The 40,659-nt window shown below is 62.3% G+C and carries 36 protein-coding genes (1 of these 36 cut by a window edge); 20 read left to right on the forward strand and 16 right to left on the reverse strand.

Going from position 1 to position 40,659, the window contains the following annotated elements; all coding sequences use genetic code 11:
* The 4 genes in view from AC54AF_RS16150 to AC54AF_RS16165 are tightly spaced (at most 7 nt apart) and all read left to right on the forward strand, a layout consistent with a single transcriptional unit that may run on beyond the window.
* Positions 1–2,103 carry the 3' portion of a response regulator gene (locus AC54AF_RS16150; RefSeq protein ID WP_496637360.1) on the forward strand. The gene continues 1,368 nt to the left of window position 1, outside the view, so 2,103 of the gene's 3,471 nt are visible here — the last part of the coding sequence; its start codon lies beyond the left edge, outside the window; the stop codon is at positions 2,101–2,103.
* Complete coding sequence (locus AC54AF_RS16155; protein WP_496637361.1) at positions 2,103–2,984, forward strand: CheR family methyltransferase; 882 nt, start codon at positions 2,103–2,105, stop codon at positions 2,982–2,984. The genes AC54AF_RS16150 and AC54AF_RS16155 overlap by 1 nt, the downstream gene beginning before the upstream one ends.
* The gene (locus AC54AF_RS16160; RefSeq protein WP_496637362.1) at positions 2,974–4,164 is read left to right on the forward strand and encodes a hybrid sensor histidine kinase/response regulator; all 1,191 of its coding nucleotides are present in this window, start codon (positions 2,974–2,976) and stop codon (positions 4,162–4,164) included. The genes AC54AF_RS16155 and AC54AF_RS16160 overlap by 11 nt, the downstream gene beginning before the upstream one ends.
* A gap of 7 nt (positions 4,165–4,171) precedes the next feature.
* Positions 4,172–7,072 carry a hybrid sensor histidine kinase/response regulator gene (locus AC54AF_RS16165; RefSeq protein WP_496637363.1) on the forward strand — a complete coding sequence of 967 codons (2,901 nt, stop codon included), beginning with the start codon at positions 4,172–4,174 and terminating at the stop codon, positions 7,070–7,072.
* On the opposite strand, the gene AC54AF_RS16170 is transcribed toward AC54AF_RS16165, so the two are convergent.
* The gene (locus AC54AF_RS16170; RefSeq protein WP_496637364.1) at positions 7,069–10,269 is read right to left on the reverse strand and encodes a PAS domain-containing protein; all 3,201 of its coding nucleotides are present in this window, start codon (positions 10,267–10,269) and stop codon (positions 7,069–7,071) included. The two genes, AC54AF_RS16165 and AC54AF_RS16170, sit on opposite strands and share 4 nt — an antisense overlap.
* A 140-nt stretch (positions 10,270–10,409) precedes the next feature.
* On the opposite strand from AC54AF_RS16170, the gene AC54AF_RS16175 reads away from it, so the two are divergent.
* Complete coding sequence (locus AC54AF_RS16175; protein ID WP_496637365.1) at positions 10,410–11,327, forward strand: alpha/beta hydrolase; 918 nt, start codon at positions 10,410–10,412, stop codon at positions 11,325–11,327.
* Positions 11,328–11,541: 214 nt separating this feature from the next.
* Positions 11,542–12,561 carry a GTP pyrophosphokinase gene (locus tag AC54AF_RS16180; RefSeq protein ID WP_496637366.1) on the forward strand — a complete coding sequence of 340 codons (1,020 nt, stop codon included), beginning with the start codon at positions 11,542–11,544 and terminating at the stop codon, positions 12,559–12,561.
* A gap of 204 nt (positions 12,562–12,765) precedes the next feature.
* Here the strand turns inward: AC54AF_RS16180 and AC54AF_RS16185 are convergent, their stop codons facing one another.
* Positions 12,766–13,296, reverse strand: coding sequence for an SRPBCC family protein (locus tag AC54AF_RS16185; protein ID WP_496637367.1), 531 nt, complete (start codon positions 13,294–13,296; stop codon positions 12,766–12,768).
* A gap of 72 nt (positions 13,297–13,368) precedes the next feature.
* On the reverse strand, positions 13,369–15,471 hold the full coding sequence (gene fusA, locus AC54AF_RS16190; RefSeq protein ID WP_496637368.1) for an elongation factor G: 2,103 nt from the start codon (positions 15,469–15,471) through the stop codon (positions 13,369–13,371).
* A gap of 271 nt (positions 15,472–15,742) precedes the next feature.
* On the opposite strand from fusA, the gene AC54AF_RS16195 reads away from it, so the two are divergent.
* Positions 15,743–16,861 (forward strand): phospholipase A, encoded by a 1,119-nt coding sequence (locus AC54AF_RS16195; protein ID WP_496637369.1) that lies wholly within the window; start codon positions 15,743–15,745, stop codon positions 16,859–16,861.
* Between the two features lie 63 nt (positions 16,862–16,924).
* On the opposite strand, the gene AC54AF_RS16200 is transcribed toward AC54AF_RS16195, so the two are convergent.
* From AC54AF_RS16200 to AC54AF_RS16220, 5 genes are all read right to left on the reverse strand, one after another.
* Positions 16,925–17,122: a hypothetical protein gene (locus tag AC54AF_RS16200; protein WP_131686513.1), complete on the reverse strand. Its 198-nt coding sequence runs from the start codon at positions 17,120–17,122 to the stop codon at positions 16,925–16,927.
* Between the two features lie 153 nt (positions 17,123–17,275).
* Entirely contained in the window at positions 17,276–17,524 is a 249-nt protein-coding gene (locus tag AC54AF_RS16205; protein WP_131686512.1) for a hypothetical protein, read from the reverse strand.
* A 101-nt stretch (positions 17,525–17,625) separates the two neighbouring features.
* Positions 17,626–18,549 (reverse strand): class I SAM-dependent methyltransferase, encoded by a 924-nt coding sequence (locus AC54AF_RS16210; RefSeq protein WP_077404687.1) that lies wholly within the window; start codon positions 18,547–18,549, stop codon positions 17,626–17,628.
* Between the two features lie 270 nt (positions 18,550–18,819).
* Positions 18,820–19,470 carry an ankyrin repeat domain-containing protein gene (locus tag AC54AF_RS16215; RefSeq protein WP_496637370.1) on the reverse strand — a complete coding sequence of 217 codons (651 nt, stop codon included), beginning with the start codon at positions 19,468–19,470 and terminating at the stop codon, positions 18,820–18,822.
* Between the two features lie 16 nt (positions 19,471–19,486).
* Entirely contained in the window at positions 19,487–20,266 is a 780-nt protein-coding gene (locus AC54AF_RS16220) for a TatD family hydrolase (protein ID WP_496637371.1), read from the reverse strand.
* Between the two features lie 314 nt (positions 20,267–20,580).
* Here AC54AF_RS16220 and AC54AF_RS16225 point away from each other — a divergent pair, with 314 nt between their 5' ends.
* On the forward strand, positions 20,581–20,946 hold the full coding sequence (locus AC54AF_RS16225; RefSeq protein WP_496637372.1) for a hypothetical protein: 366 nt from the start codon (positions 20,581–20,583) through the stop codon (positions 20,944–20,946).
* Between the two features lie 64 nt (positions 20,947–21,010).
* Here AC54AF_RS16225 and AC54AF_RS16230 read toward each other — a convergent pair whose 3' ends face one another.
* Genes AC54AF_RS16230 through mltG form a run of 3 tightly spaced genes read right to left on the reverse strand, consistent with a single transcriptional unit; the run spans position 21,011 to position 23,735 of the window.
* On the reverse strand, positions 21,011–22,039 hold the full coding sequence (locus AC54AF_RS16230; protein ID WP_496637373.1) for a DNA polymerase III subunit delta': 1,029 nt from the start codon (positions 22,037–22,039) through the stop codon (positions 21,011–21,013).
* 15 nt (positions 22,040–22,054) lie between these two features.
* The gene (gene tmk / locus AC54AF_RS16235) at positions 22,055–22,696 is read right to left on the reverse strand and encodes a dTMP kinase (protein ID WP_496637374.1); all 642 of its coding nucleotides are present in this window, start codon (positions 22,694–22,696) and stop codon (positions 22,055–22,057) included.
* Between the two features lie 52 nt (positions 22,697–22,748).
* Positions 22,749–23,735 (reverse strand): endolytic transglycosylase MltG, encoded by a 987-nt coding sequence (gene mltG, locus AC54AF_RS16240; RefSeq protein WP_496637375.1) that lies wholly within the window; start codon positions 23,733–23,735, stop codon positions 22,749–22,751.
* Between the two features lie 185 nt (positions 23,736–23,920).
* Here mltG and ygfZ point away from each other — a divergent pair, with 185 nt between their 5' ends.
* From ygfZ to AC54AF_RS16285, 9 genes are all read left to right on the forward strand, one after another.
* Entirely contained in the window at positions 23,921–25,027 is a 1,107-nt protein-coding gene (ygfZ, locus tag AC54AF_RS16245) for a CAF17-like 4Fe-4S cluster assembly/insertion protein YgfZ (protein ID WP_496637376.1), read from the forward strand.
* A gap of 7 nt (positions 25,028–25,034) precedes the next feature.
* Complete coding sequence (locus AC54AF_RS16250) at positions 25,035–25,325, forward strand: DUF4936 family protein (protein WP_131686504.1); 291 nt, start codon at positions 25,035–25,037, stop codon at positions 25,323–25,325.
* Positions 25,316–26,053, forward strand: coding sequence for an NRDE family protein (locus AC54AF_RS16255; RefSeq protein WP_496637377.1), 738 nt, complete (start codon positions 25,316–25,318; stop codon positions 26,051–26,053). Before AC54AF_RS16250 ends, AC54AF_RS16255 begins: the two co-directional genes overlap by 10 nt.
* Before the next feature lie 281 nt (positions 26,054–26,334).
* Positions 26,335–27,342 (forward strand): LacI family DNA-binding transcriptional regulator, encoded by a 1,008-nt coding sequence (locus AC54AF_RS16260; RefSeq protein ID WP_496637378.1) that lies wholly within the window; start codon positions 26,335–26,337, stop codon positions 27,340–27,342.
* 30 nt (positions 27,343–27,372) lie between these two features.
* Positions 27,373–28,857, forward strand: a complete 1,485-nt coding sequence (xylB, locus tag AC54AF_RS16265; RefSeq protein ID WP_496637389.1) for a xylulokinase — start codon at positions 27,373–27,375, stop codon at positions 28,855–28,857.
* A gap of 2 nt (positions 28,858–28,859) precedes the next feature.
* Positions 28,860–29,810 (forward strand): transaldolase, encoded by a 951-nt coding sequence (gene tal / locus AC54AF_RS16270; protein WP_496637379.1) that lies wholly within the window; start codon positions 28,860–28,862, stop codon positions 29,808–29,810.
* 64 nt (positions 29,811–29,874) lie between these two features.
* Complete coding sequence (locus AC54AF_RS16275; protein ID WP_077404737.1) at positions 29,875–30,810, forward strand: ABC transporter substrate-binding protein; 936 nt, start codon at positions 29,875–29,877, stop codon at positions 30,808–30,810.
* A 77-nt stretch (positions 30,811–30,887) separates the two neighbouring features.
* On the forward strand, positions 30,888–32,387 hold the full coding sequence (locus AC54AF_RS16280) for a sugar ABC transporter ATP-binding protein (protein ID WP_496637380.1): 1,500 nt from the start codon (positions 30,888–30,890) through the stop codon (positions 32,385–32,387).
* A gap of 24 nt (positions 32,388–32,411) precedes the next feature.
* Positions 32,412–33,422 (forward strand): ABC transporter permease subunit, encoded by a 1,011-nt coding sequence (locus tag AC54AF_RS16285; RefSeq protein ID WP_436474452.1) that lies wholly within the window; start codon positions 32,412–32,414, stop codon positions 33,420–33,422.
* 20 nt (positions 33,423–33,442) lie between these two features.
* On the opposite strand, the gene AC54AF_RS16290 is transcribed toward AC54AF_RS16285, so the two are convergent.
* From AC54AF_RS16290 to AC54AF_RS16305, 4 genes are all read right to left on the reverse strand, one after another.
* On the reverse strand, positions 33,443–33,892 hold the full coding sequence (locus AC54AF_RS16290; RefSeq protein ID WP_496637381.1) for a GNAT family N-acetyltransferase: 450 nt from the start codon (positions 33,890–33,892) through the stop codon (positions 33,443–33,445).
* Positions 33,893–33,952: 60 nt separating this feature from the next.
* The gene (locus AC54AF_RS16295; RefSeq protein WP_496637382.1) at positions 33,953–34,948 is read right to left on the reverse strand and encodes an NADP-dependent oxidoreductase; all 996 of its coding nucleotides are present in this window, start codon (positions 34,946–34,948) and stop codon (positions 33,953–33,955) included.
* Between the two features lie 99 nt (positions 34,949–35,047).
* On the reverse strand, positions 35,048–35,350 hold the full coding sequence (locus tag AC54AF_RS16300; RefSeq protein ID WP_131686494.1) for a Dabb family protein: 303 nt from the start codon (positions 35,348–35,350) through the stop codon (positions 35,048–35,050).
* Positions 35,351–35,479: 129 nt separating this feature from the next.
* Positions 35,480–36,658 carry an acetyl-CoA C-acyltransferase gene (locus tag AC54AF_RS16305; protein WP_496637383.1) on the reverse strand — a complete coding sequence of 393 codons (1,179 nt, stop codon included), beginning with the start codon at positions 36,656–36,658 and terminating at the stop codon, positions 35,480–35,482.
* Positions 36,659–36,893: 235 nt separating this feature from the next.
* On the opposite strand from AC54AF_RS16305, the gene AC54AF_RS16310 reads away from it, so the two are divergent.
* Positions 36,894–38,594, forward strand: coding sequence for an MFS transporter (locus AC54AF_RS16310; protein WP_496637384.1), 1,701 nt, complete (start codon positions 36,894–36,896; stop codon positions 38,592–38,594).
* A 111-nt stretch (positions 38,595–38,705) separates the two neighbouring features.
* Here the strand turns inward: AC54AF_RS16310 and AC54AF_RS16315 are convergent, their stop codons facing one another.
* Positions 38,706–38,909 (reverse strand): hypothetical protein, encoded by a 204-nt coding sequence (locus tag AC54AF_RS16315; RefSeq protein ID WP_131686491.1) that lies wholly within the window; start codon positions 38,907–38,909, stop codon positions 38,706–38,708.
* 297 nt (positions 38,910–39,206) lie between these two features.
* Here AC54AF_RS16315 and AC54AF_RS16320 point away from each other — a divergent pair, with 297 nt between their 5' ends.
* Positions 39,207–39,605, forward strand: coding sequence for a VOC family protein (locus AC54AF_RS16320; RefSeq protein ID WP_496637385.1), 399 nt, complete (start codon positions 39,207–39,209; stop codon positions 39,603–39,605).
* Positions 39,606–39,712: 107 nt separating this feature from the next.
* Positions 39,713–40,561: an alpha/beta fold hydrolase gene (locus tag AC54AF_RS16325; RefSeq protein WP_496637386.1), complete on the forward strand. Its 849-nt coding sequence runs from the start codon at positions 39,713–39,715 to the stop codon at positions 40,559–40,561.
* The last annotated feature ends 98 nt before the right edge of the window (positions 40,562–40,659 follow it).

The raw sequence follows: 40,659 nt of genomic DNA on the forward strand, positions 1-40,659 counted from the left end.
CTGTCGCTGGACCAGAAAAACATGGCCATCGGCGAGGCGCACGCCCAGCTCGAAGCGCGCGCCGAAGAGCTGCAGCGGGCCAGCCGCTACAAGTCCGAATTCCTGGCGAATATGTCGCACGAGCTGCGCACGCCCCTGAACAGCTCGCTGATCCTTTCCAAGCTGCTCTCGGACAACAGCAGCGGCAACCTGACGCCAGAGCAAGTCACGTTTGCGCAGACCATTTATTCGGCCGGCAACGATCTATTGACACTCATCAACGATATCCTCGACATTTCCAAGGTCGAGGCGGGCAAGCTGGAATTGACGCCTGACGCCGTGCCCTTCGACGAACTGCTCAGCAGCATGAAGATGCTGTTCGGCGCTCAGGCGCAGCAGAAGAAACTCATTTTCGACGTCAAGGTGGCGCCGGACGCCCCGCCGTCCTTCGTCAGCGACCGCCAGCGCCTCGAGCAAATCCTGAAAAACCTGCTGTCGAACGCCATCAAGTTTACGGATGCGGGCACGGTGTCGCTGCACGTGAGCACCGGCGCGGCCGGCCAGGTGCGCTTCCAGGTGCAGGATACCGGCATCGGCATCGCTGGCGACCAGCAACAGAAGGTGTTCGACGCCTTCCACCAGGCCGATGGCACCACCAGCCGCCGCTATGGCGGCACGGGCCTGGGCCTGTCGATTTCGCGCGACCTGGCGGCCTTGCTGGGCGGCAGTATCGAGCTGGCCAGCACGCCAGGCCAGGGCAGCACGTTTACCCTGGTGCTGCCGGCCGTCATGCCGGAACGCGCGGCGGAAGTCAGCACGGCGCCAGCCGCGGCGCCACGGCCGCCCGCCGCCGTGCCCAAGGCCGTGCCCGCCGCCAAGCCCGTGCCGCTGCCGACCTTCCAGGATGACAGGAATAGCGTGCCGGCTATCAAGACCGGCCAGCGTTCCGTGCTGGTGATCGAGGATGAGCCGTCGTTTGCCGGCATCCTGTTCGATCTCGCGCATGAAATGCAATACCGCTGCCTGGTGGCGCATGGCGCCGACGAAGGCTTGCGCCTGGCGGAAGAATTCCTGCCCGACGCCATCCTGCTCGACATGGGCTTGCCGGACCGTCCGGGCTTGCTGGTCTTGCAGCAGCTCAAGGAAAACCCGCTGACGCGCCACATTCCCGTGCACATCGTCTCCGGCAACGACCAGATCCAGGAAGCCATGCAGCTGGGCGCCATCGGCTACGCCACCAAGCCGCGCACGCGCGAGCAGCTGAAGGACGTGTTCCGCAAGCTCGAATCGAAATTCACGCAGCAGATGAAACGCATCCTGCTGGTCGAGGATGACGAACGCCAGCGCGAAAGCGTGGTGCATCTGATCAGCGACGATGACGTGGAAATCACGGCCGTGGCGCTGGGCGAGCAGGCGCTGGAGTTGCTGAAAACGCAGATTTTCGACTGCATGATCATCGACTTGAAGCTGCCCGATATCCAGGGCAACGAGTTGCTCGAACGCATGGAACATGAGGAACTGTGCTCGTTCCCGCCCGTCATCGTCTACACGGGCCGCAACCTGAGCCGCGAGGAAGAAGCGGACCTGATGAAGTATTCGCGTTCCATCATCATCAAGGGCGCCCGTTCGCCCGAGCGCCTGCTCGACGAAGTAACCTTGTTCCTGCACAAGGTGGAGTCCGAACTGTCGAGCGAGCGCCAGGGCATGCTGCAACAGGTGCGCAGCCGCGAGCGCGTGTTTGAAGGGCGCAAGATTTTGCTGGTGGACGACGACGTGCGCAATATCTTTGCCCTGACGAATGCGCTGGAACAGAAAGGCGTGGTGGTGGAAATCGGCCGCAACGGCTTCGAAGCCATCAGCAAGCTCAACAGCGTGGACGATATCGACCTCGTGTTAATGGATGTCATGATGCCGGGCATGGATGGCCTGGAAGCGACGCGCCTGATCCGCGCCGATGGCCGCTACAACAAGCTGCCCATCATCGCCATTACCGCCAAGGCCATGAAGAATGACCAGGAGGAATGCCTGCAGGCCGGCGCGTCCGACTACCTGGCCAAGCCGATCGAGCTGGACCGTTTGTATTCGCTGCTGCGCGTGTGGATGCCGAAGATGGAACGCATGTGATGTCCCTGCGCACCACGGACGCGCAACTGCATGCGCTGATGGAAGCCATCTGTCAGCGCTACAGCTACGATTTTCGCGACTACTCCCTGCCCTCGCAGCGCCGCCGGCTGAACCAGGCGCTCGAGCGCTTCCATTGCGCCGACTTGCCCGCCTTGCAGCAGCTGGTGCTCGACGACCCGTTGGCCTTTGGCAAGCTGCTGCAGATTTTGACTGTACCGGTCACGCAAATGTTCCGCGACCCGGCGTTTTTCCGCACCTTGCGCGAACAGGTGGTGCCCGTGCTGAAAACCTACCCGTCGCCGACGATCTGGGTGGCCGGCTGCTGCACGGGAGAAGAGGCGCTGTCGCTGGCCATCGTGCTGCACGAGGAAGGCTTGCTTGAACGCAGCACGATTTACGCCACCGACATCAATCCGCAAGCGCTGGCCACGGCCGCGCGCGGCGTGTATCGGCTACACCGCATGGCCGACTATGGCGCCAACTATCTGGCCGCAGGCGGCCTGGGCCAGCTGGCCGACTACTACACGGTCGAACACGCCACGGCGCGTTTCCAGCAGCGCCTGCTCGACAAGATCAACTTTGCCGACCACAGCCTGTCCACGGACAGCGTCTTTATTGAAACGCAATTGATTTGTTGCCGTAACGTGCTGATTTACTTCAATAAAACCTTGCAGGAACGGGCCCTGGGCCTGTTCCACGACTCGCTGTGCCACCGGGGTTTCCTGGGCCTGGGCAGCAAGGAAAGCACGCATTTCACCCGCTTTGCCGCCGACTTCGAGCCCTTGCCGGGTCCCGAAAAGCTCTACCGCAAGCGTGCGCCGTCGCACGCCGCTTCCCATTACGCTGGACGGCACATGCCAGGAATGAAACATGATGAATGAAACAAGCACCAAACTGCTGATCGTCGACGACTTGCCGGAAAACTTGCGCGCGCTCAATGCGCTGATCCGCGAGAGCGACCGCAGCGTCTACCAGGCCTCGTCCGGCGAAGAGGCGCTGGCCCTGCTGCTGGAACACGATTTCGCGCTGGCCATCCTCGACGTGCAAATGCCGGAAATGGATGGTTTTGAACTGGCACAATTGATGCGCGGCACGGAAAAGACGCGCCACATCCCCATCGTCTTCGTCACGGCCGCCGGCAAGGAAATGAATTTTTCCTTCCAGGGCTATGAAAGCGGCGCCGTCGACTTCCTGCACAAGCCGCTCGACATCAATGCCGTGCAAAGCAAGGTCAACGTCTTTGTCGCCCTGCACCAGCAGCGCAGCGAGACGCGGCGCCAGGTGCAGGCGCTCGAGCACAGCCGCCAGCAGCAGGAAGCATTATTGAAAGAATTGCGCGCCACCCAGGCCGAACTGCAGCGCTCGCTGCGCCTGCGCGACGAATTCATGTCCATGGTGGCGCACGAACTGCGCACGCCCTTGAACACGCTGTTCCTGGAAACGCAGATGCGCACCGTCAACCTGGAACGGGGCAACCTGGCCGCCTTCGAGCCGGAAAAGCTGGGCAAGATGGTGGCGCGCGACGGACGCCAGATTCGCAGCATGGTGCGCCTGATCGACGACATGCTCGACGTCTCGCGCATCACCAGCGGCAAGCTGTCGATCCGCCGCGAGGCCGTCGACCTGACCAGCCTGGTGCGCCGCGTGGCCGACGACCTGGGCCCGTATGCGGCCACCACGGGTAGCGTGCTGGAAGTCATGGCCTTCGAACCCATCCAGGGTTTCTGGGATGCCTTCCGCGTCGAGCAGATCGTTGTCAACCTGATCAGCAACGCCGTGCGCTATGGCCAGGGCCAGCCCGTGGAAATCAGCCTGGCGCATACGCAGAACAGCGCCGTCATCGAAGTGCGCGACCATGGCATCGGCATCAACGCGCGCGACCAGGAACGCATCTTCGATGCCTTCGAGCGCGTCATGCACCAGGACCGCACGGGTGGGCTGGGCCTGGGCCTGTTCATCACCAAGCAGCTGGTCGATGCGCATGGCGGCGCCATCACCCTGCAAAGCCAGCCCGGCAGTGGCGCCCTGTTCAGCGTCACCCTGCCACTGGCTGGAAGCTGAGGCCCGCATGAGCAGCACTCCTGCCACCAGCAGCCAGGCCGGCGCCAGCGGCGTGGCGTTCCTGCTGCACCTGGAACACCGGCTGCGGCTGCTGCAAGACACGGGCGAGATTCTGTCCCTGTCGACACAATTGCTGGGACAGCGCCTGGGCGTCCAGCAAGTGGCCTGTTTCGATATCGACCAGACCCTGCAGTGCCCTACCCTGCAGCATGCGTGGAGCGATGGCCTGGCGCCGGGCGCCGCCGGCGAGTATTTCCTCGGCGATTATGCGTCCCGCCTGGCCGAGGCCTTGGCGGCCGGCCAGGCGCTGGCCGTCAGCGATGTGGCCAGCGACCCGCGCACGGCGACGCCGGCCGCGCTGGCCGCGTTTGCGCGCCTGGGCATCCATGCCTTCCTGAACATTCCCATCACCAAGGAGGGCCGGCTGGCGGCCCTGTTCGTCGTGCACAGCCGCGCGACGCGCCTGTGGCATGCGGACGAGATCGAACTGGCCATACAAGTGTCGGAACGGGTCTGGTCGACCATTTTGCGGGCCCGGGCGGAATCGCGCCTGCGCGCCCTCAGTGCCAGCATGGAAACGCAAGTGGCCGAGCGCACGCGCGAATTCGGCCGCACCTGGAACGTCAGCCCCGATTTGCTGGGCGTGCTCAACCTCGACGGCTATTTCGAGCACTCGAACCCCGCCTGGCAAGCCACCCTGGGCTGGTCGGCGGAGGAAATTCGCACGACGAAATTTTTTGAACTGATCCACCCGGACGACTTGCCGCGCACGCATGCGGCCTGGGAAGCGGCCAACCAGGGCCAGCCGGCGCTGCGCTTCGAAAACCGCTACCGCCACAAGCTGGGCGGCTGGCACTGGCTGTCGTGGGTGGCCGTGCCCGAGGGCGAGAAGGTGTATTGCAGCGCGCGCGACATCACGGTGGAAAAGAAACTGGAAGCGGAGCTGGCCGCGCGCAACAGCGAGCGCGAGCGGCTGTGGCGCAGCGCGCAAGACTTGATGGTGGCCATCGATGCCGAAGGCTGCTTTGCCGCCGTCAACCCGGCCTCGGCAGCCATCCTGGGCTGGCTGCCCGAGGAAATGCTGGGCCGCAGCCTGTTCGACTTCGTGCTGCCCGAGGATGCCGCCGCCACGCGCCAGGCCCTGGCAAACGTGACCCAGGAAGCCATGCCCAGCTTTGAAAACCGCTACCGGCACCGCGAGGGCGGCCACCGCTGGCTGTCCTGGGTGGCAGCAACCGAAGGCGACCTGATTTTTGCCACCGGGCGCCATGTCACGCTGGAAAAGGAAGCGGAAAGCACCTTGCGCAGCATGCAAGAATCGCTGCGCCACAGCGAGATGGCCCTGCTGCAATCGCAAAAACTGGAAGCGCTTGGCAAGCTGACGGGCGGCGTGGCCCATGATTTCAATAACGTCCTGCAAATTATCTCCGGCAATCTGCAACTGCTGCAGCTGAGCCTGGAAGACGACCCGCTCGCCGCCAAGCGCATCGCCAGCGCCTCGGCCGCCGTGGAACGGGGCGCCAAGCTGTCGGCCCAGCTGCTGGCCTTTGCACGGCGCCAGCCATTGAAACCGCTGGTGACGGACCTGGTGCAACTGCTGCGTTCGACGGAAGAGCTGCTGCGGCGCGCCACCGGCGAAAGCATCGACACGCGTTTGCTGCTGGCCGACGATTGCTGGCGCGCCCTGGTCGACCCGCATCAGCTGGAAAACGTCATCCTCAACCTGGCCATCAACGCGCGCGACGCCATGGATGGCCAGGGCCAGCTGACCATCGAACTGGGCAACTGCGTGCTGGGCAGCGACTACGCGGCGCGCCATGCGGACGTGGCACCCGGCGAGTACGTGCAGCTGGCCGTCTCGGACACGGGCACGGGCATTCCCGCCGATCTGCTGGACAAGATTTTCGAGCCATTCTTCACGACGAAAGGCGAAGGCACGGGCCTGGGCCTGTCCATGGCGTACGGTTTCCTGCGCCAGAGCGGCGGCCACCTGACGGTGGACAGCCTGCCCGGCCACGGCAGCACCTTCCGCATCTACCTGCCACGCTCGCTCGAAGCGGAAACGGAACTGCCGCTGCAACTGAGCGGCCCCGTGCTGGGCGGCAAGGAAACCATCCTCGTCGTGGAAGACGACATGCAGGTGCAGACGACGGTGGTGGACATGCTGCGCGGCCTCGGCTATGCCGTGCTGCGCGCCAGCGATGGCGAAAGCGCGCTGGCCATCATCGGCAGCGGCGTCCCCATCGACCTGCTGTTTACGGATGTGGTGATGCCGGGCAAGGTGGCCAGCACGGAACTGGCGCGCCAGGCCCGCGTGCTGCTGCCGCAGCTGGCCGTGTTGTTTACCTCCGGCTATACGCAGGACGCCATGATGCAGGGGGGGCGACTGGAACCGGGCGTGGAATTATTGAGCAAGCCGTACCGGCGCGCAGACCTGGCGCGGCGCATCCGCCACTTGCTGGCCAATGGCCGCCACGTGACGGCCCTGCACCAGTACCGCGCGCAGCTGGCACCGCAACCTCCCACACCCGCGCAGCCAGCGGGACGCCATATTCTGTTGGTGGAAGACAATGCGGATGCGCGTGCCATGACGGGCGAACTGCTGACCATGCTGGGTCACACGGTGCTGGCCGTGGGCACGGCCGAGGAAGCCTTGCCCCTGCTGGGCACGCCGGGACTGGAACTGTTGCTGACCGATATCAGCCTGCCGCAGATGTCGGGCGTCGAGCTGGCCGAACTGGTGGCCCGCGACCATCCACGGCTGGAAATGGTATTTTCCACCGGCCATGCGCCGGCCAATTCCGGCGTGCTGGATCCGGCCGCGCGCTTCCTCGTGAAACCATTCACCATCGAGCAATTGCAGCAAGCCTTGCTGCCGCCAGCCCGGCAAGCCAGCAAACCAAGCTAATATACGTCGAGCCGGCGCGCCTTCAGTGCGCTGGCCAGCTCTTCCAGGCCAAACGGTTTGCGCAGGAAACGCGCGCTGGCGTCCTGCATCAGGCTGGCGCCCCAGTCGTGCCCGGAAGCGAACACCACGTCCAGCTGCGGCCAGTGCGCGCGCGCATGGCGCGCCAGTTCCAGGCCGGACATGGTGGGCAGGCTGATGTCCGTCACCAGCACGTCCAGACCCGGCATGGCCAGCAGGGGCAAGGCCGCCTCGGCGCTGGCCACGCCGTGCACGGTGTGCCCCAGCATATTCAGCATTTCCGTCGTCATTTCGCGCGCATCGTCATTGTCTTCCACCAGCAGGATGCGCCGCCCGGACGGGTCGGGCGCGCCCACCAGGCGACGGTCGGCCAGCACATGGCGGATGCGCCGCGCCAGGTCTTCACGCTGGTAGGGTTTGCTGAGCAGCTCCACGCCCGGATCCAGACGGCCGCCCTGCATGATGGCGTTATGCGTGTAGCCCGAGGTAAACAAGACGGCCAGTTCCGGCAGCAGCAATTTGGCCTGCTGCGCCAGTTCCTTGCTGCTGACGGGGCCCGGCATGACCACGTCCGTAAACAACAAATCGATGGCCACGCCCGTGCCCAGCAGGGCCAGCGCCGAGGCGCCATCGTCCGCATGCAGCACGTCGTAGCCGAGGCCGCGCAGCATGTCGACCACCGTGTGCTGCACGGGCGCATCGTCTTCCACCACGAGGATGGTCTCGCCGCCGCCCAGCACGGGTCCCGTCAGGCCCGGTGGCGGCTCGGCCAGCTTTTCCAGCGAACGGGGCAGGTAAATCTTGAAAGTCGTGCCGGCGCCCGGCGCGCTGTGCACCTTGATGTGGCCCGCGCTCTGACGGATGAAGCCGTAAGCCATGGACAGGCCCAGGCCCGTGCCCTCGCCTTCGCGCTTGGTGGTGAAGAAGGGCTCGAAGATCTGGTCGATCACGTCGCGCTCCATGCCATGGCCCGTGTCGGTGATGGTCAGCAGCACGTATTGCCCCTCCAGCACGTCGGCATGCAGGCTGGCATAGGCGGCATCGAGCGTGACGTTGCTCAAGGTAAAAGTGAGGCGCCCGCCCTTCTCCATCGCGTCGCGCGCGTTGATGGCCATGTTCAGCAGCACATTTTCCATCTGGTTCGGGTCGACCAGGGTATGCCACAAGCCTTCGCTGATGAAGGTTTCCTCGGCAATCGCCTCGCCCAGGGCCCGGCGGATCAGCTCATGCATGCGGCGCAGCAAGCGCCCCAGGTCCGTCACCAGCGGCTTCAGTGGTTGACGCCGCGCAAAGGCCAGCAGTTGCGACGACAGCTTGGCGCCCCGTTCGACGGCCGAGGCGGCAGAATCGAGGCGCCTGGCTGCCTGCGGATTGTCGGCCACCGTCAGTTTCAGCAACTGTAAATTGCCCGAGATAATTTGCAGGACGTTATTGAAATCGTGCGCCACGCCGCCCGTCAGCTTGCCGATCGATTCCAGCTTTTGCGCCTGTAGTAAAGCCTGTTCGCTGCGCACCAGCGCCAGCCGCGCCTCTTTTTCATCGGTGACGTCGCGGCCGATGGCGTGGATCAGTTTTTGCGCCGGCACGGCCGTCCAGGAAATCCAGCGGTAGCCGCCGCCGCGGCGCCGGTAGCGGTTTTCCATGCGCAAGGTGGGCGCGCCATGGGCCAGGCGCGACAAGTCCTGCAAGGCCGCCATGCGGTCGTCGGGATGCACGAGACTGATAAAATCCATGCCCAGCGATTCGATTTCCGGCCGGTCCAGGATCTTGCTCCAGGCGGGATTGACGGCGATGATCATGCCGGCCAGGTCCGCCACCAGCATGATATCGGTCGACAGCCGCCACATGCGGTCGCGGTCGGCCGTGCGGTTGGCCATTTCCACTTCCAGCGAGGAATTCAGGTAAGCCATCTTTTCCAGCACGTTCTTCTGTTCCTGCACGTCCGTATTCGTGCCCACCCAGCGCAGCACCGTGCCCGCCTCGTCGAACAGGGGCAAGGCGCGCGCCAGGAACCAGCGGTAGGCGCCGTCGCTGGCGCGGCGCATGCGGAACTCGTGTTCGTAGGCGCTGGCCGTGGCGACGGCCCGGTCCCAGCTTTTCTGCGTGGCCTGCACGTCGTCCGGATGCACGCAATGGCGAAAACCGCTGGTGACCAGCGACTTCAGCGATTGTCCCGTGTATTCGCACACCTGTTCGTTGACCCAGTAGGTGGCGCCGCTGCCATGCGCCAGCCAGGCCTGGTTCGGCATGGTCGAAGCGAGCGAACGGAACTGCGCTTCGCTATCGAGCAAGGCGTTGCGCGCCTGCCAGTGTTCGTCGATATCCTCGCACGAGCCATACCATTTCGCGGGCTGGCCACGCCCGTCTTGCCGGCAGTACGCGCGCGAATGCACCCAGCGGTACTGGCCATCCTGCCGGCGCACGCGCATTTCCTGGTCGAACGGCTGGCCGCTGGCCACCGCTTCGCTCCAGGCCGCCAAGGAATGGGGGATGTCCTCGGGGTGGATGGCTTCCAGCCAGCTGGTGCCGAGGCCGCTGCCGCCCGTCCATTCGCGCCAGCGCTGCGCGACATAGTCGAGCTTGCCGTCGATGTCGGCCGTCCACAGTACTTGCGTGTTCAGTTCGATGGCGTAGTGAAAGTGTTCGCGGCTGTCGTGCAGCGCCTGTTCCAGCTGGCCCCGCTCGATGACATGCGCGGCCACGCGCGCGGCCAGCGCCAGCAATTCGATCTCAGGTTGCGTGGGGTGGCATGGCGCCTGGAAAAACAGGCCCAGCACGCCCAGGATATGCCCCTTCGCGCCGAAGACGGGGGCGACCCAGCAGGCGCGGTAGCCGTGCAGCATGGCTTCCTTGCGTCCCGCGCTCCAGTGTACGTCGCGCGTGATGTCGCCGCAATACACGGGCGCGCCGGAAAAGGCGGCCGTGCCGAACGGGGACGGCTGTTCGCCGCCATGGCGCAGGGCCAGGCACAGGTCTTGCGGCAGGCTGGGCGCGGACAAGCCGCAAAAGCGGTCGGACTCGTCGATGAGCACGAGGCAGGCATGCGCCCCGCCCTCGGCCAGGTCTTGCAGGGCCAGCAACAGGTGTTCCAGTGCAGGAGCCAGGTCGGCGCCTGCCGCGATGCTGCCCAGCGCACTATGCTCGGCGTCCAGCAAGGAAAGAATATTGTTTGCGTGCACCGTGTCGATATGGGGAAAACTGATGCCCGGAATATACCATGGGGCACCCCTCTTGCAGGAGGAAAACAGCGCGCCGCTTGATCTCCGCGTCCACGCGACCCTATGCTAAAGTGTTGCTCTCTTCTCAAGCCAATCCCAGCATGCCTACTTCCTTGCCGCCCTCCCTGATCGCCACCGCCCTGCACGCCTGCGTCCACGGCGCCGTCGCCGCCCCCATGAGCCTGGACGACTACCTGGCCCTGAACGGCCCCGCCCCCACGGCGCAGATCGCCTATGGCCCCGCGCCTTCGCAATACGCGCAGCTGTTCCGGCCCGAAGGCGGCGGACCGTTCCCCGTCGCCGTGCTCGTGCATGGCGGCTGCTGGACGGTGGCCTTCGGTGGCATCAAGCAAATGCGCAACGTGGCCGGCGCCCTCGTGGCGCAAGGCATCGCCGTGTGGAATGTGGAATACCGGCGCGTCGACGAGCCGGGCGGCGGCTATCCGGGCACCTACGAAGACATGCACGCGGCGCTGGGCAGCCTGCAACGGCACGCAGAGCAGTACCAGCTCGACACTGGCCGCATCCTCGCCATGGGCCACTCGGCCGGCGGCCAGCTGGTGCAATGGATCGCCGGCAGGGAAAAGCTGCCGAAGACCAGCCCCCTGTACCGCGACAAGTTCCTGCCGATCAAGAATATCCTCAGCCTGGGCGGCCTGGCCGACCTGCGCCACGAAAAGGACTTGATCAAGACCAGCTGCGAGCGCGACATCGCCCAGCTGGCAGGCAGCGCCAGCACTGAGCGCCCCGACATCTACAGCGACACCAACGCCGCCGACCTGATCCCCAACGGCAGCCGCACCGTCCTGATCACAGGCGAGCTCGACACCATCTCCCCCCCCAGAGTCGCGCACGACTATGCTGCCAGGGCAATCAAGGCCGGCGACCATGCGGAGGTGCTGATTTTGCCGGGGGCCAGTCATTATGACGAGATTGCGGCGACGTCGAAGGCTTGGACGATGATTTTGCCGGTGGTGCGGGGGATGCTGGGGATGGATTTGCAGGAAAAGTCTAATTAATTGTCAAGAATTGACGTGCATACCCTTACCGAAAAATTGAGCTTGCATAAATTTTGAAGTTCGTTGAGACTACAAGAAAATTTTGCGATAGAAAATAATTATCAAAACCATTTAAAAGATCACAAAGTAGAAATTTTTTTCAGAATTTTACATTCTGTAGAGTCTGCACCCAACCAGTGCTTTACTATTAAAAATTTTAATATAGGGATAAAAATTGGATAGCCCATTAAATACAATATGGAAAGAAAGTCCAGAGATAATTCGCAGCTATTACGACTTACTCCCTATGCATGATCGACTTTGCGATGAGGTAAAGTATATTGTTGAAAATAAAATTCGGGTTTTAGGCATTGAAGTTGGACATATCAGTGCCAGAGCAAAAACCCTTGCTAGTTTTTGCGAGAAAATAGAAAGAAAAACATATAAAAATCCGCTGGCAGAAATTACAGACCTAGCCGGGGTTAGGATCGTTTTTCTATACACTTCCGATAAGATTAAATTAGAAAGACTTATCGAAGATGAATTTGAAATTCATGAAAAGGTCGATAAGATTAATGATCAGGGCGTAGAGAGATTTGGCTATGGCGCTCTTCACTATATAGTTGGTTTAAAGGAACAGCATGCGGGAGCAAGGTATGACGATCTGAGAGGAATTCGATGTGAAATCCAAATTCGAACAATTCTTCAAGATGCCTGGGCAATTGTTGCCCATCACTTATCATACAAGCATGAAGAAGATATCCCTAATGAATTGAAACGAAAGCTACATGCACTCTCAGGCATGTTTGAGACCGCAGATGATCAATTTGAAAATATAAATTATGCACGGATTGATTATCAAAATAAATTAAAAATTTCAATTAATTCAGATTCTCAACTATCACTTGAGGCTGACATTAATCTTGATAGCTTACTTGGGTACATGGCATGGAAATTCCCAAAAAGAAATACATCCTCCAAGGAATCTGCTGCCGACCTTTTGGAAGAATTAAATAAATTTGGATACGTTAAATTAAAAAATATTGACGATGCCATTAATAAAGCCTGGGATGCCGTTATGGCTAGCGAAAGGAAATACCCACCTCAGGATCCATTTGAGCATGAACCTGGAGAGTATGTTGGAGTTGGATTTGTTCGAGGAGCGTTGGAGTTTACCGATAAAGATTATCTTGAATTCCGGGGGCATAAATTTTCCATAAAGCGAGTCAGTGAGTTCTCACATCTGGTAAAATAAAATATAAAATATAAATATAAATATAAAATATAATATCCAGCCGCTATACAGTTAAATAGGATTCCCCGGGCCCAGCGGGCCTGAAAAATGGCCAGGGCAAGGCGCGCGGGCGAAGACAGTACGCATGTACGGCGAGCCCAAGCAACGCAGCCATGGACATTTTCTCAGGCCCGCGGCTCTGGCCCGCCGTTCAAAACAATACAATCACTGAACACGCGCCAGGTATTGTGCCAACTGGCCGAACGTCGCCTTGAACCCTTGCCTCATCGACTCATGCCCTTCCAGGAAAGTCCGATGCTGCTCATCCGTGGCCTTATGCGGCGTCGACCGCAACGTCATCGTCGTCTTGCCGTTTTCCTCCGTGAGCGTCATGGTATTGAACGATTCCAGTGGCCAGGTGGCGCTGACCGGATGCTGCACGGCATTGCCCTGCTTGTCCGCAAACGACAGGATGGACACGATCCTGTCCGGCGCATCAATGGACTGGTAGGTAAACTTGCCCCACATCTCATAGCCATTGTCGGCGCGCATGCCGTAGTGGAAAATGCCGCCCGGCTGCAAGTCCAGCGCCAGCACGCTCAATTCGAAGCCGACAGGCCCCCACCACTGGGCCAGGCGCTCCGGCTCCACCCACGATTGAAACACCAGTTCGCGCGGCGCGTCGAAAGTTTGCGTGATGACAAAGTCGCTGCTGTCGCGGTGCTGTCCTTCCTGCTTCTGGTTTTCCGTCGTCATGCTGTCTCCCTGTGTTGATGCGGTCAAGTTGCAGCGGCAACTGGCGGCAGCCGCCAACCTGGCCCCTTGAGCCTACTTCGCCTTCCCCGCCACCTGGTCCAATATATGCTTGGGCACGGCCGCATAGTGCTTGAATTCCATCGTATAGGTGGCCCGGCCCTGGGTCAATGAGCGCAGGGTGGTGGAATAGCCGAACATTTCGGCCAGCGGCACCAGGGCCTTGACGATGCGCCCCGCGCCGCCGGGGATGTCGTCGACGCCCTGCACCATGCCGCGCCGCGCCGTCAAGTCGCCCATGACGTTGCCCATGAACTCTTCCGGCGTTTCCGCCTCCACCTGCATCATCGGTTCCAGCAGCACGGGATGGGCCTTGCGCATGCCATCCTTGAAGGCGATGGAGCCAGCCATGCGGAACGCGTTTTCATTCGAATCGACGTCGTGGTAGGAGCCGAACGTCAAGGTGGCCTTCACGTCCACCACCGGGTAGCCGGCCAGCACGCCGGCCTTCAAGGTTTCGGCGATGCCCTTGTCGACGGCGGGGATGAATTCGCGCGGCACCACGCCGCCCTTGATGGCGTCGACGAACTGATAGCCCGTGCCTGGCGGCAGAGGTTCGAGCTTGAGCACCACGTGGCCGTACTGGCCCCGTCCGCCTGATTGCTTGACGAACTTGCCCTCCACGTCTTCCACCGCGCGCGTGATGGTTTCGCGGTACGCCACCTGCGGCTTGCCGACATTGGCTTCCACGCCGAATTCGCGCCGCATGCGGTCCACTAGAATTTCCAGGTGCAATTCGCCCATGCCCGACATGATGGTCTGGCCCGACTCCTCGTCCGTATGCACCTTGAACGACGGGTCCTCCTGCGCCAGGCGGTTCAGGGCGATGCCCATCTTTTCCTGGTCAGCCTTGGTCTTTGGTTCGACCGCCTGGGAAATCACCGGTTCCGGGAAAATCATCTTTTCCAGCACGATGATGTGATCGATGGCGCACAGGGTGTCGCCCGTGGTGACGGCCTTCAGGCCCACGGCGGCGGCGATGTCGCCCGCATACACTTCCTTGATTTCCTTGCGCTCGTTCGCATGCATCTGCAGGATGCGTCCCAGCCGTTCGCGCGCGCTCTTGGTGGGGTTGTACACCATGTCGCCCGAATTGACCACGCCCGAATACACGCGGAAGAAGGTCAACTGCCCCACGAACGGGTCCGTCATGATCTTGAAGGCCAGCGCGGCAAAGTGCTCTTCGTCCGTCGGGTGGCGCTCCACCTCGTTGTCGTGCTCGTCGTGACCCATGATGGGCGGCACTTCCATCGGCGACGGCAGGTATTCGATGACGGCATCCAGCATCGCCTGCACGCCCTTGTTCTTGAAGGCGCTACCGCACAGCATGGGCACGATCTCGTTACGGATGGTGCGCGCGCGCAGAGCCTGTTTCAGCTCCGCTTCCGTGAACGTGTCGCCATTCAGGTAGCGTTCCGTCAACTCGAAGCTCGCCTCGGCCGCCTGCTCGACCAGGTGCTCATGCCACTCCTGCGCCTGCGGCAGCAAGCTGGCGGGAATCTCGCCATAGCTGAACTGCACGCCCTGGCTGGCGTCGTCCCAGGTAATGGCGCGCATTTTCAACAGGTCGATCACGCCCGTGAAATGCTCTTCGGCGCCGACCGGCAGCTGGATGGGCACGGCCACGCCTTTCAGGCGTTCGGCGATCTGCTGGCGCACGCGCAGGAAGTCGGCCCCCACCCGGTCCATCTTGTTGATGAAGGCGATGCGCGGCACGTGATACTTGTTGGCTTGCCGCCAGACAGTTTCCGATTGCGGCTGCACGCCGCCGACGGCGTCGTAGACCATCACGGCGCCGTCGAGCACGCGCATCGAGCGTTCGACTTCAATCGTGAAGTCCACGTGGCCGGGCGTGTCGATGATGTTGATGCGGTGTTCGGGGAAGTTGCCCGCCATGCCTTTCCAGAAGGCCGTGGTGGCGGCCGAGGTGATGGTGATGCCCCGTTCCTGCTCCTGCTCCATCCAGTCCATGGTGGCGGCGCCATTGTGCACCTCGCCGATCTTGTGATTGACCCCCGTATAGAACAGGATGCGCTCGGTGGTGGTGGTCTTGCCGGCGTCGATATGGGCGCTGATGCCGATGTTGCGGTAGCGCTCGATAGGTGTTTTGCGGGTCATCACAATCTCCATGGCTAGCCTCTGCATCCGGTTTTTCAGTGTAGCAGACATCGATTTGGGCGGCACGGCAACGGGCCGTTTACCAAGCGCACAACACTGCACGCCGCACACACGTCTGGGACAGAGGATAAACAAGGTATTCCGCTATACTTCGACATCCATTAATCCAGTAAAGATTAATCAGCATCAAGACGCACGGTAATTTATCGTGTAAGGCGACGCCGCCGGCATGCAGCCCAGGTGCGCACCGAACGAATGCCCCACACAGCCTATGACTATCCAACTAAGAAAAATAATCCTCTCCTCCCTGCTGGCTTCGCCGGCGCTGGCCATGGCCGGCGAACTGGAACAACAAATGCAGCGTTGCGCCGTGCTTGGCGACGCCAGCGCCCGCTTGGGCTGCTTCGACACCCTGGCCAAGGCGGCGGAAAAGGCCACCATCGCCGCGGGTGGTGATTCCGCCACGGCGGCAGTGACCCTGGCAGCGGCGGCCGAGGTCGCCCCCCTGACGTTTGTCAGCCCGCCGGGCGTGGCCACGCCGGACGCCGTCAACGCCGCCATTCCCGCCATCGCGCAGGCTGGCTCCGCGCCACCGGAAACGCCGATTTCGCGCACGCAGCAATCGTGGGAACTCAACGACGCCTCGAAGCGCGGCCTGTTCAACTTCCGCCCGCACCGCGACACCTATCTGCTGCTGGCCAACTACAGCAACGCCTCGAACGACGAGCCGTTCCAGGATTTCACGCCAGGCGGCGTCAAGAGCCAGCACGTGGAACTGACATTCCAGCTGAGCTTCAAGATGAAGCTGCTGGAAGACATCGCCGGCACGCCCATCGACATGTGGTTCGGCTACACGCAGCAAAGCTTCTGGCAGGCGTACAACCGCAAGGCCTCGAGCCCGTTCCGCGAGACCAATTACCAGCCGGAACTGATGCTGATCTTGCCGATCAACAAGCATTTCGCGGGCCTGGAGTTCAATTACCTGAACTTGGGCATGGTGCACCAGTCGAATGGCCAGACGTCGACCCTGTCGCGCAGCTGGAACCGCGTGTATGCCGAGCTGGGCGTGGAAAAAGACAATCTGGCCGTCACGACGCGCGTCTGGCACCGCCTCGACAATGGCAAGTCCGACAATGATAATATCGACATCATCGATTACATGGGGCATGGCGATTTGCGCGTGAGCTACCGCAACAAGGGGCACGAGTATGCCGTGACGGCCCGCCGCAATTTCAGCAAGAAGCATGGCTCCATGCAGGCAAGCTGGGCTTTCCCATTGAAGGCCAACCTGAAAGGCTATCTGCAACTGTTCTCCGGCTATGGCCAGAGCTTGATCGACTACAACTATTCGCAGAAATCGATCGGCGCCGGTTTCATGGTCGACCTGTAAGCGGCACGGTGGCAGAAACGACAATGGCGCCGAGGGCGCCATTTTTTATGGGAAATATCGGGTTCAGCGCCGGCCGCCGCCCAGCACGCGCGCCGGCAGCATGACGATGGCGCGCAGCAATTCGAACACGCCTTCCACGCCGATGCCGATCAGGCGGAATGGCAGCAACAGCAGCCAGGCCAGCGGATACAGCACAAGGGCCAGCAAGGCCAGGGGCCAGCACACCAGCAAGAGCAGCAGCCACAGCACGAATCCCGGCATCGCGTTCCCCCTCAAATGAAATGTGCGGAGCAAGCCGTGCTTGCCCCGCTACCGTGACAGCACTATAGTCAAGCGCCGCCACGGCGGCAACGGCCATGCGATGAACTGCGTGCTGCGGGGATGAACGGTGCAAAAACGGGAATGAACGGGGACTTACTGGCCGACGCAAATCACTTTCGTGATGTATTCATGCGCGTTCGGCTTCTTGTTGGTGGCCCATTTGATGGCCTGGTTCGCATCGTCGATGGTCATGACGGTGGCCTTGTCCTTCGACTTGATGAAGGACACGCCTTCAAACACGCCTTCCTTGCTGCGCATTACCTTGGCAAACACGGGTGGCCTGGTCTCGCCATCGCTGATTTTGTTCTGTTGCACGAGGTAACGCTGATCGATCTGTTCCATGATAGTAAAGCTGTCCAGTGGGTAAAAGACGAAATATACCCTGAATGGACAAACGCCGCAGGACGAAATCGCTGCGGCGTTGCCTTTACATTCAATGATACTTACGCGTAGACGGCGTTCTGTACCACCGGTTGCAAATTGACATCGTAGATCACCTGCGCGCGGATCGACGCTTCCAGCGACGGGATCGAGCCGCCGGCGCGGTACTGGAAACTCACTTGCAGCACGTCGCCCGCCTTCACGGCGACCGGCGTGGCCAGCGGCAAGCACATGTAGTGGTTCAGCCAGTCGATGGTGGTCGAACGCTCGGGCACCACGGCCAGGATGTTCTTGGTGACGAAACGCAAGGCGTTCAGGGTGCCGCTGCGCTCGACGACGAACTTGCCGTCGAAACCGAACACGCTGTCCGTCGGCTGGCTGAAGTCGATGATGCTGTACACGGAAGGCGGCGCCAGTTCCTGCACGCCAGGATGAATGGCCGTGGTTTCCTGGAATTGCACGATGGGCGCATAAAAGCCTTCGAAATCGTATTCCTGCTGCATCGGCTGCACGGCCATGATGACGGCTTCGGGCAGGAAGATGGGCAGCGGGCCGCCAAAACGGGCCAGGTAGCGGCGCTTGAACGATTCGATCACTTCCACCTGCTTTTCGCGCAGCATGCCGACATGGATCATTTCGCAGATGACCACATCGACAGGCTCGGGCGGCAGGTATTCGAAGGCGTCCGCGTGGACGACTTCGACTTTTTCACCGTTGGGATTGAGCGCCAGCATCTTGCGCGCTTCCTTGACCATGTCCGGATTGAACTCCACGCACCACACCTTGTCGGCGCGGGCGGCCGCAAACCACGACAGCACGCCCGTGCCGCCGCCCAGTTCCAGCACCTTCATGCCGGGCTTTACCGCGTAATCGATCGCCGACTTGAACCCGTGCATGCGGTTCTGGTCCATCAACATATTGTGATGGTAATGGACGGGGATAAATTGCCCCAGGTAACAACTCTCGATTTCTCGTTCATTCAGCATGTCTGTCCTCTTGGAGTCTGGCTCCGATGGCCGATCGGTTTTGTCATTCCAGAAAGCAGTGATATCGCACGGGCTGCGCGAGGGGCGGCGACAATACAGCCGGCGCCTGACGGTGATGTGATGACCCATGCGACGTATCTCCTGATTAATGCGACACGACCATTATCGTTAATCGGCAAGGAGAACAAAGGGCTGAGGTGAGAGGCAATTCCATGCCAGTTTCAGCGCTGGCATGGAAAGTATTGAAACTAATACACCACTTGCAGGTACTTATTTACGTGCCGCGCGCGCCTTCTGTGCCGCGTCGATGATGGCGACCACGCCGGGCTTGTCGCCTGCCTGGGCGAACTGCACGGCCGTCCAGCCATGGCCGCTTTTCAGGCTGGCGTCCGCGCCCCAGGACAGCAGCAGCTTGACGGCGCCCTCCTGTCCTTCGCGGGCGGCAAACATCAGCGGCGTGACGTTGGCGGGCGCGCGCGCATCGACCACGGCGTCACGGTCGAGCAATATCTTCATGATGGGCAAGTCGCCCGCCGAGGCCGCATAGTGGAGCGCCGTCCAGCCGCTCTGGTTGACCTTGGCACCCTTGGCCAGCAAGGCGTTCACGGCGTCCCGCTTGTGCTTGTATGCGGCCATCATCAGCGCCGTGTTGCCATTGGCTGAGCGGGCTTCCAGGTCGATGCCGGGAGCATCGAGCAGCACCTGGAAAACCCGGTCCGCATCGTCGCGCAAGGCCAGCACGAGGGGAATGTCGCCCCGCTGCGCGTCAGGCAGGTTCGGATTCATGCCCTCAAGCAACATGCTGCGCACGCCGCTGACATTATTGACGGACACGGCGCGGAAGAAAGCGTCCGGTTCCGGCGCCGCGTAGCTGGCGGTGGCGCTGCACAGCAGCATCGCCAGGGCGAGTTTTTTCATCATGTATAACCTTAAGAAGTTATGGCAACTGAGTGAATAACTTGAAGAAATTATCCGTCGTCTGCTGTGCCACCTGGGCCAGAGGAATGCCTTTCAGGGTCGACAGGTATTCCGCCACGTGGGCCACATAGCCGGGCTCGTTCATGCGGCCGCGGAACGGCACGGGCGCCAGGTACGGCGAATCCGTCTCGATCAGGATGCGCTCGAGCGGCACTTCCAGGGCCACGGCCTGCAAGTCCTTCGCGCTCTTGAACGTGACGATGCCGGAAAAGGAAATATAGAAACCCATGTCGATGGCGGCGCGCGCCACTTCGAGGGATTCGGTAAAGCAATGCATGACGCCGGCCACGCCGCCGTCGGCCACGCCCGCGCCCTCTTCGCGCATGATGCGGATGGTATCTACACTGGCCGCTCTGGTGTGAATAATCAAGGGCTTGCGCGTGATTCTTGACGCTTTGATGTGCGTGCGGAAACGCTCGCGCTGCCACTCGAGGTCGCCCGTCAGGCGGAAATAGTCGAGGCCCGTCTCGCCGATGGCGATGATCTTCGGATGGTCAGCCAGACGCACCAGGTCTTCCACGGACGGTTCAGGCGTGTCTTCGTAGTCGGGATGCACGCCGACGGAAGCAAGAATATGCGGATACTGCTCGGCCAGGGCCAGCACTTGTGGAAAGTCCGGCAAGTCGACGGACACGCACAGGGCATGGGTCACCTTGTTCTCGGCCATCTTGGCGAGGATCTCGGGCATGCGAGCAGCCAGCTCGGGGAAATTGATATGGCAATGGGAATCGATATACATAAGGCGGGATTGTACCGGAGCACGGGAAAACTGGCAGGGGCAAGGCGCAAATCCGTCCTGCCCTTGACGACTCGCGCGTGGTTCGCCTACTGCCCCACAGGCGGCTGCCACAGCTCCGGCCGGGTCTTGCGCGTGGAAGAAGATGCCGCCGATGCCAGTGACCCGTTTCACGCACGGTCCAGTGCCTTGACTGGAACACCGGGGGCCATGCGTGGCAAACGGTCATGGCGCGCTAGGCAAAAAAGTTATCAAGATGTATAGTGGCTTGCCGGTGCGCAACCATGGGGTTGCGCGCGGAACCATGGAGAGCGTTCATGCTGAAAGTTGCCGGCCCTTTGATACTGCTGGCCTGCCTGGCCCTGACAGCGCCTGCGCAGGTGCAGGCGCAGAACCAGCGCGATGCGCCCAAGGCCATCCCCGATGCCGGCCTGTGCCAGCCCGTCTGCGCCTCGGCGCGCCAGGATTGCCGCGCGCACGTGCAAGGCGCCACGGAAAACGATAGCAGGCCCATCCTGTCGATGAAGGCGAGCAGCAACCCCTATGTTGCAGCAGGCAAAGAAGCGGGAGCCCAGTCGCAGCAGCTGCGCCCGACCGAAGCCGAGGCCTTCCGCGCCCGGCGCGCCGAACGCCAGCATGCCTGTGACGTGCAATACCGCAGCTGCACGCGCGCTTGCGGCTAAGCCATTCCAATCGGGCAAAAAAATCGTACAATCTGGATTAACTTGATAGCACAAGCCCTTGATTTCATTGACAGCTTGACGCGTAATCGAGCAGCATGTCTTCCAGGAACAACTTGGGCGACAAGGGGTGTTCGGCAATCGCCCGGCGTTCGTTGGCCGCCTTGATGGCGGCCATCAGACGGCTCACGTTGATGCGTCCTGCCAAAGCTTCCAGCTCGCGCCGGTGGCGCGGGTAGTAGCGGATGGTGCCGGACAGCTTGACGGAAAACACGTCGTACAGCCAGCGCTGCAAGGAAGCGACCAGCGGCGCCAGCGGCGCTTTCTGCAATTTATCCGCCGCCTTCAGGGCCGCTTCCACGCCGGGATTGGCCAGCACCTGCAGCAACTGTTCCGTTTCTTCGCGGCCACCCGATTCGGACTGTGCCAAGGCGGCCAGCGGCGCGCCGCCCTGCTCGCGCAGCCAGCTGTCCGCATCGTTCAAGCCTTGTTGCTTGAGCCACGTCAAGGCCTGCTCGTGGCTGGGCATGGGCAAGGCGAACTTGCGGCAACGCGACAATATCGTCGGCAGCAATCGGTCCAGGCTGTTCGATGCCAGCAGGAACAAAGTGCCCGGCGGCGGCTCTTCCAGTGTCTTCAGCAAGGCGTTCGACGCCGGCGTGTTGAGCGCCTCGGCCGGGTACAGCACCACCACGCGCAAGCCTTGCCGGTGCGTGGAGATGTTCATGAAGTCGGCCAGGTTGCGGATCTGCTCGATCTTGATGTCTTTCGACGGCGTCTTGGTCTTGGCGCTTTTCTTCGCGCCATCGCCCTCATCGCCATCGTCGGCTACCTCGTCCTCCAGCGCTTCCGGACGGACCCGGCGGTAATCGGGATGGTTGCCCTGGCTAAACCAACCGCACGAGGCGCAGGCGCCGCAGGCATGGCCGTCGGCGCGCACGTCTTCGCACAGCAAGGCTTGCGCGAAATGCTCGATGAAGTCGGCCTTGCCGATGCCTTGCGCGCCATGGAACAGGATGGCGTGCGGCATGCGCGGACGCAAGGCTTGCAACTGCTGCCAGGCGTCCTGTTGCCACGGATAGAGAGAACTGGTCATTTTATTCTTTGTAAATCAGCGTGTTGCAACGCTTTGCTCAAGCAATACATCAAGCAGCTGCGCGAGCTGCACTTGAATATCGGCAATGCTTTGTGTGGAATCGATGATGCGGAAGCGTCCAGGGAACTGCGCCGCGCGGCGCAGATACTCGTTGCGCGTGGCGGCAAAGAAGTCCGATCGCTCCTGCTCGAACTTGTCGAGCGCACGCGTGGCGTCCAGCCGGGCACGGGCGACGTCCAGCGGCACGTCGAACAGGAACGTCAGGTCCGGCTGCAGATGCGGGTGCACCCACGCCTCCAGCGCTTCCATCTTGCGCAAGTCCATGCCGCGCCCGCCGCCCTGGTAGGCGAAGCTGGCATCGGTAAAGCGGTCGGAAATGACCCACTCGCCCCGCTCCAGAGCCGGCGCGATGACTTGCGCGATGTGTTCGCGGCGGCTGGCGAACATCAGCAAGGCTTCCGTTTCCAGATGCATTTTTTCATGCAGCAGCAGTTCGCGCAGCTTTTCGCCCAGGCTGGTGCCGCCCGGTTCGCGCGACGAGACGAGGGTCACGCCCCGCTGCCGCAGGTAGTCGGCGACAAAGCCGATATGCGTCGACTTGCCCGCGCCATCGATGCCTTCGAAGGTGATGAAGCGGGGTTGATAGTGTTGTGTCATGAAGCTTCTTACTTAATCAGGTGAAATTAGCAGGTGAAATTAGCAGGTGAAATTACCGCTGGTACTGGTTCACGGCGCGGTTATGGTCGGGCAAGTTGGCCGAGAACTGGCTGGTGCCGTCGCCGCGCGCGACGAAATACAGCGCCTGCGTGCGGGCCGGCGCCAGCGCCGCCGTCAGCGATTGCGCGCCAGCCAGGGCGATCGGCGTGGGCGGCAAGCCGCCGCGCGTGTAGGTATTGTACGGGGTGTCCGCTTCGAGGTCGCGTTTGCGGATCTTGCCCTGGTAGTTGTCGCCCATGCCATAGATCACGGTCGGGTCCGTCTGCAGCAGCATGCCCGTCTTGAGGCGGTTGACGAACACGCCGGCGATCATGGCGCGCTCGGATTTTTGCCCCGTTTCCTTTTCCACGATGGAAGCCATGATCAGCGCCTCGTACGGATTCTTATATGGCAGGGCCGGATCGCGCTTGTCCCACGCTTCGGACAGGCGCCCGATCATGGCCGTGTGCGCCTGCTTGAAAATCTGCATCTCGCTGGCGCCCTTGGCGAACAGATACGTATCCGGGAAGAACAAGCCTTCCGGCAGCACATATTCCGGGCTGATTTTCGCCATCAGTTCCTTGTCGGACAGGCCTACGGTATCGTGCTTCAGGCCAGCATGGCTGGCCATGGCCAGGCGCATCTGTTTGAAGGTCCAGCCTTCGATGATGGTCAGCGACTCTTGCGCGAACTCGCCGCGCGCCAGTTGTGTGATCAGGCGCTGCGGCGTGGTGCCCGGTTTCAACTCGTAGGAACCGGCCTTGATCTTCGAGGTCTTGCCTTCGATGCGCGCCAGCATGTTGAACAGGATGGGCACGATGGGCACGCCCGCGTCCGCGATTTGCTGGCCGGCCGCATGCGCGCCGCTGCCCGGCGCGATCGTAAACGGGATCGCTTCGCCGTCCGTGGTGATGGGCTGCTGCGCCCAGTACACAAAAGTACCACCGACGCCGATGGCGGCGATGACCGAGCTGACTACAAGTTTTTTAAAGAAAGCCATTGTTCCGATTCTTGTGATGCGGGCGCTGATGGCCAACGTCCGCTTGTTATGATCGTTCATTTGTGAAGCAAGTGCGCGCAAAGCGGCGCCAACACTGGCAATCTTGCCGCTGCCGACGCAATCTGCGCGACATCACTATAATGAACCCGTAATGATAATGCTTAATCGCTGATCTAATGGAAATTATGAATAACTGGAATCAATTTTTAACCGCACAAGGCGGCCGCCCCGTTGCCACCGATGGCGCGCCTGACAGCACCGCCCCTATCGCCGCCGCCTCTATCCACGATTTCGGCCAGTCCCTGACAGTGTCCCAGCTGCAAGAAGGTTTTGTCGCGGCCATCACGGACCAGGGCTTGATCGGCCTGAACGGCGACGAGGCAGCCAGTTTCCTGCATGGCCAGTTGACCAACGACGTGGAACACCTGAGCCTGGAGCAAGTGCGCCTGGCCGGCTACTGCACGCCGAAGGGCCGGCTGCTGGCCAGTTTCCTGATGTGGCGCAACGCCACCACCATTTATCTGCAATTGCCGCGCGCCATACAGCCGGCCATCCAGAAGCGCCTGCAGATGTTCGTGCTGCGCGCCAAGGCCAAGCTGCACGATGCATCCGGCGATGATGCCAATCAAGTCATCCTGGGCCTCGGCGGCAAGCAAGCCAGCGCGGCCCTGTCCGCCTGGTTCCCCGCACTGCCCGCCACGCCGTTCAGCAAGGTCGAGCATCCGCTGGGCACCCTGCTGCGCGTGGCCGATGCCTTTGGAAGCGCCCGCTATGAATGGCTGACGTCGGCCGCCACGGCGCGCGACGTGTGGCCGCAGCTGGCCGGCACGCTCGCCAAGGGCGGCAATGACGCCTGGCAATTGTCGGACATCCACGCGGGCATCCCGCAGATCACGGCCGCCACGCAAGAGCAGTTCGTGCCGCAAATGGTCAACTTCGAGCTGCTGGGCGGCGTCAATTTCAAGAAAGGCTGCTACCCGGGCCAGGAAATCGTCGCGCGCAGCCAGTATTTGGGCAAGCTCAAGCGCCGCACCACCCTCGTCAGCATTGCCGATCCTTCGGTAGTGGCCGGCGGCGAACTGTACACCGTCAGCGACCCGGAGCAACCTTGCGGCATGGTCGTCAACGCGGCGCCCAACGGTGACGGCGGCATCGACGCCCTCGTCGAAATGAAGCTGGGGGCGATCGAAGCAGGTTCAAGCGCCGCCGGTGCCGTGCGCTACGGCTCAGCCCAGGGTGCCACCGTGCAGTTCCTGCCCATGCCTTACGTGCTCGACGCACTCGACTTGTGAGAATGCCATGAAAGATTTGTACATTTACTATCAAGTGAAGGAAGAGCACGCCCAGGCGCTGGAAGCCAGGGTCCGTGCCTTGCAGTCAAAACTGGCGGCCGCGTCCGGCGTGGCGCCGCAATTGAAGCGCCGTCCGGACAGCAAGGATGGCTTGCAGACGTGGATGGAAATCTATCCTGTCGTCGGCGAAGGTTTTACCGAACTGCTGGCCACTGCCGCCGACGAGGCGGGCTTGCTATCGTTGACGGCGGGCGCGCGGCATACGGAAGTATTCATGGATTTGCCTCCATGTGCCTGATCGTTTTTGCCTGGAAAGTCAATCCGCACATCCCGCTGATTGCCGCCGCAAATCGCGACGAATTCTATGAACGCGCCAGCGCCCCTGCCGGCGCCTGGCCCGAGCACCCGCAAGTGTATGCGGGCCGCGATCTGCAGGCGGGCGGCAGCTGGATGGGCATCACCCAGGCCGGCAGTGGCAGTTCGCGCTTTGCCGCCATCACGAATATCCGCAGCCCGCAAGACCGCAACCCGGACGCCCCCTCGCGCGGCGCCCTGGTGGCCGACTATCTGGCCGGCGACATGTCGCCGCAAGATTACGTCGCGCAAATCCGCCCCGGCAGCGGCACCTACAACGGTTTCAATCTGGTGCTGGGCGACGCGGACACCCTGATCTGGTTTTCCAACCGGGGCGATGGCGATGCGCGCAATGGCCAGCCATTGGAGCCGGGCATCTACGGCCTGTCGAACGCCCTGCTGGACGCGCCGTGGCCGAAAGTCTTGAAGACCAAGGCCCAGTTCGCCAGCCTGCTGTGCCAGGGCGCACCCGACGAAGCGTATTTCGACATGCTGGCCGACACCACGCGCGCGCCCGACTTCCGCCTGCCCGACACGGGCGTGCCGCTCGACCTCGAGCGCGTGCTGTCCGCCGTCTGCATCGAAACGCCAGGCTACGGCACGCGCACCTCCACCGTCGTGAAACTGTTCCCGGACTCGCCCGGCGAACTGCATGAACTGCTGATCCAGTAGGTCGGGTAGGTCGGGTTAGCGCGCAAGCGCGTAACCCGACAACACCAGCGCCCTCAACCTGCATCACCGCCGTCCCGATGTCGGATTACGCGCGCCTCCTGCGCGCTAATCCGACCTATGCAAGCTTCCCCTATCCGCATCGACAACCCACCCACCATCCATCCGCACAAAAAAGAAAGCGCTTGCGCAAGCGCTTTCTTTTGTTTACGATAGATTCAAACGCGGCGACACAGCCGTAACCAATCGCAGCACACAATAATAATAAAACCTCAGGAGACACCATGGCCACCATGGAAGATGTAGCGCGGGCGGCGGACGTATCGTTGTCGACCGTCTCTCATGTAGTCAACGGCACCCGCAAGGTCAGCCCGAAAACCGTCGCCGCCGTCAACGCGGCCATGCAGCAGATCGGCTATGTGCCGAACATGCTGGCCCGCGCCCTGGCCGGCTCGTCGTCGGGCACCATCGGCGTGGCCATCTCCGCCTTCACCAATCATTACTTCAGCGAAACCGTGCGCGCCATCGAGGCGGCCTGCACGCGCCATGGCTTGATGATGCTGTTTTCCGATACGCATGACGATCCCGCGCAGGAATTGAAAGTGGTGCAGAACTTGCACCAGCGCCGGGTCGACGGCATCGTACTGGCGCCGTCCGGCGATCCGCATAACCGCGCGCTCGATTATCTGACCAGCAACAAGATCGCATCCGTGCTGGTCGACCGCATGTCGCCACAGCCGTTCGACCAGGTGGGCGTGGAAAACACGGAGGCGACGGCCCAGCTGGTCAGCCATCTGATCACGGCCCACGGCCACCGCCGCATCGGTTTCATTGCCGGCGCGCCCGGTCTGTCCACCACGGACGAGCGTATCGCAGGCTACCGCCTGGCCTTGCAGCGCGCCGACATCGCCTTCGATGCGGACTTGCTGCGCTCGGGCGACTCCAACCTGGAGCGCAGCGGCGCGGCCACGCGTGAATTGCTGGCCCTGCCCGCCGCACGGCGTCCCACGGCCATCGTGGCCGGCAACAACCTGATGACCATCGGCACCATGCATGCCTTGCGCGACGCGCACATTGCGGTACCGCAAGACGTCGCGCTGGCCGGCTTCGATGATTTCGACTGGGCCGATTACTTCAGCCCCCGCCTGACCGTGATGGCGCAGCCGCTCGAAGAGCTGGGCGCCATGGCCGTCGACCTCTTGATCGACCGCATCGCCAATCCGGGCCGCGCCCAGCATGTGCAGCGCTTGTCGCCGACCCTGCGCGTGCGCAACTCCTGCGGCTGCCCCTGACTTTTTACTCTAAATAATATGCATCCAGCGATTTCCCTCGGTATCGACCTCGGTACCTCCGAACTGAAAACCGTGCTGATGGACAGCGTGGGCGCCGTGCGCGGCCAGGCGTCCGTGCGCATAGCGACCAGCCGCCCGCAAGCGGGCTGGTCCGAACAAGCGCCGCAGGACTGGTGGGCCGCCTGCGTCAACGCCCTGGCCCAGCTGCGCGCCGGCTGGCCGCAGGAATATGCGCAGATCGCCTGCATCGGCCTGTCGGGCCAGATGCATGGCGCCGTGCTGCTCGACACCAACGATCAGGTCATCCGTCCCGCCATCCTGTGGAACGATGCGCGCGCCGAAGCCGAGGCGGCCGCCCTGGCGCGCGACTATCCCGCGTATGCCGACGTGACGGGCAGCCTGCCCATGGCGGGCCTGACGGCGCCGAAATTGCTGTGGCTGCAAACGCACGAGCCTGACGCCTTTGCCGCCATCGCCTGTCTGCTGTCGCCGAAAGACTATTTGCGCCTGCGCTTGACGGGCAGCAAGGTCACCGAGATGTCCGACGCGGCCGGTACCCTGTGGCTGGACGAAGCCAGGCGCGCCTGGTTCGCGCCCATGGTCACGGCCTGCGGCTTGCGCCTTGATCAAATGCCGGCCCTGGCCGAAGGCGACGCGGCCACGGGCATCGTGCTGGCGGCCATCGCTGACCAGCTGGGCTTGCCCGCGAATGTGGTGGTGGCCGGCGGCGGCGGCGACAACCCCGTCTCGGCCGTGGGCATCGGCGCCGTCAACGCCGGCGACAGTTTCATTTCGCTGGGCACCAGCGCCGCCATCGTCTCCGTCACCGAGGCGCCGCTGGGCAACCCGGCCGGCGGCGTGCACAGCTTTTGCCACGCCCTGCCCGGGCGCTGGTATGCGATGGGTGCGATCCTGTCGGGCGCCAGCTGTCTGCGCTGGGCGACGGGTGTGCTGGGCCAGCCTGACGAAGCGGCCCTGCTGGCGCTGGTGGAAAATGCCTTGCCGCTCGACACCGCCATCGCCCCTTCCGCACCGCTGTTCCTGCCCTACCTGTCGGGCGAGCGCACGCCGCACAACGACCCGCAAGTGCGCGGCGCCTTCTTGCAGCTGGGCCACGACAGCACGCCGGCGCAGCTCGGCTATGCCGTGCTCGAAGGCGTGGCCTTTGCCTTGCGCGACGCCATGGCGGCCGTCACGTCGACGGGCGCCGTCGTTCCCCACTGCATGCTGGTGGGCGGCGGCGCGCGCAGCCAGTACTGGGCGCAGATGCTGGCCAATGTGCTGGGACGCGAGATGCGCACCCTGCACAACAGCGAACTGTCCGCCAGCCTGGGCGCGGCCAAGCTGGGCTTTGCCGCCATCGGCCAGCGCCAGTTGCTGGCCACCAGCTTGCCCATCAAAAACACTTTCCTGCCCGATGCCGCGCACAGCGCAGCCTTGAGCATCCGTTACGGTCGCTACCGTAGCCTGTTTCCCGCCGTGCAAGCCTTGCACCAACTCAGTGATAAGGAATAGTAATGAATCAGCTGCAACAATTGAAGCAACACAGCACCGTCGTCGCCGACACGGGCGACTTCCTGCAACTGGCGCGCTTCGCGCCGCAAGACGCCACCACCAATCCGTCGCTGATCCTGAAGGCCGTGCTGCAGCCCGATTACGCGCCCTTGCTGGAAAGCACGGTCGCCGCGCATAAATCCGCTTCGCTGGACGATATCGTCGACCAGGTACTGGTGCGCTTCGGCCTGGAAATCTTGAAAGTCGTGCCGGGCCGCGTGTCGACGGAAGTCGATGCCCGTTTGAGCTTTGACCGCGACGCCACCGTGGCCCGCGGACGCCGCCTGATCGCCCTGTACGAGAAAGCTGGCATCAGCCGCGAGCGCGTGCTGATCAAAGTCGCCGCCACCTGGGAAGGCATCCAGGCGGCGCGCGAACTGGAAAAAGACGGCATCTTTTGCAACCTGACCCTGCTGTTCGCGTTTTGCCAGGCCGTCGCCTGCGCCGACGCGAACGTGCGCCTGATTTCGCCGTTCGTGGGCCGCATCTACGACTGGCACAAGAAATCGCAGGGCGCGGCATGGGACGAGGCGGCGCGCAGCCTGTCCAACGATCCTGGTGTACAGTCGGTCACGCGCATCTTCAATTACTACAAACAACATGGCATCGCCACGCAAGTGATGGGCGCCAGCTTCCGCAATGTGGGGCAGATCACGGCCCTGTCCGGCTGCGACTTGCTGACCATCAGCCCGGACCTGCTGGCCAAGCTCGAAGCGGCAGATGCGCCGTTCGAGCGCGCCTTGGGCGGCGACCTGGGCGCGGCACAGCCGGCCATCACGTATGACGAAGCCGCCTTCCGCTACGCCTTGAACGACGATGCGATGGCGACCGAAAAGCTGGCCGAAGGCATCCGCGGCTTCGCCGTCGATGCGGGCAAGCTGGACGCCATGATCGAGCAATTACGCAGTCAATAAGTTTGCACCCCCTTTTCACCCGTAGCACTGTTTGTTTTTACAATAAAAACCCTTGGAGATCCTCATGAAAAAAGTCATTACCGCCTCCCTCTTGCTGTCCGCCGCCTGCGGCGCTTTCGCTGCTGACAAACCGCTCAAATCGATCGGCGTGAGCGTGGGCGACCTGGCCAACCCATTTTTTGTCGCCATCGGCCGCGGCGCGGAAGAAAGCGCGAAAAAGCTGGGCGGCCCCGGCGTGAAAGTCACCACGGTGTCCAGCAAGTATGACCTGAACACCCAGGTGGACCAGATCGAGAACTTCATCGCCAACAAGACCGACATCATCATCCTGAACGCCGTCGATTCCAAGGGCATCGCGCCAGCCATCAAGAAAGCGCGCAATGCGGGCGTGGTCGTGATTGCCGTCGACGTGGGCGCCGTGGGCGCTTCGGCCACCGTGATGTCCGACAACACCATGGCCGGCGACGTCTCGTGCGCCTACCTGGCCAAGCAGATCGGCGGCAAGGGCAATGTGGTGATCCTGAACGGCCCGCCGGTGACGTCCGTGATCGACCGCGTCAACGGTTGCAAGAAAACCCTGGCCGCGTTCAAGGATATCAAGATCCTGTCCGACAACCAGAACGCGGGCGGCAGCCGCGACGGCGGCATGACCGTGATGTCGAACCTGCTGACGGCCCATCCGAAGATCGACGGCGTGTTCGCCATCAACGATCCGACCGGCATCGGCGCCGAACTGGCGATCAAGCAATCGAAGCGCACGGACGTGAAACTGATCACGGCAGTCGATGGCGCGCCCGATGGCCAGAACGCCCTGAAAAACAAGGCCGGCCTGTTTGCCGCCACCTCGGCGCAAAACCCGTACCGCATGGCGACGGACGCTGTGCAGATGGGCTACGACATCATGAACGGCCGCACGCCGAAACAGACCATGGTGCTGTTGCCGACCCCGGCCATCACCAAGGAAAACGTCGCCACCTACACGGGCTGGGTAAAGAACTGATCTGCCTGACCTGAACCACGTGGCGCCGCCGGCCAGACGGCAGGCGGCGCCAGTTTCACCAGCAAGGAAGGACAGTCATGAGCGACGAAATTATTTTTGAAATGCGCGGCATCGAGAAGCGCTTTGGCGCCACGCGCGCGCTGCGCGGCGTGCACCTGACGGTGCGCAGCGGCGAAATCCATGCCGTGATGGGCGAGAACGGCGCCGGCAAGAGCACCCTGATGAAAATCCTGTCGGGCGTGTACACGCCGGACGCCGGTGAAATCATCCTCGACGGTAAACCGATCCGTATCCGCAACCCGGGCGAGGCACGCGCGCTGGGCATCAACCTGATCTACCAGGAACTGAGCGTGGCCAAGAACATGACGGTGGCGCAGAACGTCTTCATGGGCAGCGAACCGCAAGGACCGTTCTGGACCGTCAAGGGCGGCGAAATGCGCGCGCGCACGAACGCCATCCTGGCCGACCTCGGCTCCCGTTTCGACGCCGACACCATGGTCGCGTCCCTGTCGATCGCCGAGCAGCAGCAGGTGGAAATCGCCCGCGCCCTCGTGCACGACAGCCGCATCCTGATCATGGACGAGCCCACTGCCGCCCTGTCCGACCGGGAAACCGAACAATTGTTCCGCATCATCGAAGAGCAGCGCGACAAGGGCCTGGCCGTGCTCTACATCAGCCACCGCATGGCCGAGGTGGAACGCCTGGCGCGCCGCATCACGGTACTGCGCGACGGCGCCTATGTGGGCGAGCTGGGCAAGGATGAGCTGGATCAAAAGAAAGTCGTGCAAATGATGGTGGGCCGCCCCGCCGACGACTTTTATGCGCACCAGCGGCGCACCACGCGGGGCGCCGAGCGCCTGCGCGTGGAAAACGTGGGCGGCGGCAAGGTCAAGCCTGCCTCGTTCGCCCTGCATGCGGGCGAAGTGACAGGCCTTGCCGGCCTGGTCGGCGCGGGCCGCACGGAACTGGCGCGCCTGATCTTTGGCGCCGACAAGAAGCAATCGGGGCACGTGTGGCTCGATGGCCAGGAAGTGCATATCCACCGGCCACTGGCGGCCATCCGCCACGGCATCGGCTACCTGCCGGAAGACCGCAAGAGTCTGGGCCTGTTCATGCAACTGTCGGCCATGGAAAACATGTCGATGAACATCCTGTCCAAGCATTCCACGGCGGGCGTCGTCAACCGTGGCGCCCTGACCCAGCTCACGCGCGAGGCGATCGCCAACCTCAACGTAAAAGTGTCGGGGCCGGACGGCATCGTCGGCGGACTGTCCGGCGGCAACCAGCAGAAAGTCTTGCTGGCGCGCTGGCTGGCCATCGCACCCAAGGTCCTCATCCTCGACGAACCGACGCGGGGCGTGGACGTGGGCGCGAAGAGCGAAATCTACAAAATCATCCACCAGTTGGCGGACGCGGGCACGGCCGTGCTGTGCATTTCCAGCGAACTGGCCGAGCTGGTCGGCATCTGCGACCGCGTGATGGTGATGTGCGAAGGACGCCTGACGGGCGAAGTGACGGGCGACGACATCACGCAGGAAAACATCCTCGCCTATGCCACCCATCTGGACGCCGCTTAAAAAATCAATACAGGGAGAACTATCATGACTACCACCACCACCGGCGGCGCCGCAAGCGCGCGCCAACCCTTCAATGCCTCGAACCTGATGCGCCGCCTGGGCATGCTGCCCGTGCTGGTCGTGCTGTACCTGGCCATGTACGGCCTGACCGTGTATTTCTCGGCCGACGGCACGTCGACCTTCATGACCAGCAATAACACCATGAACATCTTCCGCCAGGTGTCGATCAATATCGTGCTGGCGTCCGGCATGACCTTCGTCATTCTGACCAGCGGCATCGATTTGTCCGTCGGCTCCGTGCTGGCCGTCTCGGCCGTGGCAGGCATGCTGATGTCGCTGTCGGCGCAATTCGCCGGTTTCTCGATTCCCGCCTTCCTCATCGTCGGCCTGCTGCTGGGCGCTCTGAATGGCGTGCTGGTGGCCCTCGTCGGCCTGAACCCGTTCGTCGTCACCCTGGGCACCATGACGGCCCTGCGCGGCGCGGCCTACCTGTTCGCCGACGGCACCAGCGTGCTGAACACGGAAATCCCCAGCTTCGAATGGATGGGCAACGGCAGCTTCCTGGCCATTCCCTGGCTGATCTGGCTGGCCGCGGCCGTCGTCGTGCTGACCTGGTTCATCCTGCGCAAGACCACGCTCGGCCTGCATATCTACGCCGTCGGCGGCAATATCCAGGCGGCACGTTTGACGGGTATCAAGGTCGGCCTCGTGCTGATGTTTGTCTACACGATCAGCGGCCTGTTCGCGGGCCTGGGCGGCGCCATGTCGGCCAGCCGCCTGTACGCGGCCAACGGCAACTGGGGCACCGGCTATGAGCTGGACGCCATCGCGGCCGTCGTGCTCGGCGGCACCAGCCTGATGGGCGGCGTGGGCTCCGTCTGGGGCACCGTCATCGGCGCCCTGATCATCGGCGTGATGAACAATGGCTTGACGATTCTGGGACTGTCGTCGTTCTGGCAATATGTGGCGAAAGGTGTCGTGATCGTGCTGGCCGTGATTCTGGATAAATGGCGCCAGTCGCACGCGCAGAACTGATGGTGGTGTCGGGTTACGCGCTACGCGCGTAATCCGACAATACCCTGGAACACCAGCCGCATCTCCACATGCGCAATCCCCGCCTCTTCAAATATCTCCCCCTGCTGAACGAAACCGTGGCGCGCATAGAATGGCGCGGCCACGGTTTGCGCGTTCAGCACGACCGCCTTGTCTCCCCGTGCGCGCGCCTTTTCCATCAACAATTGCAGGATGGCCCCGCCCACGCCCGTGCCGCGGCCCGGCTGGCGCACGGCCATGCGGCCAATGTGACCGTCTGGCAATAACCGGCCCGTGCCGATGGCGGCGCCACAGGCGTCATAGGCGACGGCGTGCAGGCAGACGGCGTCCATGTCGTCGAGTTCGATCTCGGCCGGCACTTTCTGTTCATCGACGAAAACTTCAAAACGGATGGCGGTGGCGTCCTGGCCCAGGGTGGCCCAGTCGCCGAGGCGGATGGTGTGCTTGGTCATGGTGTAATGTAGAAAGAGACAGGCCGTTATTGTCGCATGGCCTGCCTTTCCACAGAGAGATCAGCTGAGCTTGACCAGCTGCTTGCCGAAGTTGCGCCCTTTTAAGAGGCCAATGAAGGCCTCGGGGGCGCTGGCCAGGCCATCGGCCACGGATTCGCGGAATGTCAGCTTGCCCGTCGCCACCAGCGAGCCCAGTTCCGCCAGTCCCTGCGGCCAGAATTCCGGCTGCTCCGAGACGATGAAGCCGCGCACGGTGAGGCGGTTGGTGAGGATGAAGCGCGCATTGTCGAGCGGCGTCGCTTCGCCGTTGTAGCCGGCGATCCAGCCGCACACGGCCACGCGGCCAAAGGCGTTGGTGCGCGCCAGGGCCGCATCGAAGATGGCGCCGCCCACGTTTTCAAAGATGGCGTCGATGCCGTCCGGCGTGGCCGCTGCCAAGTCGGCCGCCAAGTTGCCCGCCTTGTAATCGACGCAGGCATCGAAACCCAGTTCCTTGACGACATACGCGCATTTCTCCGCGCCGCCAGCGATGCCGACCACACGGCAGCCTTTCAATTTCGCCAACTGGCCCACGACGCTGCCGACGGCGCCGCTGGCGGCCGACACGATCACGGTTTCGCCCGCTTTCGGCGCCATGATCTGGTTCAAGCCATACCACGCCGTCATGCCCGGCATGCCGACGGCACCCAGATAGGCCGAGGCGGGAATATGCGTCGTGTCGACCTTGCGCAGCATCGTGCCGTCCGAGACAGCCACTTCCGTCCAACCCAAGGTCCCCACGACCGTGTCGCCCACGGCGAACTTCGGATGCTTCGATTCGAGCACCACGCCCACCGTGCCGCCGATCATGGTTTCATTCAAGGCTTGCGGCGCCGCATAGCTTTTACTCACGCTCATGCGCCCGCGCATATAGGGATCCAAGGACAGATACTGGTTACGCAGCAGCAATTGACCATCCTGGATGGCGGGAATCTCGACAGTTTCCAAACGGAAGTTATCCGGCTGCACTTCAGCCGTGGGACGCGAGGCAAGGACGATGCGTTGGTAGGTGGTCATGAATGCTCCAGTTATTAATCAAATGAAACCCAGAGGCGACAACTGGGGTCGAACCCTGAGGGTTCGACCCCGGCCCTTCGCTTTGGGGTTAACGGGTGTTCAAATCTCGTAATCCATGCATTGCCGTGCTTCCCGCACGGCCCCAAAGAACGGCTTGATTTTCACGTGCTCGGGATGGTTCTGGTAAGCGTCGAGCGCTGCGCGGCTGGCGAATTCGCTGTACAGGACGATGTCGTAGGTCGCTTCCAGGCCCGGCTGGGCCACGGCCGCCTCGAATGCCAGGATGCCGGGCACCAGGTTGGAGCAGGAATCGAGCAGGGCTTTCAGTTTCAAGGCATTGGTGGCGCGGTCGGCGCCTTCGGCGTGGTCTTTGAGTTTCCAGAAAACGATGTGCTTGATCATGGTGGCGATGTGAATCAGTTTATCAATGAAGCATTACTGTACCCGCTATCGGCATGCCTTGCAGGAACAGCGTGCGCCATGCAAACGGGCGGCACCCAGGCCGCCCGCAGAATGGCTGTCAAGCAAGCATTACAGCACCTCGAACAGCCCGGCCGCGCCCTGCCCGCCGCCGATGCACATGGTCACCACCACGTATTTGACGCCACGGCGCTTGCCTTCGATCAAGGCGTGGCCCGTCAGGCGGGCGCCCGACACGCCGTACGGGTGGCCGACGGCGATCGCGCCGCCGTTGACGTTCAGGCGCTCCATGGGGATGCCCAGGGTATCGGCGCAGTACAGCACTTGCACGGCGAACGCCTCGTTGAGTTCCCACAGCCCGATGTCGGCCACCGTCAAGCCCGCCTTTTTCAGCAGTTTGGGAATCGCGTAGACGGGGCCGATGCCCATTTCATCGGGTTCGCAGCCGGCCACGGCAAAACCGCGGAAGATGCCCAGCGGCTGCAAGCCTTTCGCTTCGGCCACTTTGGCGTTCATGACGATGGCCATCGAAGCGCCGTCGGAAAACTGGCTGGCATTGCCGGCGCTGATGACGCCGCCGGGAATGGCCGGGCGTATCTTCGCCACGCCGTCGTAGGTCGTGTCGGCACGGATGCCTTCATCGGCGGCAATCGTCACTTCGCGCGAGATCAGCATGCCGCTGGCCTTGTCGGCCACGCCCATGATGGTGGTCATCGGCACGATTTCCGCGTCGAACAGGCCGGCGGCCTGGGCGCTTGCTGCGCGCTGCTGGCTTTGCGCGCCGTAGGCGTCCTGGCGCTCGCGCGAAATCTGGTAGCGCTTGGCCACGGTTTCGGCCGTCTGCAGCATGGGCCAGTACACTTCCGGCTTGTGCTGCTGCAGCCAGACGTCACGGTACATATGCGTATTCATTTCATTTTGCACGCAGGAAATCGATTCCACGCCGCCCGCCGCATAGATGTCGCCTTCGCCGGCGATGATGCGCTGCGCTGCCAGGGCGATGGCCTGCAAGCCCGAGGAACAAAAACGGTTGACGGTCATGCCGGCCGTGGTGACGGGGCAGCTTGCGCGCAAGGCCACCTGGCGCGCAAGATTGCCGCCCGTGGCGCCTTCCGGAAAGGCGCAGCCGACCAGCACGTCCTCCACTTCGTCCGCCTCGATGCGCGCGCGCTCGACGGCCGCCGCCAGCACATGGCCGCCCAAGGTGGCGCCATGCGTCATGTTGAACGCGCCCTTCCAGGACTTGGCCAGGCCCGTGCGGGCGGTCGATACGATGACGGCTTCATTCATGCTGTGTCTCCTTGTGGGAATGTTATATGGTCAATGACAGTGTATCTGTGGAACGAGAATAGCACATTTAAGTACGGTCGTTCGCAAAACTCCGGCAAACATCCATTTGTAAGCCTGGTGTAAGTTTCAAGCAAGCATGACGTAAGGTTCGGAGAACACACTCGCCTCCAGCTGTTGCAAGAATGGTCAAAAAGACCTCGGCAATGGTTCACTATAAAACATAGGGAGACAAACCATGGCAACACCATCCGGCTCGGCCGACGTACGGAAATTTTCCACCAAAGGAACGCCGATTACGCCCGAGGAACGCAAGGTCATCTTTGCGTCATCCTTGGGCACGGTCTTTGAATGGTACGATTTTTACCTGTACGGCTCGCTCGCTTCCATCATCGCCAAGCAATTCTTCATCGGCGACCCCACCACCACCTTCATCTTCGCGCTGCTGGCCTTTGCCGCCGGCTTCATCGTGCGTCCGTTCGGCGCACTGGTCTTCGGCCGCCTGGGCGACATGATCGGCCGCAAGTACACCTTCCTGATCACCATCCTGATCATGGGCGGCTCCACCTTTATCGTCGGCTTGCTGCCTGGCCACGCCTCCATCGGCATCGCCGCACCGATCATCCTCGTCTTCCTGCGCATCCTGCAAGGCCTGGCGCTGGGCGGCGAATACGGCGGCGCGGCCACCTATGTGGCCGAGCACGCGCCTGAAGGCAAGCGCGGCGCGTTCACGGCATGGATACAAACGACGGCAACCCTGGGCTTCTTCCTGTCGCTGATGGTCATCCTGGGCACCCGCCTGGCGACTGGCGAGAAGGATTTCGAGGCGTGGGGTTGGCGCATTCCCTTCCTGGTCTCCGTCATCCTGCTGGGGATTTCCGTGTGGATCCGCCTGGCCATGAATGAATCGCCGGCGTTTGCCAAGATGAAGGCCGAGGGCAAGACTTCGAAAGCCCCCCTGACGGAAGCGTTCGGCAAGTGGAAGAACCTGAAGATCGTCATCCTGGCGCTGATCGGCCTGACCGCCGGCCAGGCCGTCGTGTGGTACACGGGCCAGTTCTACGCCCTGTTCTTCATGATCCAGACCCTGAAAGTGGACCTGGCAACGGCCAACGTGCTGATCGCCATCGCGCTGCTGCTGGCCACGCCGTTCTTCCTCTTCTTCGGCAGCCTGTCCGACCGCATCGGCCGCAAGTACATCATTCTCGGCGGCTGCCTGATCGCCGCAGCGACCTACTTCCCGATCTTCAACGGCCTGACCCACTTCGCCAATCCGCAGCTGGAAGCGGCACTGAAGAACTCGCCAGTGGTGGTGGTGGCCGATCCAGCCTCCTGCCACTTCCAGTTCAACATGACGGGCACGAAGAAATTCCCATCGTCGTGCGACATCGCCACCGGCTTCCTGTCGAACAGCTCGGTGAACTACACGAAGGAAGACGCGCCGGCTGGCAGCATCGCCAAGGTACGCATCGGCACGAAGGAATTTTCTTCGTTTAACGCCGCCATGACGCCCGATGGCCTGAACTTCGATGCCGACAGCAAGGCCCAGGAAGCGGCGCTGAAGAAAGAACTGGGCGCCGGCATCAAGGAAGCGGGCTACCCTGCGAAAGCCGATCCGGACCAGATCAACAAGCCGATGGTCGTCTTGCTGCTGTTCATCCTGGTGCTGTACGTGACCATGGTGTATGGCCCGATCGCCGCCATGCTGGTGGAAATGTTCCCGACGCGTATCCGTTACACCTCGATGTCCCTGCCCTACCACATCGGCAACGGCTGGTTCGGCGGCTTGCTGCCGACCACGGCCTTCGCGCTGGTGGCGTTCAAGGGCGACATCTATTACGGCCTGTGGTATCCGATCGTCGTCGCCCTGGCGACTGTCGTGATCGGCACCCTGTTCGTGAAGGAAACCAAGGACAACAATATCTACGCCGACGATTAACTTGATATCCGATGCGAGCCCCGGGCCCCGGCCGCAAGGCCGGGGCCCGCAAAGCAAAACGCCGCTGACTGGTCAGCGGCGTTTTGCTTTGCGGCGCAGGCGGCGGCGAGCCTATTTGTCGCTCGGGCTCTTTTTCAGCTGGTCGCGCTGCTGCACGTATTCCTGATAGCTGGTCTGGTTACGCTTGCGGCAGGCATTGCGGTCGTCGAAATTGTTCAGGCTATTGCAATACTCGCCGATCTTGTCCCGGTTCGCGTCATACAAAACTTCACAGCCAGTGATGGCCAGCAAGAAGGGAACGATCAGATATTTCATTGCTACTCTCATGGATAGGGACGGATTGCGCATAAAAACACCAGATTGCCCACCGGATAAGCGGGCAGCTTTATCTTAACGCGATCCTGACGAAAAGTACAAGCGCTCGGTATTACTTAATGGAAAGGATTCCCGGCACAACGACCTGATCGGCGCCGGCATCCTCGGTCAACAGCGGCTCGCCAGCCGCCCTTGACCGGCAGTCGGCCAGCAACAGTATCACTCGGTCACTCCGGCCCACGGCCGCCCTGATCCGGGCTATGCTATGGCCGTCCTTGTTCTTACAGCGGAGTGCCCATGCTCGATCACGTTTCCCTCACCGTCAGCGACCTGGTACGCGCCGAGCGCTTCTACGACGCCATCTTCGCCGCGCTGGACGTGCCCAAGGTGGGCAGCGACCATGCGCACGCGTGGATAGGCTACGGCGAGCGCAGCGATGCGGAACACCCCGGGCGCAGCTATTTTTCCGTGCGCCTGGGCCCGAGACCGGACGACGCGCCGCGCCGCCACTGCTGCTTCAAGGCCTCCTCGCGCGCGGCCGTGGAAGCGTTCTGGCACGCCGGGCTGGCGCACGGCGGCATCGACCTGGGCGCGCCCGGCTTGCGCCATTATCACGCCAGCTATTACGCGGCCTTTTTGTTCGATCCGGACGGCAACCGCATCGAAGCCGTCTGCCATCGCGCCGATGCCGGCTGACAGGACAGGAAATCCGCCTCTGTTCGGCATTTCCACTTCGGGACGATTTGCCTATAATGGCTGCCAAGCCATACCGGTTCCCGGTCCGTGCACCAAGAAGGAGATTCATGCATCATCTATTCGTCGGCCGCCCCGCGCGCACCATGCTCCTCTCCAGCGCCGGCTTGCTGCTGGCAGGCTGTTTTTCCGGCTGCTCCCTGTTGCCATCGTCACCGGCCACGCCAGGCGTGCCGGCCACGGCCGCCCTCCCGGACGCCAGCATCGCCTACACCCTGAGCGGCCAGGGCGGCTTGCCTGTGGTCTTCCAGTCGGCCATGGGCGACGGCAAGGATGCGTGGGCCACGGTGGCGCCCGAAGTGGCCAGGCAGCACCGCGTGCTCGTGTACGACCGTCCTGGCTACGGCGACAGCAAAAAAACCACCACGCCGCGCGATCCCTGCACCATTGCCGCCCAGCAGCGCGCCCTGCTGGCGCAAGCGGGCCTGAAACCGCCGTATGTGCTGGTCGGCCATGGCTTGGGCGGGCTGTACCAGTATGTGTATGCGAGGCTGTACCCGCAGGACGTGGCCGGCCTGGTCTTGCTCGATCCCACGCACCCACAGCAATGGAACCGCCTGCAAACGGACGCGTCCGCCTACGCCATGCTCGTGAAAACGCGGCGCAAACTCATGTTCAACAGTGTGGAATCGGCCGAATTCGATGCCCAGACACAATGCCTGCAGCACGTCGACATGGCCAGTCCCCTGCGCGTGCCCGCCATGCTGCTGGTGCGCGACAAGTTCGGCATCGAGGAAATGGGCTCGTTTGAAAACGTGGTGCGGGCCCAGGAAAAGGATTGGCAGCGCCTGTCCGGCGCGCCCGCCATCGAGCGGATCACGGGCGCCGGCTACTACATCCAGAAAGACAACCCCGTCATCGTCAACGAGGCGATCAAGATGGTAGCGAAGAAGAAGTAAACATGCTTGCTGGCGTCCGTGGTGGTGTCGGATTACGCGCTTGCGCGCTAATCCGACCTTGTATTATTCCTCTCATGCGGTTGGTGGTGTTGCGAACA

Source organism: Janthinobacterium sp. JF4 (assembly GCF_059617925.1).

What these genes read in the sequence shown, in the direction of transcription:
- AC54AF_RS16155 (WP_496637361.1), top strand. Translation starts at nt 2,103, where the DNA reads ATGTCCCTGCGCACCACGGACGCGCAACTGCATGCGCTGATGGAAGCC.
- AC54AF_RS16160 (WP_496637362.1), top strand. Translation starts at nt 2,974, where the DNA reads ATGATGAATGAAACAAGCACCAAACTGCTGATCGTCGACGACTTGCCG.
- AC54AF_RS16165 (WP_496637363.1), top strand. Translation starts at nt 4,172, where the DNA reads ATGAGCAGCACTCCTGCCACCAGCAGCCAGGCCGGCGCCAGCGGCGTG.
- AC54AF_RS16175 (WP_496637365.1), top strand. Translation starts at nt 10,410, where the DNA reads ATGCCTACTTCCTTGCCGCCCTCCCTGATCGCCACCGCCCTGCACGCC.
- AC54AF_RS16185 (WP_496637367.1), bottom strand. Translation starts at nt 13,296, where the DNA reads ATGACGACGGAAAACCAGAAGCAGGAAGGACAGCACCGCGACAGCAGC.
- fusA (WP_496637368.1), bottom strand. Translation starts at nt 15,471, where the DNA reads ATGACCCGCAAAACACCTATCGAGCGCTACCGCAACATCGGCATCAGC.
- AC54AF_RS16195 (WP_496637369.1), top strand. Translation starts at nt 15,743, where the DNA reads ATGACTATCCAACTAAGAAAAATAATCCTCTCCTCCCTGCTGGCTTCG.
- AC54AF_RS16200 (WP_131686513.1), bottom strand. Translation starts at nt 17,122, where the DNA reads ATGCCGGGATTCGTGCTGTGGCTGCTGCTCTTGCTGGTGTGCTGGCCC.
- AC54AF_RS16205 (WP_131686512.1), bottom strand. Translation starts at nt 17,524, where the DNA reads ATGGAACAGATCGATCAGCGTTACCTCGTGCAACAGAACAAAATCAGC.
- AC54AF_RS16210 (WP_077404687.1), bottom strand. Translation starts at nt 18,549, where the DNA reads ATGCTGAATGAACGAGAAATCGAGAGTTGTTACCTGGGGCAATTTATC.
- AC54AF_RS16215 (WP_496637370.1), bottom strand. Translation starts at nt 19,470, where the DNA reads ATGATGAAAAAACTCGCCCTGGCGATGCTGCTGTGCAGCGCCACCGCC.
- AC54AF_RS16220 (WP_496637371.1), bottom strand. Translation starts at nt 20,266, where the DNA reads ATGTATATCGATTCCCATTGCCATATCAATTTCCCCGAGCTGGCTGCT.
- AC54AF_RS16225 (WP_496637372.1), top strand. Translation starts at nt 20,581, where the DNA reads ATGCTGAAAGTTGCCGGCCCTTTGATACTGCTGGCCTGCCTGGCCCTG.
- AC54AF_RS16230 (WP_496637373.1), bottom strand. Translation starts at nt 22,039, where the DNA reads ATGACCAGTTCTCTCTATCCGTGGCAACAGGACGCCTGGCAGCAGTTG.
- tmk (WP_496637374.1), bottom strand. Translation starts at nt 22,696, where the DNA reads ATGACACAACACTATCAACCCCGCTTCATCACCTTCGAAGGCATCGAT.
- mltG (WP_496637375.1), bottom strand. Translation starts at nt 23,735, where the DNA reads ATGGCTTTCTTTAAAAAACTTGTAGTCAGCTCGGTCATCGCCGCCATC.
- ygfZ (WP_496637376.1), top strand. Translation starts at nt 23,921, where the DNA reads ATGAATAACTGGAATCAATTTTTAACCGCACAAGGCGGCCGCCCCGTT.
- AC54AF_RS16250 (WP_131686504.1), top strand. Translation starts at nt 25,035, where the DNA reads ATGAAAGATTTGTACATTTACTATCAAGTGAAGGAAGAGCACGCCCAG.
- AC54AF_RS16255 (WP_496637377.1), top strand. Translation starts at nt 25,316, where the DNA reads ATGTGCCTGATCGTTTTTGCCTGGAAAGTCAATCCGCACATCCCGCTG.
- AC54AF_RS16260 (WP_496637378.1), top strand. Translation starts at nt 26,335, where the DNA reads ATGGCCACCATGGAAGATGTAGCGCGGGCGGCGGACGTATCGTTGTCG.
- tal (WP_496637379.1), top strand. Translation starts at nt 28,860, where the DNA reads ATGAATCAGCTGCAACAATTGAAGCAACACAGCACCGTCGTCGCCGAC.
- AC54AF_RS16275 (WP_077404737.1), top strand. Translation starts at nt 29,875, where the DNA reads ATGAAAAAAGTCATTACCGCCTCCCTCTTGCTGTCCGCCGCCTGCGGC.
- AC54AF_RS16280 (WP_496637380.1), top strand. Translation starts at nt 30,888, where the DNA reads ATGAGCGACGAAATTATTTTTGAAATGCGCGGCATCGAGAAGCGCTTT.
- AC54AF_RS16285 (WP_436474452.1), top strand. Translation starts at nt 32,412, where the DNA reads ATGACTACCACCACCACCGGCGGCGCCGCAAGCGCGCGCCAACCCTTC.
- AC54AF_RS16290 (WP_496637381.1), bottom strand. Translation starts at nt 33,892, where the DNA reads ATGACCAAGCACACCATCCGCCTCGGCGACTGGGCCACCCTGGGCCAG.
- AC54AF_RS16295 (WP_496637382.1), bottom strand. Translation starts at nt 34,948, where the DNA reads ATGACCACCTACCAACGCATCGTCCTTGCCTCGCGTCCCACGGCTGAA.
- AC54AF_RS16300 (WP_131686494.1), bottom strand. Translation starts at nt 35,350, where the DNA reads ATGATCAAGCACATCGTTTTCTGGAAACTCAAAGACCACGCCGAAGGC.
- AC54AF_RS16305 (WP_496637383.1), bottom strand. Translation starts at nt 36,658, where the DNA reads ATGAATGAAGCCGTCATCGTATCGACCGCCCGCACGGGCCTGGCCAAG.
- AC54AF_RS16310 (WP_496637384.1), top strand. Translation starts at nt 36,894, where the DNA reads ATGGCAACACCATCCGGCTCGGCCGACGTACGGAAATTTTCCACCAAA.
- AC54AF_RS16315 (WP_131686491.1), bottom strand. Translation starts at nt 38,909, where the DNA reads ATGAAATATCTGATCGTTCCCTTCTTGCTGGCCATCACTGGCTGTGAA.
- AC54AF_RS16320 (WP_496637385.1), top strand. Translation starts at nt 39,207, where the DNA reads ATGCTCGATCACGTTTCCCTCACCGTCAGCGACCTGGTACGCGCCGAG.
- AC54AF_RS16325 (WP_496637386.1), top strand. Translation starts at nt 39,713, where the DNA reads ATGCATCATCTATTCGTCGGCCGCCCCGCGCGCACCATGCTCCTCTCC.